The sequence below is a fragment of the Pseudoalteromonas sp. c7(2019) genome, from assembly GCF_011378625.1.
Taxonomy (GTDB): Bacteria; Pseudomonadota; Gammaproteobacteria; order Enterobacterales; family Alteromonadaceae; genus Pseudoalteromonas; species Pseudoalteromonas arctica.
In genome coordinates this window covers 1-47,027 of the sequence record NZ_WTKS01000023.1, presented here as the reverse complement: position 1 = coordinate 47,027, position 47,027 = coordinate 1, and the positions used below count along the sequence as shown (strand labels likewise).

The following is a 47,027-nucleotide window of genomic DNA, read 5'->3' as shown; positions in this document are numbered from 1 at the left end:
CCTCGTTCAGTCAACCCAAGACCACAGCGGTACGCTAGAAATAAAAAAGCCGTTCACCTTAAGTGAACGGCATTAGACCTTAGGTCCCTTTTTTGTATTTAGATTACATATACTTTCTTAAGTATTTTTTGAATACCGGATCTGTTGCTGCCAACTCTTTTTGCTCAGCTAATATCTCTTTTAAAATAGCACCTGAAGTAAGCGGGTTTGCAAGTACCACTCTAAATACAACTGTAGGTTGATTGTCGTATTTAGAAGGCGTTAAACGAGTACGTGATACAAATGAGCGACCAGACTCTCGCTGACGTTTTTGCATACTGGCAGTAAAACGATTCAGAGAGGCAAAAATATCTAACCGAGTTGCAGCATCTGCATCGGCTATTGCTTGTTTAATTTGCTTAGGTACATAACGATACGTTAATAAGCACAATTCAGGTTCTGAAATAAGCTCAAAGTCTTCATCAGCTTTAATTAAATCAGCAAAGTAATGTGCTTTTTTGATGCTTCGATCAATCAGCATTTCATAACCTTTACGACCAATAACACGTAAGCAAGCATGTACTAACATTGCCATACCAGGTCGGCTGCCTTCAAGCGTGTGGCTACCTAAGTCTTTTGAACCTTTACGTAATATGTACTCAGCGTGATGCTCTATTGCATCGGTTGCAGCGGGATCTTTAAATAAAACTAAGCCCGCTCCCATTGGTACATACATTTGTTTATGTGCATCGATGGTAATTGAATCTGCTCGCTCAATCCCTTTTAGTAAAGGGCGATGCGTGTTCGATAAAAGGGTTGCTCCTCCCCATGCAGCATCTACATGAAAATGGCAGTTAATGTCTTGTGCTAAGTCGGCCATTTCATCAAGTGGGTCAATATTACCGGTTTCGGTTGTACCCGCTACCCCAATAATCGCCATTACTTTAATGCCTTGCGATTCAAGCTCACGTGCTTTTTCGCGCATAGCTCCTACATCAACTTTATTATTTTCGCAGGTTTTAATGCCAATTAAGTTATCGCGGCCAATACCGAGTAAATCAACCGATTTACCTAACGAGTAATGTCCGCGTTCTGATATTAATACTGCTAAACCTTTATAGCCGTAATGCAGCATACCGGCAATTAGGCCTTGTGCGCCGATACCTCTAAAATCGCCATCGGGTTTTAATAAGCGGTTTCGAGCAATCCAAAGCGCAGTAATATTAGCGACCGTTCCACCAGAGCAAAATGCACCTAATGAGGTTTTAGCACTGTGCATCCATTTAGAATAAAATGAATCGTCTTGCCCATAAGCTAAATGGTGCATCATTCCAAGCACTTGACGTTCAAGAGGCGTAAACGCTTTAGACGTTTCTATTTTTACTAGATTTTGATTTAGCCCTACCATCAATTTTGACAGCGGTAATAAGAAATGCGGCAAGGCAGAGGTCATGTGACCAATAAAGCTAGGCGCAGCTGTATGCACAGAATGCGCAACAAGTTGCTCCATTATGTCTTGGGCATAAGCAGATACAAACGTTGGATCCTCTGGGATCACTGCCGACTGAAAATCTTTTTCGATTTCATGTAATGGTTTTTCAATTGCCGCTATATTTTCGTTTAGAAAACCTGCTAAATTACTCGAAATTTCAAGCTCGATTTTGCTTAAAGTTGAGTCTGGCGCTTCAGGTACAGTAAATATACGCTTAAGGCTTTCTTTAGAGGCGACGGCACAACGCTTTTGATCCATCTCAATACCTAGTGTGTGTAGCTAAAACACGCGCTTACCCATCAAAAACGCCTAATTATTAGGACATTTAGAGCAATCGTGTTTCTTTAAAAATTGCGCTAACTTTACTGCAATATAACTAAAATGTCTCGTTTAAACCTATAAAAGCAATCAAAGCGATGACAAAAAAATGATAATTTAGGGTCTATTTATCTTTCAAGGTTAAATTTGCAGCAGCCTGTTTGGTATTTAGGCAAGGCAGCGCCTATGTAGTGTGGTTATTCCCCATAAATAGGCGATAACGTAGCATTAATGCCAAACAGGCGCTGCCCAAAGGGTTCTGCCTAGGGTCTATTTACTCTTTGTTGCTCGGTTTTTACTTAGACCACTAGGTTACAAATCTCGCGCCGCGATTAAATCGCCCCTAGTTTGAACAAATTATAATCCGCAAAGATAAACAGACCCTAATTAAAACTCTACCAAACCTAATTATTTATTGGGCATTTACTTATTTTGGGTATAATAAATTTGATAACAAAAAAGGGACACATATGCCAGAAGGAAGAGTCAAAGTTAGTTGGATAGTGGCAGGCTTTAGCTTATTTTTAATAAGCTTGCTTACCTATGTTTACTACACTTACCAAACCACGCGTGCTGAAATAATGCAGTCGGTTGATAATCGCTTACTTAATGCCGCCACCAGCGTTAAACATATTCTAGGTGAAAATTACTTAAGTGCGGTTAATCAAGGCGACAACATAAGTTTTTCTTACTATCAAAATAAGAGTAAACAGCTCTCTGAGTTTGCTCAAGCACTTGATATTGCTTATGTGTATTCAATGATTTTAAAAGACGGAAAGGTTCTTTTTAGCTCATCAAGCTACACGCAAGACGATCAGAATAATGGCAAAGTAACTCAATTTTTAGATCTCTACCCTGAAGCTACCGATGCAAATATAAGTGCTTTTTACTCAACCGAGCCTGTATTTGAAATATCGAGCGATCAGTGGGGCCACTTTAAAACTATTTTTATTCCTTACGTTGACCCTATTAACGGCAATACCTATTTAACGGGTGCCGATATAACTATTTACAATTTAAACGAGAAACTTAAAGAAAGCGTATCAAAAGCAGCTGCCATGGCGAGCTTCTTCTTTTTTATCGCGATACTAGTTGCCGCCATATATATTTATTTACTAAAGCGCTCTTTAGCAACTGACTCAAGTACTGGTTTTTCAAATCATATTGCTCTTGAGTACTTTATTAAAAAAAGTAATGCTCATCACATGCAGTTAGCCGTTATTTGGGTTAATGAAATAGAAGATATAAACAGTTTCTACGGCACTGAAGTGGGTGACAAAGTAATGAAAAACTTACTTATTCACTTTAAACTCAGAAGCTCTGCGCATTGCCATATATACAGACTAGCAACCAACAAAATAGTATTACTCGCGCCTAAAGAAATGAGTAATGACGAATTTACCGATCTCGTAAAAACATATAACTTTAATACCCCAGTGTTAACTGACCCTTTTATTTACATAACCCTATGTGCAGGTATTGCCAGTGGCAATAAATCGCTACTGCTTGAAAATGCTCATATAGCGGCGCTGCAAGCAAAACAAGGCAGGCATAGCGTAGTTAACTACTCAAAAGCGCTACACGATGTAAAAACGCAATATCAATACAATGTTGAAATGGCTAAAGAGGTGCGTGAAGCGTTTGATAACAACCGTATAGTGCCTTACTTTCAACCCATTATTGATACAAATACCAACAAGGTCGTTCAATACGAATGTTTAGCTCGAATGGTAACGGCGCAAGGGGAAGTGTTGAAACCTGATGCATTTTTAAATGTTGTTACTCGATCAAGAATGGACGGAATACTTACCCGTACTATATTTTCACAATGTGTTAGTCGCTTTAGAAAAACCGATATTTGCTGGAGTTTAAATATAACAGCACAAGATATGCTCGACCCTAATTTAAGTGAGTTTATTGCGGACGAACTTAAGCGCTACCCGCATCCTGGTAATATCACACTAGAGCTTTTAGAAACCCAAGCTATTGCCAACTTTTCTGAGGTAAAAGCATTTATTGGAATGGTTAAAACGAAAGGCGTTAAGGTTATTATTGATGACTTTGGTAGTGGTTATTCAAATATATCAAACGTACTTAAGCTGGAAGTAGATGGTATTAAGCTAGATGGCGCACTAATAAAGCAAATAGTGAATGACAAAGATATCTATTTATTTATTGAACATATAGCCAGTTTTGCTAATCAACTTGGTTTGCAATTAATGGCAGAGTCGGTAGAAAATGCAACCATAGTAACCGCACTTAAAAAGGCGAATGTGACACTAATGCAAGGCAACTACTTTGCCCACCCAGTGTCACATGTTAGTACGGTTATAGAAGAAGAATTAGCACTTTAACTTACTTTAGCGAGGTAAGTTAATAACGAGTCGGTGGCTTTGCTGGCCACTGGCCCAGTATTTACGCTCAAAAGGCGTAATGGCATCGTCTGACTCATAAAGCGTTACATCGCAAGGGTTGCCTGTTAATTCGAGCGCCCGAGCAAACTCCTTAACGTAAATATCCCAATTGCTGCGCACTTCTAATTTTCCACCTAACTTAACGATAAATGGAAAAATAGCCGCGCCATGCCAGCGTCTACGAATATGCTTAGATTTAGGCCACGGGTTTGGATACAACAAATAATGGTGTATAGGTTGCCAATTAGCAGCAACCGCTAAACGCCAAAAGTCGTTTAAGTCTGCTTGCACTAAGATGTACTGACCACTGTCGGTTTGCTTATATTCAACATCGTGCTTATCTAATCGGTGCGACGATTTATCAATACCAATTATAAGTGCATCAGGGTGGCGCTTAGCTAAGTTAGCTGAGCTTTCACCTACGCCACAACACGAGTCTAAAATAAGCGGGCCACTAAAGGCTTGTACTTTAGCATTAACCTCGTCAAATGCGGCTTGGGTGTGTGCTGCAATTGGCTTTTTAAATTCAGCATCTAAGTGCTTATTTACTATTTCATCAAGCTTTTCGTGAATACCCGCTTGATTAGATACAATACTACGTGAATTTGCATCACTCATTAGTGTCTTAGCCCCACACCTTTTTTGATCAATGTAAGCGCTAATGTAAATAACGCTGTTATAAATACTAAAATAACCCCAAGAGCCACGCTCAAATCAACATCCGACACACCTAAAAAGCCATAACGAAATGCGTTAACCATATAAATTATAGGGTTGATTTGTGATACATTCTGCCAAAATTCAGGCAGCAACGTAATTGAATAAAATACACCGCCTAAGTAAGTTAGTGGCGTTAGTATGAAGGTGGGGATAATGCTTATATCGTCAAAGCTGTTTGCGTAAATCGCATTAATTAAGCCACCTAAAGCAAACACAGCTGAGGTTAAAATAACCGTCGCCATAATTACAAAAATATTATGAATTTGAATATCAACAAATAATAACGATACACAGGTAACTATAAAGCCCACCATAATACCGCGCGTCATACCGCCACCCATATAACCTAGAACAATGATGTAGTTAGGTACAGGTGCAACTAAAAGCTCTTCAATGCTTTTTTGAAACTTTGTTGAGTAAAAACTAGAGGCTACGTTGGAATAAGAGTTAGTAATGACCGACATCATTATAAGGCCAGGTACAATAAACTCCATATAACTAAAGCCGCCCATGTCGCCAATGCGTGAACCAATTAAGTTACCAAAAATAACAAAATATAAGCTCATCGTAATTGCTGGCGGTACTAAAGTTTGCACCCAAATACGTAAAAAACGAATGCACTCTTTGATCCACAAACTCTTTAAGGCTACGCCATATTTAAACATTTATTCGCCCCGCCCTTGCTCTAGTAATCCAACAAATAACTCTTCTAATCTGTTTGCTTTATTTCGCATACTCAATACAGTATTACCTTGAGTTGTTAATGCACTAAAAACCGCATTTAATCCTTGAGATTTAGCGACTTCTACTTCAACAGTGTGATCGTCCGTCATGGTAAATTTATAACCTTCAAGCGTTACAGGGTTTGCTGGCATTTTTAAATCTAAAATAAAGGTTTCTTTATCAAGCTTTGCAAGCAGTGCTTTAATGGTCGTGTTTTCAACAATTCGGCCATTATCGATTATGGCGATGTTTTTACACAGTAACTCTGCTTCTTCAAGGTAATGCGTAGTTAAAATAATAGTAACGCCTTGCTCATTTATTTGGCGTAAAAAATCCCACATTGAACGGCGAAGTTCTATGTCTACACCCGCAGTTGGCTCATCAAGTATAAGCAACTTAGGTTCGTGCATAAGGGCACGCGCAATCATTAATCGGCGTTTCATACCGCCTGAAAGCGTACGTGCTTGTTTGTCTTTTTTCTCAAGTAAGCCAAGTTGCGCTAAGTATTTATCAGCACGTTTATGGGCTTCGCCACGTGGCACACCATAATAACCGGCTTGGTTAACAAGTATTTGGCTAAGCGTTTCAAATTGGCTAAAATTAAACTCTTGCGGCACTAAGCCTAAATGCGCTTTTGCAGCTTCTAAGTCAGTATCAATATTACAACCGAATACTTCTACTTTGCCTTTTGTTTTATTAACAAGTGACGAAATAACACCAATGGTGGTTGATTTACCTGCTCCGTTTGGACCAAGTAAAGCAAAAAAGTCGCCCTCTTTAACTTGTAAATCAACGCCTTTAATAGCCTCAACACCATTTTTATAAACCTTGGTAAGGCCTTCTATATTTAAAGCAATATTTTGCTTATTCATTACTTACCCTCACCATAACCCCAACGTTTTGTTAGGTTATGTTCAATATTTAAATGATCTAAAATTCTCGCCACCATAAAATCAACTAAGTCTTCAATACTTTGTGGCTTATGATAAAAGCCAGGCGCTGCTGGCATTATGGTCACACCTAAACGAGATAACTTAAGCATGTTTTCTAAATGAATTTCGTTAAACGGTGTTTCGCGCGGCACTAAAATTAACTGTCCGCGTTCTTTAATTACCACATCAGCGGCGCGCTCTAATAAGTTATCTGACGCCCCTACTGCAATTGCAGAAACCGATCCTGCACTACACGGGCATACCACCATTTTTTTAGGCGCCGCAGAGCCCGAAGCCACAGGGCTAAACCAGTTATCTTTACCGTATACTTTTAACTGCCCAGATTTAGCATTAAACAGCGTACTTAACTGCTCAGTGGCTTTGTCTTCATTACCAGAGAGCTTAATATTTGATTCTGTATCAAGCACCACTCGCGCTGCACTTGAGATAAGTACGTAAACTTGAAATTGCTGCTCAAGCAACACTTCAAGTAACCTTAAACCATAAGGCGCACCTGATGCACCGCTAAAAGCGAGCGTAATTCTATCTTTAAATTGCACACTATTCTCCGCTGTATTTATCAGCTAAACCATCAACAAGGTGTTGATGAAGGCCATTAAAACCGCCATTGCTCATAATTAAAATATGCTGATTAGGCTCAATATTTTCAAGCACCGTATCAATAATTGTTTGCGTGCTGCTAAAGCACTGCATGCCTGCTTTATCTGCTTGCTCTTTTAGCGACCAATTTAGATTCTCTGGTTCAAAAAGTAGTACGTCGTCAGCATCACGCAGTGAATCTAATAATGTATATTGGTGCACGCCCATTTTCATAGTGTTTGAGCGCGGCTCTAAAATAGCGATAATTTTTTCATCACCTACTTTTGCGCGCAGTCCTGCAAGCGTAGTTTTAATTGCTGTTGGGTGATGCGCAAAATCGTCATACACCTTAATATTATTAATATCAGCCTTTAGCTCCATACGCCTTTTAGGGCTAATAAATTCTCCTAAGGCATCAATACTATGATCAACAGCTATACCCACATGGCGCGCTGCTGCGATAGTCATAATTGCATTTTTAACGTTATGCTCGCCTATTGCTTGCCAGCAAACAGTACCCTGCTTTTCGTTATTTAAAAGTACATTAAACTCACTACCATCGGCTTTTATTAATTCATAGCCCCAGTCATCACCGAGTGTTTCGCTTTCGCTCCAAAGCCCTTGTGCTATTACGTCATTAAGCGCTACGTCTTGCTTAGGCCAAATTACCTTGCCGCTTTGAGGTAATGTACGCATTAAGTGATGAAATTGTTTTTTTATTGCGTTTAAATCTTCGAAAATATCAGCGTGATCGAATTCAAGATTATTTAATATAAGTGTACGCGGAAGGTAATGGACAAACTTACTGCGCTTATCAAAAAAAGCTGTGTCGTATTCATCGGCTTCAATAACAAAAAATGGCGTTTCACCTACTTTGGCCGATACACCAAAATTTTGGACTATGCCGCCAATTAAAAACCCTGGTTTTAAACCTGCGTACTCTAATACCCACGCAAGCATACTTGCTGTGGTTGTTTTACCATGCGTACCGGCTACAGCAAGTACCCACGAGTTTTGTAATAGGTTATGTTTAAGCCATTCAGGGCCAGATGTATAAGGCAGGCCTTTATCAAGCACATATTCAACACACGGGTTACCACGGCTCATTGCATTACCGATAACTACCATATCTGGTTTTGGCTCTAATTGAGATACGTCGTAGCCTTGAGTCAGTTCAATGCCAAGCTCTTCAAGTTGCGTACTCATTGGTGGGTAAACGTTTTGATCAGAACCCGTTACTTTATGACCTAATGATTTAGCAATGGCTGCAATACCACCCATAAACGTGCCACAAATGCCCAAAATATGTATATGCATATACTTTCCTTAAATCGTATGCTCACTTTACAGCTATGCAAAGTTTAATGGCGCTATAATGCCAAAATTCGTGCTTAGTTACTATGTACGTCTGCACAATTCACTCGTGCCAAAAACACGTTAATTAGTTTTTTAAATGCTAAAAATCAAAAAATAGGCACGTTCACCTACCTTGTATTGCTTTTAATCAATTATTATCAATGTTATAAACCAGCTTGCTGTATAACTTTAAAACTTAAAAAGGACTTAATATGAAAAAACTATTCTTTATAGCCTGTATTTTACTTAGTCAAAAAAGCTTTGCTTTGGAATTTGCTAAGTACCCAATAGAATTAAGTTCGGGCGAAGGCGTTAATGTTGTTATTGCCCCAACAACAGATAAAAAACAAGCTTTAGTAAAAGTAACAGGCATAAACCATGATATTGATGGGATTGTATTTTTAACCGATTTAAAACCTCATGGTAGTAATAAAGCTTACAAATATACTTACGATGGTACACAAAGAAGTTTAGTAAGTGTTGAGGAAGGCTACCGCTGTTGCTCTTACAATCTTTATATTCCAGACACTCGTGATGGAATTTACTTATCAAAAAAAGAAGAGTCAAACCCTGCCATTGTTGAAGACTTAAAAGCGCAATACGATCAACAATTAAATAAAGGTACTCAAGCTAAACTAGCGAAGTTTAATCGTGAAAAGCATTTAGGGTATCAACAAAAAAATATAGCTGCCGCTAATAGCGAAATAGATAAGCAATGCGGATTAAAAATAAATACCAATGTTGATTGGGAAAGCATTGATGATGAAAACCTAAAAGAATATCCAGTGGGTTCATTTTGTGCACAAGTTGCAAACGAAATGGCATCCATGTGCGAAAAAGACCAAAGTTTTAAAAACGACATAGCTCAGTTCAATGCTATCGAATGTAAATTTACTAATGAGCTAAAACTACGTAAAAATGGTAATACACTTATATTTAAAACAGCGCCAAAAGCCGCTAACCAACGCCGCTTTATTGAAGCTTATTTATTAAATTTATAAGCTGAGTTTAAAACCAAAAAAGCACCTAAAGGTTAATGCCAGTCAGTTAAGCTGACTGGCATTTTTCTTTTTATGGGGATACTTAGATGGTTTTGGCTTAACCCATCGGGGATATCTTCTATCCTCTCGTCTAGCTGGAAGCTTAAATAAGACCAGTGTACTGAGTAAGTGCTGCCAGTGTATTGGAATGTTCCCTGGACTCATTATAGATACTGACGAGAAATACTGAATGACAGCCATCGAACTGCTAGAGAAACTAAGCTGGTTAGGCCATATCCCTGTGACTGTCGCCGCCATCGTCATTATTCTTCGTATTAAATTATAGGCGAGTAACACGCCCCATAGCTCCTGACGCACCATGTCTGGACGTTTACTTCTCAAATGGTATGCGCTATCAAGCATGGTTTGTTTGATTTCTCTAAACCCAAGTTCTATCTCCCAACGATGACAATATAATTCAACAATTTCATTACCTGGATAACGCAATCTATCCGTCATCGAGGTTAGTATACGGTAGCTTTTGCCCTTTATTGTTTTACTGATTAATCTCGCTTTAATCGTTTCAGGAACATCGGGAAAGTTTTTTTGTGCATGCTTTGTTGTTTTCAATTCAATGATATGGTCATTTTTACCCGCGCTGGAGATGATTTCATACTGTAAGTCGGGCCTTGCAGGTATCAGCCAGTGCCTCATCTTCCCAGTTTGGTGCCAACGATTTAACAGGCCTAAAGAATAATACCCTTTATCAAACATAGTCAGTGAATTATCTGGTGTACGTTCAATTAAACGCTCAGCTAATTTCATCTCGTTAGTTTTATAGTTATCAAACTCGCTACTGAGCAGTTGATGGCTGGTCAATTCCATATGACAGACCATGCGTATTTGAGGAAAGGCTGTATCACCGTATTGGTTGCTACCAGAAGAGAAGGCTTTACGATTATCAGGCGTGTCGGCTGTTCGCCACACAACACCGTCAACAGCTAATAGATTCAAACCATTCCATGTTTCGAATGACTGTTGCTTATACATTGATTGAGCAGATTTATTGAAAACGTGTTTAACGGAATCATCACCTAGCCTTTGTCTCGCCTGTACCATCGCACTTGGAGCAACGAGTGGGTTCTTGCCAGGTAACATGATATCTAGCTTATTAGCGATATTCCAAACCGATTCTTTTCGAAACAATGCCATGCCAATAACTGACCACAAAACGGCCTCAAGCGGTAGCCTTCGCTTACGAACGGTTGCAATCCCAGCTTGTTGAAAACCTTGTTCAATGATTTCAGGGTCAAGAATTTCTGATAATTTTTCAAAGGTATGGTATCGGCTGCTTTCTTCAAGTGTTGCTTGCAGTGCTTGTTCTATATTCACAAAAAAATCCGTAGTTAGTTTCCTAACTACGGATTTTGCATGATCGTTTGGATCGGTCAACCGGTCATTTTCTTAACTGATCGGCATTAACCTAAAGGTGCTTTTTTTGGTTTTACTAATTAAGTTTGTTTATAGCGTTAAAAATACAATCAAACCGACACCGAGTAATAAACGATATATTACAAATGGCAACATACCCATTCGCTCTATTACTTTTAAAAACATAAATATACATGCATAAGCCGATAAGAACGATAGCACCACACCAAGCAATAATGTATTCCAATCAACTACATGGTCACCCAGTGCAAGCTCTGCAATATAATAAAGCCCCATCATAGAAATAATCGGAATCGCTAGTAAAAACGAAAAACGCGCTGCGCTTTGCTTATTCATACCCAACATTAAACCAGCGGTCATCGTGATACCTGATCGAGAAGTACCCGGGATCATTGCAACAGCTTGTGCGAAACCAATGATAAGTGCCGTTTTCCAATTGAGCTGATAAATAGTTTTAATTTGTTTCCCTTTTGCATCTGCGTACCAAAGCAACAAACCAAATACAATGGTGGTAGTAGCAATTACCCAAGCGCTTCGCAAATATAACTCAATAAAGTCTTTTAAAAGTAAACCTAAAATAGCGGCAGGCACTGTACCTAGTATAATCCACCAGCCTAATTTACTGTCATCGGTAGTGCCTTGCTTACCAAAAGATTTAAACCATGCGCTTAGTATATCTACTACTTCTTTACGAAAATAAATAACAACGGCTATTAAAGTACCAACATGTACTGCTACGTCAAACGCAAGCCCTTGATCTTCCCAGCCTAAAATTTGCGATGGGAGAATTAAATGCGCAGAACTCGATATTGGTAAAAACTCAGTAAATCCCTGTATGAGGGCTAAAATAATTATTTCGATAATACTCATAGGTTAGAAAACTCCACCTTCCATAGCTTTTGTTGAGGGTTATTATATTCATTCCATAACTGCGCAATCGTTTGCTTAGCTACAGGATGATAAAAATCTGGGGCAACCTCACTCAGAGGTTGTAATACAAATGCATTTTTAGTTATTTCATCACGTGGTAATTGCGCTGGGGAATCGCAAGTTACATCATCATAAAACAGTAAATCTAAATCGAGCGTTCGTGGACTAAATTTTTTATCGTTCGCTGTACGCCCATTATCACGCTCTATTTCTTTTAATAAAGCGCATACATCAGCAAGCGACATATCAGTTGTAGCGCCAACTACTGAATTATAAAAATTATTGCCAGCAAACCCAACTGCTTCACTTTCAAAAACAGACGAGTGCACAATATGCTCAAAGTGCTGCTTAAGTGCAATTAATGCACATTGTATATAATGCGCTTTATTTATATTTGACCCTAGGCTGATATAAATTTGAGCCATTTAGTCAGTTGCCTTAACACGTGTAATTTCAACACCCACAGTTTGTGCTTGTGCTACTGCTGCAGGTTTACTTACTCTTATAGTAACTTGTGGCGTATTAAACTCGCTTAAAATAATCTCAGCCAACTGCTCAACCAAAGTCTCTAGCAACTCAACAGGTTTTGCAGTGCAGTGCTTAATAACGCGTTCGCTTACTTTTGAGTAATCCAGTGCTAAATTAATATCGTCATTTTCGGCTGCAGGCTTAATATCACTAAGCATTTCAATATCAAAATAAAGGCTCTGTTTACTTTCTTTTTCAAAGTCGTACACTCCAATAATAGTGTCGACGTGCAATTGAGATATAAAAACCTTATCCATTGATACTCCAAATAACAACAAACGACTAAGCAACTATACAAAGCATCAATAAAATTAATACTGTATATGGTTTAGCCAGTGTTTAAATATGTGAAAATAACTTCTACAATAGCAAAATAACCAAACTAGCTATTAAATAGCCTGTTAATAATTTTCACGATAAATTTTGCTGCCAATAATAGCTTAAAAGTACTATCAATTGGTATAGTAATTAAAAAATAAGGAAGCGTGTGTTAGCCACTTTAATGTTTGTTTTAGCTTATTTACTTGGGTCGATTTCGTCGGCTATTTTAGTGTCGCGGTTGTTCAAACTCCCTGACCCTCGTAATAGTGGTTCTAACAACCCAGGGGCTACAAATGTTTATAGATTAGGCGGAGCATTTCCGGCTTGCTTGGTTTTAGTGTTTGATATTTTAAAAGGCACTATTCCAGTATGGGGGGCTTATTTTTTAGAAGTTGAACCTTTAGAGCTTGGATTAGTCGCAGTAGCTGCTTGTTTAGGTCATATGTACCCACTGTTTTTTAGCTTCAAAGGAGGTAAAGCCGTAGCAACGGCATTTGGCTCATTATTACCTATTGGCTTATCATTGGCTGGTTTACTTGTTTGTACATGGCTGGTTATAGTGGCAATAACACGCTATTCATCGCTGGCAGCGCTTGTAGCTGTATCTTTAGCGCCCTTATATACATGGCTGATAAAGCCACTTTATACTCTTCCCGTTACTTTTATCACGCTGTTAATTATATTTCGTCACCGTACTAATATTATTCGATTATTTAGCGGGGAAGAACCAAAAGTGGGTGCTAAAAAAGCACCCACCGATGAAAACAAAAATATCTAAAATATGAGTCATTAAATAGGCTCAAGGCTATCTATTGGCCAGCGAGGTTTTGTTTTCATATCAAGACTTGCAAACTGACCTGCTTTTAATCGTTGCATTCCTGCATAAGCAATCATTGCACCGTTGTCGGTACAAAATTCAGTACGCGGATAAAAAACTTCGCCTTTCATACCTTTCATTACGCGTTCAAGCTGCAGTCGAAGCTGTGTATTTGCACTTACGCCACCGGCGATTACTAAACGCTTAATACCTGTTTGTTTAAGCGCTCGCTTGCACTTAATAACCAGCGTATCAATAACCGCTGTTTGAAATGCATGCGCTATATCAGCTTTAGTTTGATCGTCGTCGTCATTTTCACGAATAGTGATTGATGCTGCAGTTTTTAAACCACTAAAACTAAAATCAAGACCTGGTTTGTCAGTCATCGGGCGAGGAAAAATAAAGCGCTTCGCAACGCCTTGTTCAGCCATTTTAGCTAAGCGCGGACCTCCAGGGTAGTCAAGACCAAGTAACTTAGCCGTTTTATCAAAGGCTTCGCCTGCGGCATCATCAACTGACTCACCTAGTACTTCGTATTGTCCAATACCCGCTACTTTAACCATCATGGTATGACCGCCCGATACAAGCAATGCAATAAACGGAAACTCAGGAATATTTTCTTCAAGCATCGGAGCAAGTAAATGCCCTTCCATATGATGAACAGCAACAGCTGGAATGTCCCAACCGTATGCTAATGAACGACCAATAGAAGTACCTACCAATAATGCTCCAACTAAACCTGGGCCTGCAGTATAAGCAATGCCATCTAAGTCTTCTGGGCCGCAACCCGCTTGTGCAAAAGCCGCGTCTATAAGTGGTAGCGTTTTACGAACATGATCGCGCGATGCAAGTTCCGGTACTACACCGCCATAATCAGCGTGTACTTTTACCTGGCTGTATAATTGATGAGCTAACAAGCCTTTTTCGTCATCGTATATTGCAATACCTGTTTCATCGCATGACGATTCAATGCCTAAAATTCGCACTGTACTTCTCCTGCCTTTAAAATTTCACTTCGCTGTTTTTATAACGTAAGGCCAATATTTGTTTGGCCATCTTCTAGGGCAAACTTTTTAAGTGCCTTCACGCTATCAGAGGTAATACGCCCCATATTTTCTACAAAATCAATTAGCTCACCTAATACTTCAATTTCGTATTGCATTAATGGATGCTCTCTAACGGCCGTGTTATCTGCAACCTCACCTTCAACCGTCATTTGATATTCAATAAAGCGGGCCACTGTTGCTTGAGATATTTTACTGACACTAATGAACTCTTGCTCATCTTGCGCCATTAAACCATGCATTAAGCTAAGTAAAGACGTTGCAGCATCAATAGCAGGGTAAGTACCAAACATATCAAAATCAGCAAGTTCAGGAACATTCGGTTCTATTTTTTCAACTTGTTTTTCGAGATCTATTTTACTTTTAGGCAGTAATATTTTTTCCCAACAAACATTAAGCGAATTACGAAGTAAGGTTTCATCACCAAACCCCGTTGCTTCGCTAAATAAACCGTAATTTGGCAGCATTCGCTCTATTAAAGCACTTGCTAAAACAGCTTTTTGTAAATAGTTAAGCTCTCTAATACGCTGAAAATTATTTGCTTTAGTCATTCTTTAACGTCTCACACGACCAACAAAAATCAAATGTTGATCCATTATGCTCATTACAGTTAGGGCATACCCAATCTGGAGCGGATTGTTTTACTTGTTGATAGTTTACCAATATTTGGCGCGCATGGCGCTCTTTTATCGCATAAACCTGCACACTAACTTGTGCTTGATCAAATGGAATTTCTCCCAATGCGCCTTGGAGCATCTCACCTTTTATTTTGCATTCAATGCCACTGGTTTGTATTAAACCTTTAATAATATTAGCTTCAAGAGTATTTTCGGCTTTATAAATTGTAACCCATTGAAAAGAGCTATCAGTTGAATTTTTATTATTAATATTTTGCAATATTCACCTCATTTATTTTGTGTTATCAATATCCTGCGCTAAATTATTAGCATGCTGCACTTTTAAGGAATAAACATGACACTTACAACCCCAGGCTTACTTTTTCCGGCCATATCGCTGCTATTATTAGCCTATACAAACCGATTTTTAGTTTTAGCGCAATTAATTAGAGAGTTAAATGCGCGTGAAGGCGAATCTATCCGACCTGTTGTAGTCGCTCAAATCACTAACTTACGTAAACGAATAAACTTAATAAGAACAATGCAGGTATACGGCGTAGCCTCTTTTTTACTGTGTACATTTTCGATGTTTGCTTTATTTATTGAATTTAATACCACAGGGATTATTTTATTTGGCATTAGCTTAGCTTGCTTAAGTTTATCGTTATTAACGTCTTTATTCGAAATACATATTTCCTGTGATGCGATTGAAATAGAACTACAAAGCATTGAAAATAAACCATTAAGCAGCCGAATAAATAGAAATTTTGTAAAATAAACTCTTATAGATAAAACACCCTATTATTTGTCATAATCATGTTATATGTGCGCCCTATTTTGGGGCGTACTTTTTTATTAATTAGAACAATTAAATTCCAATCTCCTAACTAACCCACTGAGTTAAAATAACTTTGCCTAGATAGTTAATTGCAAAAATATAGACAAAACACAATAAACAACTAGTTATCAATTAAAAAAGTAATACTATTTGGTCGCTTTCCTCTTTAATTAATACTAAAAGGGGGGTATCCTGCTGGAAACACGTATGAACTTGCAACCGTATTTCAATATAGAATTTTACTAAACTTTAGAATAAAAATTAATATATTTGATATCCGTGGTATCTGCGACTTACTTATAAAAAGGGACTATAAAGTGAGATTTGAACAATTAGAGCAATTTGTAGCACTTGGTGTATTACGTCACTTTAGACAAGCAGCTGAACAAACCCAAATTAGTACTTCAGCGCTAACGCGCAGCATTCAAACACTTGAAAATGAAATGGGATATGAGTTAGTAAAACGCTCAACTCGTTCTGTTAAATTAACGCCTGAAGGCGAACTTTTCCTTGAATATGCTAAAACGACTCTATCGGAACTTGAGCTAACGAAAAAACGGATTTTTCAATCAGTAAACGGTAATGCTAATGAAAAACTTGTTATTGGCTATACCAATAAGGCAAGCAGCATAGTACCTATTTCTTGTGGACAGTTTTTAGCTCAATATCCTCATATAAAAATTGAAATGCAGTTACAAGATCAACAAGAGCTAACACGCAGACTCCAACAAGGTGAAATAGACATAAGTGTATACTCTCAAGCTATTAATAGTATTGGCAGTGACATTCACTTACCTGATCAGCTTGTATTATTTGTTTCAAAAAATCACCCTCTTGCACATAAAAACGATATAAGTAAGCAAAATCTTGATAGCTACCCTATGTTTGGCTGCTTCTCTCAATCTAAACAAGTGCAAACTATGCTTAATGAAGCAATTGATTCTTTAAATAAATCATCAAGTATTAAAGTGGGTAGCATTGAGCAAGTAATGGCTGGTGTAGTTAAATCAGATCACTTTGCTATTGCAAGCATTGAGCATGCAAACACAATCGCAGAGAACTCTGAACTCGTGCAACTAAAAACAAATAAAGATTTAAATCACGAACAACTCGTTGTACAAACAAGCCAACAAACGTCTATTACCGAACATGTAGAACACTTGTTGTCGCTTATAAAAAAGGCGGGAGCTGCATTTAACTAACCCTTCTTTTTGAAAAAGTGCGGCACAATAAACAGTAGCTTTAAATCGCTTTTCGGCTACACTGTCGCACCTTTTTTAAACAGCTGATGTGAATGAACACACTTTTTGGTCCTGATGTCTATTTAGATGATATAGAACGCCAAGGATACACCGTAATTCATAACGCGCTTATTGCCGATTTAGTTAACGATTTAGTTGCAGATTGTCACCGTATAAACCCCCACTTTAGCCTTGCCGGTATTGGTCGATTAAATAACTTACAAATAGATAAAACTATTCGCACAGACAAAACCTATTGGTTTGACGGCAGCTCTCAAGCACAGCTTACGTATCAAGCAATAATGCAAAGTATAAAAACCACATTAAATCGTAGCTTTTTTATGGGGCTATTTGATTACGAATGCCATTATGCAAAATATACACAGGGTGATTTTTACAAAAAACACTTAGATGCATTTAAAGGTCGATCTAATCGTGTATTTACAACGGTGCTTTATTTAAATACGCCAGAGCAAGGTGGCGAACTTGTTATATATAAACCTAAAAGTAAAGAAGTAGAAATAACCATTAAACCAACTGCTGGCACATTGGTTATGTTTGAAAGCGAACGTTTTGCTCATGAAGTGCTTCCTGCAGTTGACGAACGCTATTCTATTGCTGGATGGTTTAGAAAAAATGCCTCTATTAGCGGCATTATTGATCCACCCCGATAGCTCTAAATAGAGAATTTTAACAGCCTTTATTAAGGCTTTAAAATGCTATTGGGTATGAAAGTAATAACCCTATAAAGATAGCCAAGCCCACATAATGATTATTTAAAAATGCTTTAAAGCAGGCATCTCTTTCACGTTTATGAATAAGCGTTTGTTGATATGCCAATAAACCAGCTGCTACACTCAAACCAACGCCAAACGCGACACTTAAATGATTACTTATACCAATAAACGCAACCAGCGCTATAAATACAGCATTAAGTAAAAAGATTATGTGGCGGTCGAATTTACCAAATAAAATAGCGGTTGATTTTACCCCTATTTTTAAATCGTCATCTCTATCAACCATCGCATACATAGTGTCATAAGCGACTGTCCAGCAAATGTTGGCTATAAATAATAACCATGCCTGCTGCGGTAATGCATTTATTGAAGCCATATAGGCCATTGGAATAGACCAACCAAATGCAGCCCCTAAAACAACTTGTGGTAATTGTGTATAGCGTTTCATAAAAGGGTAGCAAAAGGCTAAAGCCAAAGCACCAAAAGAAAGCAAAATAGTATTAACGCTAAGCATTAATACTAAAATAAACGCAATAACTATGAGTAGTAAAAATAGGCTAAGTGCCTCACCACTACTAACCCGCCCTGAAGCTAGCGGCCGCTGAGCTGTGCGTTTTACAGAGCCGTCTATTTTCCTATCTGCAAAATCATTAATTACACACCCTGCACTTCGCATAACAACAACGCCCAGCGTAAATATAATAAAGTTAAGTAAGCTCGGCATCCCACTATTAGCAAGCCATAAAGCCCAGTATGTTGGCCAAAGTAATAACAAGGTACCAATGGGCTTATCTATACGCATTAGCTGTATATAGTAAGAAATATGTTTTGGCTTTAAAGCGGCTAATTTCATGAGTATAAATATGCTCCTGGTAAAAACACTTCACACACTAAAAATTTATATTCTTTGAGTGAAAATACACTTCGACGCCCTAGTAAGTTTTTTTCGGGTAGGTTTAATTTTGCAACTAATAGCTGAACGGGGTGCTTGGCATCAAAATAAGCAATTTCTATATCCGTTCGTTTTAGTGCTGGGTCTTGAAAAATCACATCACCAAGAGGTCGTTCACCCATATTGTGCAAAGGATTGCTCGAATCATTTTTAGGAAGCCAGCTCTGTGCGTATACCACAGGTTTGTTATCGCACAATAAGAGTACTTCTCTATTAATAGCTGTTTTAGCGCTACAGTTTAGTAATAACTTTTGCTCTAGACTTAAAGTAAATAACTGCTCGCTTAATACTCTTACACTAAAAATTTGTGATTTACTTTTTAATTTAGCAGTTAAAGAATTAGGTTCAAAAAGCCATTCTTGCTCTAGAGGAGATAAGTCACTTACATATGAAGTGGACTGCCAATTAGCAGATATAGACAGAGGATAAGTAATCACAATAGCTCAACAAAATAAAAAACAACGAGATGATACCATTGCCAAAGCTTTTGAAAAAGTGATGTTTTATAACCATAAATAATAGCTTGGCGCTGTTTATTACCCACTATTAAGTATAAACTATTTGTAACAAGTTTTAAGAAACGCTTTAAATATGAAAAAAATAGTATACGCAAGTCTTTTTACGTTCTTTGTAAGCGTCATAAGCTTTACAGCTCGTGCTGAATCCACAGTTGGTTATTTTGGTTTTGAGCCAGATATAATCACCAACTACATTGGCGCATCAAGTAAAAAAATGGGCTATGTGCGTGTAACTATTGATTTAATGCTTAATGACACTTCAGATATTGCAGTAGTAGAGCACCACACGCCATTACTACGTGATGCCCTAGTAGAGATTTTATCTAAAGAGCCTGAAGAAAAAATAAAATCCCTTACTGGCCGTGAAGAAATACGCGCAAAGTGCGCCGAAAAACTAAAAAGCCTCTTAAAAGAAGAAACAGGACAAGAGATCATCCGTGAAGTCTTGTTCACTAAATATTTATATCATTAGTATTTAACGTTTTGCGTTAAATACTTTGGCGGTGTAGGCAAAAGCCATACCGCTAACTAACCCACCTAAGTGCGCCCAATTAGCCATACCTACAAACAATACATCTGCAAACCCAAGCACTAACCAAATCAACATAAAACCAACAATAGCCGTACTAACCAGCGCAGGTTTGTTCGGATTTAAAAAGCTATGAATCCAACAAAAACCAAGTAACCCATATACTACGCCACTCAAACCGCCAAAGTTGGGACCAACCATTAGGTATTGCGCCCAATTACTAATAAGTGCAGTCACTAAAAACAAACCTATTAAGCTGAGTTTTCCGCATTGCTTTTCGATATTGTCGCCAAGCGACATCCACCAAATTAAATTAAACACAATATGCATCGCGCTAAAATGCACAAGCGCAGGTGTTAACCAACTAAGCGGTTGTGATGGATTAAATTGCAGAGCTGTATAAATTTCATCAAATCCACCCAATAAAAAAGCGACATAAATAACAATACTCAATATGCTAACAGTTTGGTTAAGCCAGCTAAGCGCTTTAAACCGCGCCATAAGATTAAGTGATTGCCCTTGATATTTAAGCGGCGATTGTGTGCTGCCTACATCCCAAGATGCTTGCTGGTATTTTTCATGATTAGGGTTTTGTGTAAACTCAACCCATAAAGGCTGAACTTGATGAAAGTCCTCCTCAGTCACGCTAATAATGACATTACTGCCATCTGCTGAGTGTATCTTTGCATCTAAGCCCTGGCTTTTTAAATAATCTATAAAGCCTTGTGCGGCGCGTGGGTTATTTAAACTGCCAAGCTCTATCATCGCTCTACTTTCTCGCTATAAGACGCTTCCCAAGCAGTAAAACCACCATCCATGCTGTAAACATCTTCAAAGCCTTGCTCAACTAAATAACTAGCTGCGCCCTGAGAGCTCATACCGTGATAACACACAATAATAATTGGCTGATCGAATTCTTTTTCCATCATAAATTGTGCAATATTACCGTTAGAAAGTGCTTCTGAGCCTGGAATACGACCAGCTTGATACGAATTTGGATCGCGAATATCTGCAATTACAACGTCTTCTTTATCTAGAAGTTCTAACGTTTGCGCTATAGAAATGTGTTTAAATGCCATTGAAGTCTCTTTAATTAATAGTATAAAAAAGGCGGCTAAAGCCGCCCTTCTTGTAATTTAGTTAGGAACTAATCCCAGTTTAAAATTACTTTACCTGACTGACCTGAAATCATCATATCAAAGCCAGCTTGGAAGTCATCCACAGAATACTGATGTGTAATAATTGGGTTCAAATCAAGACCAGATTGAATCAAGCTTGCCATTTTGTACCACGTTTCGAACATTTCACGACCGTAAATACCTTTAATCACTAAACCTTTAAAAATAACTTGGTTCCAATCAACTGCCATATCAGATGGTGGAATACCTAGCATGGCAATTTTACCGCCGTGGTTCATGTTATTAAGCATTGAATTAAAAGCGCTTGGCACACCTGACATCTCAAGACCAATATCAAAGCCCTCTGTCATACCTAAGTCTTTTATTACATCTTCAAGCTTTTCGCTTGCCACGTTTACAGCACGTGATGCACCCATTTTACGGGCTAAATCTAGGCGGTATTCATTTACGTCGGTAATAACGACGTGGCGAGCACCAACGTGTTTTGCAACCGCTGCTGCCATAATACCAATTGGGCCGGCACCAGTAATAAGTACATCTTCGCCAACTAAGTCGAACGATAATGCGGTATGAACTGCATTGCCAAATGGGTCAAAAATTGAAGCCAGCTCATCAGAAATATTATCTGGAATTTTAAATGCATTAAATGCAGGAATAACTAAATACTCTGCAAATGCACCTTCACGATTTACGCCAACACCTGTTGTATTGCGGCATAAATGTACACGCCCAGCACGACAGTTACGACAATGCCCACAGGTAATATGACCTTCACCCGATACGCGGTCGCCTACTTTAAAGCCACGAACTTCCTGACCCATATCAACGACTTCACCAACATATTCGTGACCAACAACCATAGGAGTAGGAATCGTTTTACTTGCCCATTCATCCCATTTGTAAATATGTACGTCGGTACCACAAATAGCTGTTTTACGAATTTTAATCAGTAAGTCGTTATGACCGACTTCTGGCTTTGGCGCATCTGTCATCCAAATGCCCGGTTCTGCTTTTAATTTAGATAATGCTTTCATAATTCACACTCAACTAAAAAACCGAAGCAAGGCTTCGGTTTAAAATAAAATTAAATAACGCCCATTTCTTTACCAATACGGGTAAATGCATCAATAGCAATATCGAGTTGCTCAATGCTATGCGCCGCTGAAATTTGTGTACGAATACGCGCTTGCCCTTTTGGTACTACAGGGAATGAAAAACCGGTTACGTAAATACCTTCAACAAGTAACTTATCAGCCATTAACGAGGCTACTTTGGCATCTCCCAGCATTACTGGAATAATTGCATGATCTTTACCCGCACACGTAAAACCAGCAGCTTCCATTTGCTCACGGAAATATTTAGCATTTGACCAAAGTTTAGCGCGAAGCTCGCCGCCATTTTCTAGCATTTCAAGTACTTTAATTGATGCAGTAACAATTGAAGGTGCTAATGAGTTTGAGAATAAGTATGGGCGTGAACGCTGACGTAACCATTCAACAATTTCTTTTTTACCCGATGTATAACCACCTGATGCACCGCCTAGCGCTTTACCTAATGTACCGGTGATAATATCTACACGGTCTAATACATTACAGTACTCAGGTGTACCTTTACCGTTTTCGCCAACAAAGCCGACTGCGTGAGAGTCATCAACCATTACAAGTGCATCGTATTTATCAGCTAGGTCGCACACAGCTTCTAAATTACAAATAACGCCGTCCATAGAAAACACGCCATCAGTAGCTATTAGTTTCGTTTTAACGCCGGCTTCATCTGCTGCAATAAGTTGCTTTTCAAGATCAGCCATATCGTTATTTGCATAACGAAAACGCTTGGCTTTACACAAACGTACACCATCAATAATTGATGCATGGTTTAATGAATCAGAAATAATAGCGTCTTCTGCGCCTAAAATAGTTTCAAACAAACCGGTGTTTGCATCAAAACACGAAGAATATAGAATGGTGTCTTCAGTTTCCAAAAACTCACTGATTTTTTTCTCTAGTGTTTTATGAATATCTTGCGTACCACAAATAAAACGAACAGACGCAACACCAAAACCATGATTATTTAAACCGTTTTGCGCAGCTTCAATTAGCTCTGGGCTATTAGCTAAACCTAAGTAGTTATTAGCACAAAAGTTGATTACTTTACCTGACGCAACTTCGATTTGAGCTTGCTGCTGAGATTTAATAATACGTTCGCTTTTATACAAACCTTCGGTTTTTACGTCTTCAATTTGCTGTTGTAGCTGGCTAAAAAAAGCAGATGCTCTCATCTGTGTTCTCCATTTATTTGAACGGGTAAACAACCACATTTAAGCGACTGTTTATTATGGGGGGTATTGTAAAAGTTTAATGGGGAAAATGCACGGTTTGCAGTTCGTCGCAAACGCCCTAAACTGGAAGGAATTCCTGCCAGTTTACAGGCTAATCTGTTTAGTTTATTTATGTCTTTAAAAGTGCAGGTAAACTGTTTATAGAATCGATAATTAAATCAGCCTCTTGCTTGGCACTTTCATCAAAGCTTTGACCTGAACGCACTAAAACGCGGGTAGTGATCCCTGCTTTTTTCGCAGCCTGCATATCACTGAGTTTATCGCCCACCATAATACTGCAAGCCGGGTCGATGTTATGCTCTTGTATGCCTTGCAATAACATACCTGGCGCAGGCTTTCTGCAACTGCACTCTTTCAAATATTCAGGGTGCGCTTTTTTAGGGTGATGAGGGCAAAAGTACACATCGGTAACTTCAATACTGTGATCGCTAAACTGGGCTTTCATCCATTGCGTTAGTGCTAAAAAATCAGCTTCGGTGTAATAACCTCGACCAATTCCAGATTGATTAGTGACGATTATGATTTTATAGCCCGTATCATAAAATGCTTTACAAGTGCTAAAAACACCTTCAATAAATTCAAATTTATCGCTTTGATACACATAACCATGATCAACGTTTACTACGCCATCTCGATCTAAAAAAAGCGCTTTATTTTTTTGTTGTACATTCATTACAAAGACTCTTTTTGTACAACATGGTTAAACATCGCTTTTACGTCATTAACTGTAATTTGGCTCATTAAATCATCGCCTTTTACGCGCTTACCCCACGGTACTTGCTTAGCCGTTTTACCGGTTTGCTTAAGCAAGTTTTGATGATAAACCTCTACCACGTAGTCTTGATATAAATAAGGACCTGTTCGTGCTGGGTTTGAATGTGCATATAAACCAATAACCGGCGTACCAACCGTTACCGCCATATGTGCAGGGCCTGTATCGGGCGCGAGCACTAAGCTGCCGCGCTTTAACACGCACAACAATTCTTTGAGTTTCGTTTTGCCAACTAAATTTAAAATAGGTGTTTTGCTATGTTTAATAATGCTATTTGCTAGGTTAATTTCAAGTTCTGTTGGACCACCCGTCAATACAACTTTAAAGCCTTGCTCATTTGCATAATCAGCCAATGCGGCATAACGATCTGCGAGCCAATTGCGCTGTGCTTTACTTGCTGCTGGCGATATTACAAATAGTTTATTAGTTAGGTATTTTGGTGTTAGTAGCTCATCGGCAACCGCTTGGTCTTGCTCGGTATATGGCATGTTCCAACTCGGCTTATAATCAGCTACACCAATGGCTTTTGCAAAACCTTTAAAGCCTTCAAGCACATGCGCCTGAGCTTGTGGGACTATTCGTTTATTAATAAACAAGCTGTGCAATTCTTTTGAACGCGCCCAATCAAACCCTATTTTTACTTTTGCAGGAATACAACGCGCTACAAACCCAGCCCTTAATGCAACTTGCATATTAAGTAGTACATCAAACTGTTGATCTTTAAAGCGTTGCTTTAAGCTTTTAAGTGCTGCTTTACCTTGTTTTTTATCAAATACCACCAGCTCAACACCCGGTAAGTCGGCAAGTAACATCGCTTCTATTTTACCAATAACCCACGTGATTTTTGCATTTGGGTGTGCTTTTTGAATGGCTTGTACAGCACTCACACCATGACATACGTCACCAATGGCTGAGAGTCTTAATATACAAATAGATGAATAGTTAGGAGCTTGAGTCACACATTCCCTTAGGTATTAAATACAAAAGCCGATCTTAAATTATAATCACGCTATTGCAAGCACTTATCCTCAGCTTTAAAACGCGCTAATATAGGCACATTATTTAGCAATTACGCAGAGCTATGTTTAAACAACACGTGCAAGGCAATCACACTGTATTAAGCCACCCTAAATACACGAGCCAAATTACCCTCGATTGGTTTGATGCAAATTATTGGCAACAACAAAATAAAATTGTGGGCGCTAAAAAAGGTCGAGCAACTGCGTGGTTTTTTAAGCAAGACGAATTAACAGCCGTACTTAGGCATTATTGGCGCGGTGGCTTAGTAGGTAAATTGCTAAGCGATCAATATTTATATCCAGGGCTTGAACAAACCCGTGTGTATAAAGAGTTTAGCTTAATGAGTAAACTTATAGAGCTTGGTTTAAACGTACCAACCCCTATTGCAGCTAAAGTAACCCGCAGCGGATTAATTTATCGTGGTGATATTATTACCGAGGCTGTTAAAGGCGCTAAAAGTGTACTCGATGTATTAATTGAACGCCCATTGACCGAAGATGAGTTGGAGCGCATAGCTAAAACAATCGCGCTATTTCATTCAAAAGGTGTGTATCACGCCGATTTAAACATTAATAACATTTTGTTTGATGATACTGGTGATGTGTACATTATCGACTTTGATAGAGGTGAAATAAAAATGCCTAATGTGCAGTGGCAACAAAGTAATATGGAACGACTTGAGCGCTCATTTTTAAAAGAACAAGGTCGAAACGAGTCATTTAATTGGCAAGCGACTGACTGGCAAACTCTGCATAGCAACTACCTCAAAGCACTCGCTAACTAAGTTAACCTAATATAAGTTAACTTAGTTAGCCAATGCTAAATACTGCAGAGCAACCTGCTCTGCCTGTACTTGTTTTAGAATATCTGCGTTTTCTACATTTGGCTTATCTGCTAGCACCTGCTTAACGGCATTGGCTAATGCCTCACTTTGCTGAACGGGTACTAAATATTTACTTAGCTCGCCTGTTAATATCTCGCTTGGTCCAAATGTACAATTAGTACTAACTACCGGAGTACCCACCGCTAAAGCCTCAATTAATACCGTTGGAAGTCCTTCAAAATCAGAACTCAACACTAAAGCTTTGGCATGCTTAATCCAGTTGTACGGGTTTTGTTGAAATCCTGGCACTACTAACTGTTTTTCTATGCCGTATTCCTGTGCAAGCTTTAGCGCTTTAGCCGGTTTATTACATAAAAGTACTAACTTGTATTTTTTATCAAGCTTTGCAAATGCTGCAAATAATATATCGTGGCGTTTTTGTTTGGCGAGTCTTCCTACATGAATTAAGTAGGGCTCATTTGGGATATTGTTATTTTGCTCATTTGCTTGCTGTCTTATTTTTTCAAAATCGAACGGGTTGTAAATAGTCGCAATTGCACTTGGGTTAATTAAATCCCCTTGTATTATTTCTTTTTCAACACCCTTTGATACGCAAATAAGTGATTTACCATTTAAATTTTGCTTACTTTTTTTAAGATATAAGTATGAAAATGGACCTAACTTTTTTTGACGTGCAAGTTCTGCATTAACTGAGTTGTGAATAACAAAATGAACATTTTTGATATTACTACGCGCGAGCAAGTTATTACTTCTATCAAGATTAGAAAGCACTAAATCAATATTGCCCAGCTCGCTTTGTTTTTTTTCAAACCAAGTTTGTAGTGTTAAAATGCTATTTTTACGCTGCCAAAATCGATCTACTTTTGATGCCCTATGTGCGAATAAACTCTCCACGTTAAGTACTTCAGGGATATTATATTCAATGGAGTTAGCAAGAGACAAAATAGTGATTCTGTGCTGTAACTTGGCCATTTCCTCAGCAAGGGTAAGCATTACTTTTTCAGCACCACCACCCACTAGGGAATCAATTACAATCACTATATTCATTAGCGATCCCCTATAAGCATATTTTTTATGCCATTAGTGATCACATCGAAGCTATGTGTATTATCAAGTTGACTATATTTAGCAACGAATTCATTATAGAAAGGCTCGCTAATAACCTGAGCTATTTTCGTAGTGATTTCATCAATATCAAGATTTGCTTTTATGACAACACCTGCATTAACACAATGATCCAAACGTGTATTTTGATCTTTTGAGATAGCACATGCCACAACGGGGGTTTGAACTGCAATTGCTTGCAGTAAAGTATCTCCACCGCTAAGTAATGCGATTTTAGCTTGGCTCATTAATGCCAAAAAATCAGTACTTTGCAGACTTGCTAAACAAGTAACCTCATCACTCTCAGGAATGGCTTTCTTATAATTGGGACCAAACACAACAACTGCTTTTAAACCAGTGTGCTTAGTAATTTTAAGCGCGGCTTTAAAGTAAACATCAGCGCAATTAAGGTTATTTAATACATGTCCGCCTGAGCCAGCATTTACAATAAAATAGCCTTCCGATACTAAGTTATAGCGATTTAAAACATCACGTTTTTGCGCGCAAGAGGCAAATGTAACAAAAGGACCTACATTTCGAGGATGTGCCAAGGGAAACATGTCTAACTTCGTACTTTCAGCCCATGTAAGTGGCTCAATACAATAATCAGGCTGTACAACCCAATGTGTATCAATTAAATTAATTCTGTTAAGTTTTAAGCCTTTAGCACGTTTTTTTGCATGCTGAGAAATGAATATAACTTTAGCGCCTACCTTTTTAGCCGCCTTCATATGCCCTGCACGTCCTGCACAATCAAAAACAACGACATCAGGTTTAAATTGCTCTATAAAGTCGCAAACAAAATCAAGCTCTTTAGTCGCTGAGTGTTCGAGTAGTGTGGCTTCAAAAGGACAATCTCTTGCGTAGCTTGTATGCTTATTTAATATAAAGTGAATATCGAGAGAATCTGCAAGTTCTGCCTTTAAACTTTGAGCCAACAACAACGAGCGCATATATTCACCAATGCCTTCTGGTGATGATACTGGAATAAATAAAAGTCGTTTGTTGCTCATTGCATTCTCAATGTCCTATTTGAGCTCCAGTATATCAATCAGATACTTATTACGATAGACAGGTTGCATTTTAATATATTAAATTAACTCTATAAATTTGATTATTTACTGCAATAGCAGACTTAGATTGATAAACTTAGCCGCAATCTTAATCACAAGGATCTGAACTTTGCGAAACAGAATTTTTCTACTTTCTACTCTTTTTTGCGCTATGAGCGCATCAGTTAATGCTGAGCCATGGGTAAAACCCGATGATTATGGTCTAAGAGCTGATATTCAACAATTAGCTGATGCCGGTGTTATTTTAGCTCCTGTAACTACCTATCCGCTTATGTGGAAAAGTTTTATAAGCGATGTGGAAAGCATGCCGCTGGAGCAATTATCTCCAAGCTTACAAGATGCTTTACTTCGCGTTAAACATCGATATAAATCGGAAAATAGTAGCTCACATAGTCTTCAATTATCAGCTTTTGCAGCCACAGATCCAATCATAGCAACAAGCTTTGGTGCAACAAATACTCAAGAAACAGAGCTTTCAGCAGCTTACGCTTATTTAGGCGATAACTTTGCAGCTAAAGTAGCTATAAACTATAGAAAAGACGGTAAAAAATGTTTAGTTGATGGAAAAACGACTGACGATATAGTTACCGATGAGCAAGCTTTAACCGATTGTAACGATACCTCACTTGATAATAGTTACTTAGCTTACCGTTTAGGTAACTGGATTTTTAGAGCCGGTGCTGTTGAACAATTTTGGGGACCTGGTGTTGATAACAGCTTAATTATGTCAGGTAATGCGAAACCTTTACCTGCACTAAGTGTTACTCGAGAAAAAAGTACTGCTTTTGAGACGCCATGGCTGAGCTGGATTGGTCAATGGAGCTTTACAGCACAAATGGCAAAGCTTGAGTCTACGCGTGTTATACCTGATGCTTTACTGTGGAGTACTCGTGTTAATTTTCGCCCTATTCAACAGTTAGAAATTGCACTTAGCTGGTCTGCACAATGGGCAGGTGACGGACAACCGGGCTCTGCGGGTGATTTTATTGATGTCATAACTGGCCAAACAACTTGCACAGATGGTAATGACAGCTGTGATAGCCAGTTAGAGTCGAAAATAGGTAATCAATTGGCTGGTATTGATATTCGTTGGTCAGATACCTTATTTGATCAACCATATGCGGTTTATGCCAGTACTATAGGTGAAGATGCTAGCTCTCAATTTAAGCCTTCCGACAGAGCATATCTTTTTGGTATTCAAACAACACAGCGCATTTATGCTCAAAACATATTAGTAAATGTTGAATATATAGATACTGGTGTTTCATGCCAAGCTGAATCAATAGTTGAAAATTGTTACTATGAGCATGATACTTATAAGTCTGGCTATCGCTACCATGGACGCACTATTGGTTCGACGTATGATAATGATGCGCAATCAGTTGTCCTAACACTACTTGGTCAGCTTTCTAATGGTGATGATTGGCAGTTGAAATTACGCAGTGTTGATTACAATAGTGACAATAGCGATTGGTACCCTAGCAATCCAGATTTAGGTAACAGCATAACTAAAACAGCCTACAACAGTAAGCAATTAGAACTTCGTTACAGAATGCTTTCTATGGGAGGACGCGTCACTTTAGGTGCTTTTGCGTCTAACAACGACGGTGCTGAAAACGATACTTCTGCGTTTGCTAAGTACGAATATAACTTTTAATACGTTACTTTTAATAAAGTAACGTATTAAAAGTAAGAAAGGGATGAAAACAGCGTTTTCATCCCTTTTTTGTATTTTTTAGCAAACTAAATCAGTAATTACTGTTTAATTTTACTAATTACTTTTGATGTTGAGCATCCATCTAAAAATTCAAGCACTTCAACTTTTCCGCCATGGCGAAGTACATGCTCAGCACCCGCTATTTGCTCTACGGTGTAGTCGCCACCCTTAACTAAAATATCAGGGCTTATCTGCTCGATTAATTTAGCGGGAGTATCGTTTTCATCTAGACTACCAAACGGAATAACCCAATCAACTGATGAAAGTGCGCTAAGTACCATTGCACGCTCATCTAGCGGGTTAATAGGACGATCTGCCCCCTTTAAGCGCGTAATAGATTCATCATTATTTAATCCAACAACGAGTCTATCGCCTCGGGCTTTAGCTTGTGCTAAATAACGCACATGCCCAGCATGTAAAATATCAAAGCAGCCATTAGTAAATACAATGGTTTCGCCATTTTGTCTTGCAAACTCAATATGTTGAAGGACATCATCAAATGGTGTTTGGTAATGCTCACCAGTAGTATGTAAATACTGACCAAGCTTACGACTTAACTCTTCTGGCGAAACTGTAGCTGCACCAAATTTACTAACCGCTATACCTGCCGCTAAGTTAGCAATTTCGACAGCATCTTTAGGTTCCATGCCCGCACCAAGCATAACGGCTAATGTAGCTATAACCGTATCACCAGCCCCAGTCACATCACTTACTTCAAGTTCTTGTGCTGCAAAATCAAATTTTTCATCTGCATTAATTAACGACATACCTTGCTCAGAACGCGTAAGCAACATGGCTTTAATGCCATTTTTGCTAATTAAATCACGTGCACTTGCAGCTAAAGCTTCTTCTGAATCGGTTTGACCACCCGCTAACTTAAACTCATGTAAATTAGGCGTAATGTAATCAGCACCTTCATATAAATGTAAATCTGGCGATTTAGGGTCGATTAAAACCGTTTTTCCGGCGCCCTTAGCAAGGCTTACCATCTCTTTAATTAAGCTTAAAGATCCTTTGCTGTAATCAGAGAACACTATAAAATCGTATTCATCAAGTACAAGCTCTAAACGGTTTAATAAAAGTTGGCTGTGTTGCTCGGTAAATGTTTCTTCTAAATCAAGACGAACGAGTTGTTGGTGGCGGCTAATAACACGCATTTTTGAAATAGTCGGTAAATCACATACACTGACTAATTGTGAACTTATTTTTTCACCTTTTAGAATAGTCTCTAAAATCTGCCCGCTTTCATCTTCACCAATTAAGCCCAGTAAGCCAACTTTTGCATCTAACCGCGCTATATTTTTTGCAACGTTAGCTGCGCCGCCCGCTTTGTCTTCAAATTTACTTACTTTAACAACAGGTACTGGCGCTTCAGGCGAAATTCGACCTGTATCACCATACCAATAACGGTCTAGCATTACGTCGCCAACAACTAATATTCGTGCCGCTGATAAGTTTTTTAATAACGATAAATCCATTACTGCTGCTCCGCAACAACCATATCCATGGCTTCACATAACCAGTGACCTATAAACATGTGAGCTTCTTGAATACGTGCTGTTTCGTCATTTTTTATAATGATAGGTAACTTGGCAATATCTTTTACTTTACCGCCATCACGTCCAGTTAATGCCACTGTAAAAGCGCCTAGTTTATTTGCAGCTTCTAATGCTAAATTAATATTATTACTAGTACCTGATGTGGTTAAACCAATAACTAAATCTTCTGGCTTACATAGCGCTTGAACTTGGCGTTCAAACACCGTATCAAAGTGATAATCGTTGCTGTGTGCTGTTAAAATTGATGTATCTGTAGTCAATGCCATAGAGGCAAGCGGACCACGTTCTAATTTATAACGCACTACAAATTCTGCTGCTAAATGCTGCGCATCGGCTGCACTACCGCCGTTACCAAACCAAACAATCTTGCCACCAGCTTGTAATGCACTGTGGCATGCTTCTAACAGTTGCATAGATTCTTGATGATAAGCTTCCATCGTTTCAAATAATGCTTGATGACGGTTTAATGTTTCAACGTAGCTAGTTGCCACTGAATCGATAATTGACATGAAAAATTCCTCTAGGAACTGAAATAGCAGGGAAAAATTAAATCCATTATTCCATAATTTTATTTAATTGTGTGCATTTTATCGGGTTATAACTGAACCCAGACCATATTTTATTGCGAGTATGTTTAGAAAACGGCTATTTCACGGTAAACTAACGCCACTTCCCTTTAAGAAAGATCAGTATGGCACGCATTTTTTACTCTCTAGCATTAATTTTTATTAGCCCACTGATTGTATTTTATCTCTATATTTTACGAGGTAAAAAAAACCAAGGTTATCGTGCACACTTTAAAGAGCGCTTTGGGTTTGTCAGTAAGTCTTTATTTACGACTAAAACCAAACCTTTAGTTTTTCATTGTGCTTCTGTTGGTGAGGTACTAGCCGCAACGCCGCTTATTAAAGCTCTTCAAAAAGCGCATCCAAATTTAAATATACTTATAACCTGTAATACTCCAACAGGCAGAGAGCAAATACTTAACCAGTTTAAAAATACTGTGGCGTGTAGCTACTTACCAATCGATTTTCCGTTTGCGACAGCCCGATTTTTAAAGCGTATAAAGCCACAAGTATTATGTATTTTAGAAACAGAGCTATGGCCTAATTTAATGGCGATAAGTCACAAAAAAAATATACCGGTACTTGTCATCAATGCAAGACTCTCTGAAAAGTCGCAGCAAGGCTATCAAAAGGTCGCTAAATTAACGAACATTATTATGCGCTCAATTACAGTTCTTGCGAGTCATAACAAGGCTGATGCGGAGCGTTTTATAGAGCTTGGTCTCGAAACTTCAAAAAGCCATGTAACAGGCTCTATAAAATTTGATATAACACCAAGTGACGAGCAATTAGCCAAAGTACTCAACCTTAAACAGCTTTATAACAGTAATGAAGACAATAACGATGAACGCTTTGTATGGGCAGCAGGCTCAACACATCCTGTAGAACATGAATTAGTATTGGCAGCTCACCAACAGTTACTAAAAAAGCAACCTAATGCATTACTTATAATTGCCCCGCGCCATCCAGAGCAATTTGATAAAGTAGCTGAGCTTTTAACACAAAGCCCATTTAGTTTTAGCCGTCGTAGCCAAAATAACTACAACAATGAACAAGTACTCCTTGCTGATACGCTTGGTGAATTACAGTGTTTATATGGCGCTGCAAATGTGAGCTTTATTGGTGGCAGCTTAATACGTAGAGGTGGGCATAACCCACTGGAATCAGCTGCGTTTTCGGTAGGTGTAATAACAGGTCCACACACATACAATTTTGATCATGTTTATCCCGAGCTAATAAAACTTAAAGGCACTGTAGTGGTTGATAGCAATGACGAACTAGCAAAGCAGCTTATAACGTTTAGCCAAAACACAAAAGCGTGCCAAACCTTAGGAATTAAAGCTGCGCAATGCGTTGCTAAAAACCAAGGTGCAATACAAAAAACACTTACCATTATTAACCAATATTTAGAGCCAAAACTGTGACCAACATAGCTATAAGCCAAACCCGCGAATGGGTGTCATCTGTTATCGTTAAATATAACTTTTGCCCGTTTGCTCGCAAAGAAGTAGAAAATAACTGTATTCATTACATCGTAAGTCCAGCAGCAAGTATGGATGATGCTGTAATGGATATGCTTGAGCAATGTGTTGAGCTTGACCGCGAACCAGAACGCGAAACAACCCTTATCATGTTTGACAACGGCTTTAGTGACTTTGAATGCTTTTTAGACTTGGTCGATTTAGCTAATGCGCTTTTAGTCGCGCAAGGCTTTGAAGGTAAGTATCAAATTGCTAACTTTCACCCAGACTATGTATTTGCCGACAGTGATGAGACCGATGCCGCAAACTACACAAATAGAGCACCCTTTCCTACTCTGCATTTAATTCGCGAAGCAAGTATGAGCGAAGCACTTGATAGTTATAACGAACCTGAATCTATTCCAGAGCATAATATAAACTTAGCAAGGCGTAAGGGTATTGATTTTTGGCAGCAGTTACTTGAAGGCTGTAAAAAACCGAGCGCTTAAACGCTCGGTTTTATTTTGGTTTGTGTAAAACTTTGTGCAAAATTTTGTGCAAAATAAAGCAATAACTAACGCTTATTTTTTGACCCAGTTACCATTTACTTCAACGTAATGACCACTTTGGGTTTTTTCAATTGTTTTAGCGGCAGCAAGTGCTTCTACTTGTGAAAGTGACAAGTTATTCTTTTTAGCCAGCTTTAAGTACTGCGCTTTACGCTTTGCATTTATGTCATCAACAACTGCTTTTGCTTCTGCGTTTTGTACAACAAGCCCTAAATAACCAGAGCTATCTTCACCTACAAAACCTTGGTTTTTAGCGTCATCAAGGCTAATAGCCCACGCAGAGAACGACATACATACTGCACTAACTAACGTAATAATATTTAATTTTTTCTTCGTATTCATTTTTTAGCTCCTTAAAATAACTCACTGTCGTCACTAAACAAACTGTCGAGTTCTTTATCTACTTTTACGCGAATTTCGTGATCGACCTTCACATTTAAATTAATAGTAATGGGCTCTTTAGCAGACACCTCAACTCGGTGCGTACAGGCACTTAGTGCACTAATAGCACCTAGCGCGAGCAGTACTTTTATCAAAAACGACTGTCTCATTATTAGTTTCCTTTTTGTGAGTATTGTTGCTCAACTTTCTGTGTAATTTCGTCACTTAAACGCAGTGCGCGTAAAAGTGTAAATACGTTTTCTTCGTGGTTATAATTAAAGTTAACTTGCTGCTGCTCTTGTTTATTATAGCCTTGTAAATTAACCCCAAGCTTTAACCAGCCATCGTTTTTTAATGCCACACTGCTATTAAGTTTTTGAATATCTAAATTAGTTAATAGTCCTAATACAGGTTGCAATTCTTGCTGTTGCTGCATTACTGAATCAAACGCGGCATTATTGGTAATTTTTAAATTACCTGTTCCTTGGCTAAATAAGCTACCGTCAATTATTTCAATTTTTCCACTATCAAAATGGACAGGTAAAGACCCCGCCAAGCGCCCCGTTAATACAATGCCCGACTTATCGTCGAGTGTAACAAGTTTACTTGCATCAATGTTTTCAAACTTAACATTGGCAACTTGGTTTGGCTTCCCTATTGTGTAGGTATCTAACGAAAATTCGCCACCAAACACACTTCCTTTTACATCATTTATAAGCGCGGTATTGCTACTCACTTGCCATTGCCCTTTAATCGCTTTAACTACGGCACCCGCTCTAAACTCATTTAAATTAAAGGTAGTTGGTTTTACATTAAGCTTACCTGAATTATATTCTCCACTAAACACGCTATTTAAATCACTCGCAAGGTAATCGTTATACAGTGCACTTGTATTACTAATTCCCATATTGAACGATGCACTTTGTAAGTTTACATCGCCACTAATATTGCCATTAAATTCGCCCTTAGTTAGCTGTGCAAGTGGCTCAAATTGCCTAATAAATGCATTTAATGGCAGCACACTTTGTTCAGGAATAATGACTTCAAATGGATGAGCTTGCGACGACATATGATGATTTATAACTAACTCAACATCGTTTATAAATGCGTGATGCGTGGATTTTAGTGCACGACTTTGCAAGCCTGTAGACTCTACTTTTATATTATTAAGTTTTATGTCGGGGCTATTAACAGCCTTTATATTCGTTTTTGCTGTTAGATTAGCAAATAACTCACCTACGCCTAAATTAGTATTTGCTGTTAATGTGTTACTTATATCTGTGACTTTAAATTCTTTATATTCTGCGCTTTTTAATCGCTGAGTTAACGCTACCTCTGCGTTTAACTGTTTATCCATTTTTGCTGTTAAATCACCTTGGTATTGCACTGCACTTATATCAAACGCATCTACACTATTAAGCGTTAATTTAGCATTTATAAGCCCAATTGGTTTTGAGTCTATAAACTCACTTATATTAAAGTGACCACTAAGGCTAAGCCCATTCGCTGTTGCAGGAACAAACTCAGGCAAGCTTTCAAGCATAACGGCGTAATCGCCTTTAATTACAGCGCCAGATAACTGAGCATTAACGTTAATATTATTTATATCGGGTGTATTTATTTGAGCTGATAAAGTTGTCTGTAAGTACTCAAATGGAGATGTAATATTTAGTGTTGTATCTGTTATTAAAAAATCGAATAGCTTATCGCCTTCACTCATCAAATTAATTACAGGTACACTGAGCTCACTACCCTCTAAGCGAATTGATTGAGGGAGTTTAAGTTGCCAATTTAAAGGAACTTGTTTGCTAATAAAGCCTGCATATTCACTCGGTGGAATTAACTCAGTACAGCTTGGTGTTAGATTAATTTTGTTATTAAGCAAATCGGTATTAAACATTAACACTTGGCTATTTAAATTAAAACGAGTCGCCAACTTGCCCGTGGTTAATACGTTAATCTGGCACTGCTGATTTGTATGAGAAAATTCATACGTGTGAGCAAACTGGGAGCTAATATCGCCATTTAATTCAAGTTCTATACCATCAAAGCTAAACGCTTGCTGAGTATTAAAATTAGCATCTGCAATTAATGTATTTTTAGTGTTTATAACTTGCTTTAAAAGAGTGTCATTAATCGTAAACTGACCACTTACTTTATTAGCAGTCAAAGTTGCACTCGCGTTTATATCACCCGTGACATTAAATTTATTTAGTGTGGGTTCTAATATACTTATTTTAAGTGGCTTATTGAGCTCGTCACTTTTTACTACAAACTGTTTAATGCTGATTAATGGGCGATTTAAGGGAAGCGCTAAATCGAGATTTTTAGCAAGTTGATTAGCATTATCACTTTTAGGGAGTGAATTAACCGTTAGCACTGCATTTTTAATATCTACACGCTTTGTATTTGCAGCAATATCCGTCAGTTGTAACTGTTGATTTTGATAATTTACACACACTTTATCAGCATGAATATTTAGTTCAGACGTAATTGAAAAATCGAGACAACTTAACGTAATGCCTGCTTTTTTGAGCTCAGGCGCTATAACCCACTGCAATAGCGGCAAGCGAAATACATAACCAAGCAGCAAGGTACTTAGCAATACAACGCCAACAATTAAACCAACTCGCTTAAACATACTATCCTTAAATGCTTTGTGCTTTTAGCTAAAACTATACTAATCAAAAAAGGCTGCACAATGCAGCCTTTTTTATTTTACAGTAAGATTATGAATCTAACTTGTATAAACGCAAATGTAATTAACCTACGTTTTTACGTGCGTTACGGAACATACGCATCCACGGGCTATCCTCGACCCACTCATCAGGATGCCAAGAGTTGGCAACGCTTCTGAATACACGTTCTGGATGCGGCATCATTACAGTGGCGCGACCATCAGTTGACGTAATACCTGTAATACCTTCTGGAGATCCATTAGGGTTAGCTGGGTACTGCGTTGTAGGGTTACCGTAGTTATCTACAAACTTAACCGCTACAGTGCCGCTATTAAGCGCCGCTTTAGTGGCTGCATCGTTTGCAAACTCAGCATGACCTTCACCATGAGAAACCGCTATAGGCATACGCGAGCCAGCCATTCCGTTAAAGAACACTGATGGATTTTCTTGTATTTCTACTAAACTAAAGCGTGCTTCAAAACGCTCTGATTTATTAGTTACAAAGCGCGGCCAATGTTCTGTGCCAGGGATCAACTCTTTTAACGTTGATAACATTTGGCAACCGTTACATACACCTAAACTAAAGGTATCTTCACGGTGGAAGAAGTTCTGGAACTGATCGCGTGCCATGTCGTTAAACAAAATAGACTTAGCCCAACCTTCACCCGCACCAAGTACGTCACCGTATGAGAAACCACCACAGGCCACTAAACCTTTAAATTGTTCTAGTGTTAAACGACCTTCTAAAATGTCGCTCATGTGTACATCAACGGCTGCAAAACCTGCGCGATTAAACGCTGCCGCCATTTCTAAATGAGAGTTAACACCCTGCTCACGTAAAATAGCCATTTGCGGTTTAGCACCGGTTGCAATGTATGGTGCAGCTATATCTTCGTTTAAATCAAAGTTAAGTTTTACGTTTAAGCCTGGATCTTTTGCATCAAATTTTGCATCAAACTCTTGCTTAGCACATTCAGGGTTATCACGGCGTGCTTGCATTTGATACGTTGTTTCAGCCCAAATAGTACGAAGATCAGTACGCGTATGATTAAGTACCGTATTTTCGCCACGGTTAAATATAATCGTATCATCACTGTTAAGCGTGCCAATGTTGTGGCTAATTGCTGCTATACCATGTTGTTCAAACACCGCATTTACTGCATCTAAATCAGCATTTGCTACTTGGATTACGGCACCTAGCTCTTCGTTATAAAGCGCTTCAATGTCAGAGCCTGTTAAACCAGCTAAATCAATCGTTACACCGGTATGACCCGTAAACGCCATTTCAGCTACTGTGGTAAATAAACCACCGTCTGAGCGGTCATGATAAGCAAGTAACTTACTATCAGCCACAAGCGCTTGCATTGCGTTATAAAAGCCTTTTAATAACTCTGGGCTATCAACATCAGGTGTTACATCACCCAATTGCTTATAAACTTGCGCAAGGCTTGATGCGCCCATGCGGTTTTTACCCGCACCTAAATCAACTAATATAAGCGATGTGTCGCCTTTATCTGTGCGCAGTTGTGGCGTTACTGTTTTACGTACGTCGTCAACACGACCAAACGCAGTTATAACCAGTGAAAGCGGCGATGTTACTGACTTCTCTTGTGAGTCACCTTCATCTTTCCATGTCGTTTTCATTGACATAGAATCTTTCCCCACTGGAATCGTTAAACCAAGCGCAGGACAAAGCTCTTCCCCTACAGCTTTAACAGCTTCATATAAACCAGCATCTTCACCTGGGTGACCCGCTGCTGCCATCCAGTTTGCCGATAACTTAATGTTTTCAAGGCTACCGATGTTTGCACAGGCAATATTAGTTAACGACTCAGCTACCGCTAAACGAGCAGATGCACCGTAATTAAGTAATGCTGCAGGAGTACGCTCACCAAGTGACATAGCTTCACCGTGGTAAGTATCATACGTTGCCGCAGTTACTGCACAGTTAGCAACAGGTACTTGCCAAGGACCGACCATTTGATCGCGCGCTACTAAACCCGTAACTGAGCGATCGCCGATTGTTATTAGGAATGTTTTTTCTGCAATGGCTGGTAAACGCATTAAGCGCTGCGCTGCATCTGCTGCATTTATTAATGTAGTATCAAGCGCTTTACCAACAACTTGCTTTGACGTTACATCGCGGTGCATTTTAGGTGCTTTACCTAATAATACGTCCAGCGGTAAATCAACAGGGTTATTTTCAAAATGGCTGTCTGACACTGTTAAGTGAGGTTCAGCTGTTGCTTCACCAATAACAGCGTACTGGGCACGTTCACGCTTACAAATTGCTTCAAAGCGATCAAAGTCCTCTACGCCAACAGCGAGTACATAACGTTCTTGTGATTCATTACACCAAATTTCGTGTGGTGCCATGCCTGGCTCATCGTTAGGAATGCTACGTAATTGGAACTTACCACCACGTCCGCCATCATTAACAAGCTCAGGAAACGCATTTGATAAACCGCCAGCACCTACATCGTGGATGAATGCAATTGGGTTTTCATCACCTAGCTGCCAACATTTATCGATAACTTCTTGGCAACGACGTTCCATTTCTGGGTTTTCGCGTTGTACTGAAGCAAAATCTAAATCTTCGTTTGATTGACCTGAAGCCATGCTTGATGCAGCACCACCGCCTAAACCAATGTTCATTGCAGGTCCACCTAACGCAATTAATTTAGCGCCAACAGGAATATCGCCCTTTTGAACATGATCAGAGCGAATATTACCTAAACCACCGGCAAGCATAATTGGTTTATGGTAACCACGTACTTCTTCGCCATTATGGCTTGTTACTTTTTCTTCGTAAGTACGGAAGTAGCCTAATAAGTTAGGACGACCAAACTCATTATTAAATGCAGCGCCACCTAGTGGACCCTCTGTCATTATATCAAGCGCGTTAACAATACGACTCGGCTTACCAAAATCGCTTTCCCATGGTTGCTCGTAACCTGGAATACGTAAGTTTGATACAGTAAAGCCAACTAAACCTGCTTTTGGCTTAGAGCCACGACCAGTTGCGCCTTCATCGCGAATCTCACCACCAGAACCTGTAGCCGCACCAGAGAATGGCGCAATAGCTGTTGGGTGGTTATGAGTTTCAACTTTCATTAGTATTTCAATGTCTTCTTGATGATACGCATATTCACCTTGCGCATTTGGGAAGAAGCGACCCGCTTTTGAGCCTTTCATTACTGCCGCGTTATCTTTATACGCCGACAATACATTTTCAGGATTTAACTCAAACGTATTTTTAATCATTTTAAACAGCGATTTTGGCTGCTCTTTTCCATCAATTGTCCAGTCAGCATTAAATATTTTATGGCGACAATGCTCTGAGTTTGCTTGTGCAAACATAAACAATTCGATGTCGTTAGGGTTACGTCCTAACTTTATAAAGTTTTCTACCAAGTAATCTATTTCGTCATCAGCAAGGGCAAAACCTTGCTCAACATTAGCTATTGCTAATGCTTCGCGTCCGCCGCCTAAAATATCAACAGACGACATTTGGCGCGGTGCATCACTGCGAAACAGTTGTGCAGCATCTTCAAGCTCACTATGCGTGGCTTCGGTCATACGGTCGTGCAATAACGCAATTACTTGTGCAAGTTGTTCTGCGTTTAAGTCACCTTCAACATAATAAGCAATACCGCGTTCAACACGGTGAACCTGTTTTAAACCACAGTTATGGGCAATATCGGTTGCTTTAGATGCCCAAGGTGAAATGGTACCTGGGCGAGGTGTAACAAGTACAAGTTTGCCAGCTGGGGTATGCTCAGCAATATTTGGACCGTAAGTTAATAGTTTTTCAAGCTTGGTTTGCTCGGAGCTACTCAACGGCGATGTTAAATCGGCAAAGTGAGCATACTCGGCGTATACGTTAGTGACTGGAAGTTGCGATTGTTGGCAACGCGCTAAAATTTTATTAACTCTGAACTCTGACAGTGCTGGTGCACCACGTAGGATCAACATAGGTAATTTCATCCGGGGTTAGGGATTGAACGATATTTTAGGCACGCATTATAGTCCAATTAGCATTCAGATTTAACTCAAAATTACGCTTTTCATAAAATTAACTTTTTAGCTTTATTTATAGCCTCTTTTGGTTAATAAAATAAAACGTAAAGTGACGCGATAGCTTAGTTTTGCTATAACAGTGGCTGGCGAGCTTAAGGGGCACTCAATGTTGAAAGAAAAACTAATAATAATCATTACTTTAGTTATGCTGTTATGTGCATGCGATATGCAAGAGCAGCCAACTCAACTCGCCCAAATAAAAGAACACAATAAAATACGTGTGGGTACCCTTGCCAGTGCTAGTAATTATTATCAAGCCGTTCAAGGTGAGCAAGGCTTTGAATATGAGTTATCTCAAGCCTTCGCTGAATATTTAGGTGTAGAGCTTGAAATAGTCCCTTTCTTTAACTTATCTGACATGTTTGAACGCCTTGAAAGCGGTGATTTAGACTTAATAGCGTCAGGACTTACCTATAATAAAACCCGTGCAGAGCAATACCGTTACGGACCAACTTACAGAACAATCAGCCAAAAGTTAGTTTATAAACAAGGGCGCGTTCGTCCTCGAGAGTTTGACGATTTAGATGGCAACTTTACGGTTATAGCTAAAAGTAGCCACTCGCTTACTCTACAAAAAATGAAGAAGAACAATCCAGATCTCACTTGGATAGAAAGCGAAGAGTTTGATGAAGAAGAACTACTTCAAGCAGTTATTGATGGCGAGATAGATTACACACTCGCTGATACGCATACGCTATCGCTGTTTCGCCGTTATCACCCAAATTTAAGCATTGGTTTTTCAGTTAGCCATAACGACCCGATTGCATGGATACTTAATAAATCTAAAGACGACTCTTTATATGCGTTGTTGGTGCCATTTTTTGGTGACGTTAAGCAAAGTAACCAGCTCTATGTACTTGAAGAAAAATACTTTGGTCACGTACGCCAATTTAACTATGTAAATACCCTTGCTTATATCGAAGCAATTAAAGAAACCTTACCAACATACCAGCCATGGTTTGAACAATATGCAGGTAGCCTTGACTGGCGGTTATTAGCGGCACTAAGCTATCAAGAATCTATGTGGAATCCTCGCGCTAAATCACCAACAGGTGTGCGCGGCATCATGATGCTAACTCGCAGTACAGCCAAACAAGTAGGTGTTACTAACCGGTTAGAACCAGAGCAAAACATTCGTGGTGGCGCTAAATACTTAAGCAAGCTTATTAAACGTATTCCTGACCGTATCCCGCAACCCGACCGCACATGGCTTGCTTTGGCCGGATACAATGTAGGTTGGGGGCACGTTAACGACGCACGTATAATTACCGAACAGCAAGGCGCAAGTCCTGACAAATGGGCTGATGTAAAAAAACGCCTACCGCTATTAATTAAAAAGCGCTATTACCGTAAAACTCGCTACGGTTATGCCCGAGGCGATGTAGCTGTTAAATATGTCGATAATATTCGTCGCTATTACGATGCACTTGTTTGGCTAGATGAAAATGATGCTATTGCTGCAGAGCCTGAGCCAGAACCAATTACAGAGTTGAGCACTGATACTGAGCTAAAACTAAACGAAAAAAGTGAAGTAAAAAGTAAGGCAGATGAAGCTCAAACAGAAAAACAACAACCTATAATCGAACCCGAACAGTCGAGTGAAAACAATGGCTAAGATTAATATAAGTACCCGTTTATTGAGTATGTCAGTAAGCAAAATTTAAGTAAATTAAATATCTGTTTACTTGTCACCAAATGATCACTAATGTGTGTTAATTGTATATCATTATTTTATAAGATATACCCGTGCCTTTCTCACTCTTGCATTAGGAGAAAACATGCTAAAACGTAGACGCACACAAAGATTAAAACGCAATGTCATTTATTCAACGGCCACACGTCGTCGTGTTATGTTGCGAAAACTACACAAAAAAATCATCTGGCGTCGCCGAATGTTTGCTATGCAGCAAATGGCTGAATCAGAAATAGAGCCAATCGCTAGTTAGCTTTAGTTAGGCTTATTTATTTGTTCATCACGAGCAGCTTTCTTAGCTGCTTTAATTTGCGCTCTTCTACGTTTAAAAAAATTCGAAATAGTATCACCGCACTGCTGTGCCAAAACACCACCACACACCTCAACTTGATGATTTAACTTAGGCTCTTGTAATAAATTCATAATTGAACCCGCAGACCCTGTTTTAGCATCGACTGCTCCAAATACTAAACGCTTTATTCTGCTATGCACTAACAATCCCGCACACATAGAACAAGGCTCTAACGTTACGTATAGGGTGCAATCAATTAAGCGGTAATTGTTAAGGACTTTTCCAGCTTCTCGCACTGCAATCATTTCGGCATGGGCAGATGGGTCATTATCCGTTATTGAGCGGTTATACCCGACTGAAACTAGCTGGTTATCTTTGACTACAATTGCTCCAACCGGAATTTCATCAAGCAGCTCTGCTTGCTTTGCATACAAAAGCGCTTGTTCCATCCAGTAGGAATCATCAAATGGTTCGTTCATTATTTCTACTTAAATAGCCTTTTATGCTGTAATTATACCTAGTTAGCACTCTAAAGTGCGCCATTCATTACTTTATTCCAAAAATAAAACAATATTTACCCGTTTGTAATGGCTCACTCGTGCTGATTTACGCTATAATCTCACGCTTTTTTTATTTAGCTCACAACACGGGTAGCAAATGAAATTTCCTGGACGCCGCAGGCATAAACATTATTTTCCAGTGGAAGCCAAAGATCCACTTACCAATCAACTTAACGCAACAGAGCGATTACAACGTAGTTATATTACGGGTATCGATCAGATCGTTGTTGATATAGAGGCAAAAGTTGATCAAGCTTTCCTTGACGAATTTCAACTACGTAGGGGGATGTCGCAAGTTATTGATAGCGATACAACAAACGCCTTATACGATCGTTTAAAATTAAACAATATGGTTGATTTTGAGTTTGCCGGTGGAACCATTGGTAACACTATGCACAACTACTCTGTACTTGCAGATGATCGCTCAGTTTTATTAGGCGTAATGAGCGAAAATATAAAAATAGGTAGCTACGCTTACCGTTTTTTATGTAATACCTCAAGCCGTGTAGACTTAAACTACCTTCAACCAGTTGATGGGCCTGTAGGCCGTTGTTTTACATTAATTGATGAAACCGGTGAGCGTACTTTTGCAATAAGTGCAGGCCTAATGAATCACTTACGTCCTGAATCTATCGATAAAGACCTTATTGAGAATTCATCAGCGTTAGTGATTAGTGCCTATCTTATGCGTACTCAAGGTAGCGAAACAATGACTGAAGCCACTATGCAAGCGGTAAAATACGCTAATGACGCAGGTGTGCCAGTTGTGCTTACACTCGGTACTAAGTTCTTAATTGAACAAGACCCTACTTGGTGGGCAAACTTTGTTGAAAAGCATGTTGATATTCTTGCTATGAACGAAGAAGAAGGTTTAGCTATTACAGGTTTTGAAGATCCTCTTCTAGCTGCTGATAAAGCACTTGATTGGGTAGACTTAGTTATTTGTACCGCTGGCGAAAAAGGCTTATTTATGGCCGGCTACGTAGACGAAAGCTTAAAGCGTGAAACCGAATACCCGTTACTACCAGGCGCCATACCTGATTTTAACCGTTACGAATTCTCACGAGCTATGCGTAAAGATGAGTGTGATGAACCTATCAGAGCATATAGTCATACGGCCCCATTTATGGGTGGACCTGATTCAATCAAAAACACCAATGGTGCAGGTGATTGCGCACTTGCGGCTGTACTACATGATTTGTCAGCGAATGTTTACCATAAGCTTAATGTGGCAAACTCAGCTAAACATCAGCAACAAGCTATTACTTACTCGTCACTATCGCAAATTAGTAAATATGCTAACCGAGCGAGCTATGAAGTATTAGTTCAGCACTCTCCGCGTTTATCTCGTGGTTTACCTGAACGTGAAGATTGTTTAGAACAAGTTTATTGGGAACAATAAATAACGGTGGGAGCAATTATTGCTCCCTATCTATTTCCTAAAAAATAGAAATATCGAGCTTTTTAGATAGCAGTTCCAGCGCTGCAATTCCTGCAACCGAATTACCAAATGAATTGAGCCCCGGAGAATAAACAGCTACAGTAAACTTATTTGGTAACACAGCTAAAATAGTTCCTGACACTCCCGACTTACCTGGCATGCCCACTCTGTAACCAAAATCACCCGCAGCATCATATAAACCACTCGTGAATAAAAGCGAATTAAGCTGTTTATTCTGACGACTACTTAAAACACGATTGCCCGATCGATTATCAACACCTTTATTAGCTAAAAAATTATAAGCTTTTGCTAATTCAATACAGTTGAGCTCAATAGAACAAAAATTAAAGTAAGCCCACAAAACATCATCTACTTCGTTTTCAAAATTACCAAACGATTTCATCAAATGCGCCATCGCAGCATTTCGGTGTCTGAACTCATACTCTGAATTAGCGACTTTTTTATCAATTACTATGCCTCTATTACCAGCTAATAACCTGAAGGTTTCGAGCATAGAATGCATTGGCGCAGATAAGCGGCTGTATAATGCATCACACGTTACAATTGCGCCTGCGTTGATGAATGGGTTACGAGGAATCCCCTTTTCAAACTCAAGCTGTGTAAGCGAGTTAAAGGCTGTGCCTGAGGGTTCCTTTCCGACTCTATGCCAAAGTTCATCACCATAACGCTGTAGTGCCATAGTAAGTGTCATAACTTTAGAAACTGATTGAATAGTGAAGCGTTGAGAACAATCCCCCGCACATACAGTTTCACCATCAGTTGTATAAATAGCGATAGAAAATTGTTCCGGATCAACCTCGGCAAGCGCCGGTATATAATCAGCTACTTTCCCTTGTGATAATAAAGGACGTACTTCATGTGCTATTTCATCAAGCACCTTTTGGTAATCAGCTGTAGGCAATCTAGACCTCTATATCGTCATTCATAAAAATTGGATTTTAACACGCGCTATTAAGTGCACCTAGTTTTGTTGTCGAATTTAACGGTGAGATTTTACTAAATTTAAATAGAAAAAAACGTCACATTACTGTATCTGGTTTCTCTTAATTAAATCCTGGTAATGTCATGATGCCCACTGCGGTGAAGAGTTGTAGTGCAAATGCTACGAACTCATTGTCGAGCGGAGATTTTTATGATTTTAGCGTCGGGAGTCGCTACGCTCGCCCGACCTACGTGATAGGTGTTGATGTATATGTATGTTAATTTGCGAATTTTACTTTTCTACAATTTGAGGTCTGTGTGCTACGCACAGCGGTAGAGGGGCATATAACAAATGCTACACTATTGTTAGCCTTCAAGCTGTTTTGTTTAATGTATAGGAATACAAATGCCGTAGAGCACATGATATGTAGGAGCGACAACTACTGAGATCGGTCTGGGCTTTTGGCTATTTATTAAAGCCCAGACAGCAAAAAACCCGTTACATTGCTGTAACGGGTTTCTCTTAATTAAATNCTTTCACATAGCAAATGCTACACTATCATCGGCGCTGTTTCGTTTCACTACTGAGTTCGGCATGGAGTCAGGTGGGTCCAAAACGCTATTGTCACCAAGAAAATTCTTTTCAATTTTCTTATTTTTAATTATTAAGATTAAAGTCCTTCGACTGAATTTGAAGCCTGGTAATGTCCTACTTTCACATAGCAAATGCTACACTATCAT

45 protein-coding genes and 1 rRNA gene are annotated in these 47,027 nt (G+C 38.9%); 14 read left to right on the top strand and 32 right to left on the bottom strand.

All coding sequences use genetic code 11. The features are described 5' to 3' along the window. Positions 1-103: 103 nt before the first annotated feature. Positions 104-1,729: a pyridoxal-dependent aspartate 1-decarboxylase PanP gene (gene panP, locus GQR38_RS18880; protein ID WP_165722915.1), complete on the bottom strand. Its 1,626-nt coding sequence runs from the start codon at positions 1,727-1,729 to the stop codon at positions 104-106. Between the two features lie 530 nt (positions 1,730-2,259). Here panP and GQR38_RS18875 point away from each other — a divergent pair. Further along, positions 2,260-4,143, top strand: coding sequence for a GGDEF domain-containing protein (locus GQR38_RS18875; RefSeq protein ID WP_010554415.1), 1,884 nt, complete (start codon positions 2,260-2,262; stop codon positions 4,141-4,143). A gap of 6 nt (positions 4,144-4,149) precedes the next feature. On the opposite strand, the gene GQR38_RS18870 is transcribed toward GQR38_RS18875, so the two are convergent. From GQR38_RS18870 to mpl, 5 genes are read right to left on the bottom strand one after another with little or no spacing between them, the layout of a single operon-like run. Continuing rightward, on the bottom strand, positions 4,150-4,821 hold the full coding sequence (locus tag GQR38_RS18870) for an SAM-dependent methyltransferase (protein WP_165722914.1): 672 nt from the start codon (positions 4,819-4,821) through the stop codon (positions 4,150-4,152). Next, on the bottom strand, positions 4,821-5,588 hold the full coding sequence (locus GQR38_RS18865) for an ABC transporter permease (protein WP_007584748.1): 768 nt from the start codon (positions 5,586-5,588) through the stop codon (positions 4,821-4,823). The genes GQR38_RS18870 and GQR38_RS18865 overlap by 1 nt, the downstream gene beginning before the upstream one ends. Then, positions 5,589-6,518: an ABC transporter ATP-binding protein gene (locus tag GQR38_RS18860; protein WP_007584747.1), complete on the bottom strand. Its 930-nt coding sequence runs from the start codon at positions 6,516-6,518 to the stop codon at positions 5,589-5,591. Next, on the bottom strand, positions 6,518-7,138 hold the full coding sequence (locus tag GQR38_RS18855; protein WP_007584746.1) for a flavin prenyltransferase UbiX: 621 nt from the start codon (positions 7,136-7,138) through the stop codon (positions 6,518-6,520). The genes GQR38_RS18860 and GQR38_RS18855 overlap by 1 nt, the downstream gene beginning before the upstream one ends. 1 nt (position 7,139) lies before the next feature. Then, on the bottom strand, positions 7,140-8,495 hold the full coding sequence (mpl, locus tag GQR38_RS18850; protein WP_165722913.1) for a UDP-N-acetylmuramate:L-alanyl-gamma-D-glutamyl-meso-diaminopimelate ligase: 1,356 nt from the start codon (positions 8,493-8,495) through the stop codon (positions 7,140-7,142). A 251-nt stretch (positions 8,496-8,746) separates the two neighbouring features. Between mpl and GQR38_RS18845 the strand changes: the two genes are divergently transcribed. After that, entirely contained in the window at positions 8,747-9,535 is a 789-nt protein-coding gene (locus GQR38_RS18845) for a hypothetical protein (protein WP_165722912.1), read from the top strand. A gap of 42 nt (positions 9,536-9,577) precedes the next feature. Here GQR38_RS18845 and GQR38_RS18840 read toward each other — a convergent pair whose 3' ends face one another. From GQR38_RS18840 to folB, 4 genes are all read right to left on the bottom strand, one after another. Next, positions 9,578-10,900: an IS4 family transposase gene (locus GQR38_RS18840; RefSeq protein WP_165722917.1), complete on the bottom strand. Its 1,323-nt coding sequence runs from the start codon at positions 10,898-10,900 to the stop codon at positions 9,578-9,580. A 135-nt stretch (positions 10,901-11,035) separates the two neighbouring features. Continuing rightward, the gene (locus GQR38_RS18835) at positions 11,036-11,836 is read right to left on the bottom strand and encodes an undecaprenyl-diphosphate phosphatase (RefSeq protein WP_007584742.1); all 801 of its coding nucleotides are present in this window, start codon (positions 11,834-11,836) and stop codon (positions 11,036-11,038) included. After that, complete coding sequence (folK, locus tag GQR38_RS18830) at positions 11,833-12,321, bottom strand: 2-amino-4-hydroxy-6-hydroxymethyldihydropteridine diphosphokinase (RefSeq protein ID WP_024591465.1); 489 nt, start codon at positions 12,319-12,321, stop codon at positions 11,833-11,835. The genes GQR38_RS18835 and folK overlap by 4 nt, the downstream gene beginning before the upstream one ends. After that, positions 12,322-12,681: a dihydroneopterin aldolase gene (gene folB / locus GQR38_RS18825; RefSeq protein WP_007584738.1), complete on the bottom strand. Its 360-nt coding sequence runs from the start codon at positions 12,679-12,681 to the stop codon at positions 12,322-12,324. A 230-nt stretch (positions 12,682-12,911) separates the two neighbouring features. Here folB and plsY point away from each other — a divergent pair, with 230 nt between their 5' ends. Continuing rightward, on the top strand, positions 12,912-13,523 hold the full coding sequence (gene plsY / locus GQR38_RS18820) for a glycerol-3-phosphate 1-O-acyltransferase PlsY (RefSeq protein WP_007584736.1): 612 nt from the start codon (positions 12,912-12,914) through the stop codon (positions 13,521-13,523). Between the two features lie 11 nt (positions 13,524-13,534). On the opposite strand, the gene tsaD is transcribed toward plsY, so the two are convergent. Genes tsaD through GQR38_RS18805 form a run of 3 tightly spaced genes read right to left on the bottom strand, consistent with a single transcriptional unit; the run spans position 13,535 to position 15,523 of the window. Beyond that, positions 13,535-14,548, bottom strand: a complete 1,014-nt coding sequence (gene tsaD, locus GQR38_RS18815; protein WP_010554406.1) for a tRNA (adenosine(37)-N6)-threonylcarbamoyltransferase complex transferase subunit TsaD — start codon at positions 14,546-14,548, stop codon at positions 13,535-13,537. A 38-nt stretch (positions 14,549-14,586) separates the two neighbouring features. Next, positions 14,587-15,177 carry a YjaG family protein gene (locus GQR38_RS18810; RefSeq protein WP_007584732.1) on the bottom strand — a complete coding sequence of 197 codons (591 nt, stop codon included), beginning with the start codon at positions 15,175-15,177 and terminating at the stop codon, positions 14,587-14,589. Beyond that, positions 15,170-15,523 (bottom strand): DUF2007 domain-containing protein, encoded by a 354-nt coding sequence (locus GQR38_RS18805; protein ID WP_010554404.1) that lies wholly within the window; start codon positions 15,521-15,523, stop codon positions 15,170-15,172. The genes GQR38_RS18810 and GQR38_RS18805 overlap by 8 nt, the downstream gene beginning before the upstream one ends. Before the next feature lie 75 nt (positions 15,524-15,598). Here GQR38_RS18805 and GQR38_RS18800 point away from each other — a divergent pair, with 75 nt between their 5' ends. From GQR38_RS18800 to GQR38_RS18790, 3 genes are all read left to right on the top strand, one after another. Further along, positions 15,599-16,021 carry a DUF2721 domain-containing protein gene (locus GQR38_RS18800; protein ID WP_007584730.1) on the top strand — a complete coding sequence of 141 codons (423 nt, stop codon included), beginning with the start codon at positions 15,599-15,601 and terminating at the stop codon, positions 16,019-16,021. 377 nt (positions 16,022-16,398) lie between these two features. Then, the gene (locus tag GQR38_RS18795) at positions 16,399-17,283 is read left to right on the top strand and encodes a LysR substrate-binding domain-containing protein (RefSeq protein ID WP_007584725.1); all 885 of its coding nucleotides are present in this window, start codon (positions 16,399-16,401) and stop codon (positions 17,281-17,283) included. 92 nt (positions 17,284-17,375) lie between these two features. After that, positions 17,376-17,996: a 2OG-Fe(II) oxygenase gene (locus GQR38_RS18790; RefSeq protein ID WP_007584723.1), complete on the top strand. Its 621-nt coding sequence runs from the start codon at positions 17,376-17,378 to the stop codon at positions 17,994-17,996. Positions 17,997-18,033: 37 nt separating this feature from the next. Here GQR38_RS18790 and ubiA read toward each other — a convergent pair whose 3' ends face one another. After that, complete coding sequence (gene ubiA, locus GQR38_RS18785; RefSeq protein ID WP_007584721.1) at positions 18,034-18,912, bottom strand: 4-hydroxybenzoate octaprenyltransferase; 879 nt, start codon at positions 18,910-18,912, stop codon at positions 18,034-18,036. Then, positions 18,909-19,448: a chorismate lyase gene (locus GQR38_RS18780; protein ID WP_007584720.1), complete on the bottom strand. Its 540-nt coding sequence runs from the start codon at positions 19,446-19,448 to the stop codon at positions 18,909-18,911. The genes ubiA and GQR38_RS18780 overlap by 4 nt, the downstream gene beginning before the upstream one ends. 154 nt (positions 19,449-19,602) lie before the next feature. Between GQR38_RS18780 and GQR38_RS18775 the strand changes: the two genes are divergently transcribed. After that, positions 19,603-20,001 (top strand): flagellar basal body-associated protein FliL, encoded by a 399-nt coding sequence (locus GQR38_RS18775; RefSeq protein ID WP_165722911.1) that lies wholly within the window; start codon positions 19,603-19,605, stop codon positions 19,999-20,001. 3 nt (positions 20,002-20,004) lie between these two features. Here GQR38_RS18775 and glpG read toward each other — a convergent pair whose 3' ends face one another. The 6 genes from glpG to GQR38_RS18745 form a co-directional block, all read right to left on the bottom strand. Continuing rightward, positions 20,005-20,823, bottom strand: coding sequence for a rhomboid family intramembrane serine protease GlpG (gene glpG, locus GQR38_RS18770; RefSeq protein WP_007584718.1), 819 nt, complete (start codon positions 20,821-20,823; stop codon positions 20,005-20,007). Further along, a complete protein-coding gene (glpE, locus tag GQR38_RS18765; RefSeq protein WP_007584717.1) occupies positions 20,820-21,137 on the bottom strand; it encodes a thiosulfate sulfurtransferase GlpE in 318 nt (105 codons plus the stop codon). The genes glpG and glpE overlap by 4 nt, the downstream gene beginning before the upstream one ends. 68 nt (positions 21,138-21,205) lie before the next feature. Continuing rightward, positions 21,206-22,231: an L-threonine 3-dehydrogenase gene (tdh, locus tag GQR38_RS18760; protein WP_007584716.1), complete on the bottom strand. Its 1,026-nt coding sequence runs from the start codon at positions 22,229-22,231 to the stop codon at positions 21,206-21,208. A gap of 50 nt (positions 22,232-22,281) precedes the next feature. Further along, positions 22,282-23,475 (bottom strand): glycine C-acetyltransferase, encoded by a 1,194-nt coding sequence (locus tag GQR38_RS18755; protein WP_007584715.1) that lies wholly within the window; start codon positions 23,473-23,475, stop codon positions 22,282-22,284. Positions 23,476-23,644: 169 nt separating this feature from the next. After that, on the bottom strand, positions 23,645-24,208 hold the full coding sequence (gene gmhB / locus GQR38_RS18750) for a D-glycero-beta-D-manno-heptose 1,7-bisphosphate 7-phosphatase (RefSeq protein ID WP_165722910.1): 564 nt from the start codon (positions 24,206-24,208) through the stop codon (positions 23,645-23,647). After that, positions 24,208-25,266, bottom strand: coding sequence for a glycosyltransferase family 9 protein (locus GQR38_RS18745; protein WP_165722909.1), 1,059 nt, complete (start codon positions 25,264-25,266; stop codon positions 24,208-24,210). The genes gmhB and GQR38_RS18745 overlap by 1 nt, the downstream gene beginning before the upstream one ends. 122 nt (positions 25,267-25,388) lie before the next feature. Here GQR38_RS18745 and GQR38_RS18740 point away from each other — a divergent pair, with 122 nt between their 5' ends. Then, on the top strand, positions 25,389-26,111 hold the full coding sequence (locus GQR38_RS18740; RefSeq protein WP_101217699.1) for a 3-deoxy-D-manno-octulosonic acid kinase: 723 nt from the start codon (positions 25,389-25,391) through the stop codon (positions 26,109-26,111). A gap of 21 nt (positions 26,112-26,132) precedes the next feature. On the opposite strand, the gene GQR38_RS18735 is transcribed toward GQR38_RS18740, so the two are convergent. Then, on the bottom strand, positions 26,133-27,218 hold the full coding sequence (locus tag GQR38_RS18735) for a glycosyltransferase (RefSeq protein ID WP_101164176.1): 1,086 nt from the start codon (positions 27,216-27,218) through the stop codon (positions 26,133-26,135). After that, positions 27,218-28,288: a hypothetical protein gene (locus tag GQR38_RS18730; protein WP_101217698.1), complete on the bottom strand. Its 1,071-nt coding sequence runs from the start codon at positions 28,286-28,288 to the stop codon at positions 27,218-27,220. The genes GQR38_RS18735 and GQR38_RS18730 overlap by 1 nt, the downstream gene beginning before the upstream one ends. 211 nt (positions 28,289-28,499) lie before the next feature. Between GQR38_RS18730 and GQR38_RS18725 the strand changes: the two genes are divergently transcribed. Next, positions 28,500-30,005 carry a capsule assembly Wzi family protein gene (locus GQR38_RS18725; protein ID WP_165722916.1) on the top strand — a complete coding sequence of 502 codons (1,506 nt, stop codon included), beginning with the start codon at positions 28,500-28,502 and terminating at the stop codon, positions 30,003-30,005. A 98-nt stretch (positions 30,006-30,103) separates the two neighbouring features. Here the strand turns inward: GQR38_RS18725 and hldE are convergent, their stop codons facing one another. Beyond that, on the bottom strand, positions 30,104-31,543 hold the full coding sequence (gene hldE / locus GQR38_RS18720; RefSeq protein WP_101217696.1) for a bifunctional D-glycero-beta-D-manno-heptose-7-phosphate kinase/D-glycero-beta-D-manno-heptose 1-phosphate adenylyltransferase HldE: 1,440 nt from the start codon (positions 31,541-31,543) through the stop codon (positions 30,104-30,106). Next, entirely contained in the window at positions 31,543-32,133 is a 591-nt protein-coding gene (locus GQR38_RS18715; RefSeq protein WP_002961065.1) for an SIS domain-containing protein, read from the bottom strand. The genes hldE and GQR38_RS18715 overlap by 1 nt, the downstream gene beginning before the upstream one ends. 182 nt (positions 32,134-32,315) lie before the next feature. Between GQR38_RS18715 and waaA the strand changes: the two genes are divergently transcribed. Both waaA and GQR38_RS18705 read left to right on the top strand, forming a co-directional pair. After that, the gene (waaA, locus tag GQR38_RS18710) at positions 32,316-33,614 is read left to right on the top strand and encodes a lipid IV(A) 3-deoxy-D-manno-octulosonic acid transferase (protein ID WP_165722908.1); all 1,299 of its coding nucleotides are present in this window, start codon (positions 32,316-32,318) and stop codon (positions 33,612-33,614) included. Next, the gene (locus tag GQR38_RS18705; protein WP_165722907.1) at positions 33,611-34,159 is read left to right on the top strand and encodes a DUF1415 domain-containing protein; all 549 of its coding nucleotides are present in this window, start codon (positions 33,611-33,613) and stop codon (positions 34,157-34,159) included. The genes waaA and GQR38_RS18705 overlap by 4 nt, the downstream gene beginning before the upstream one ends. Positions 34,160-34,231: 72 nt before the next feature. Here the strand turns inward: GQR38_RS18705 and GQR38_RS18700 are convergent, their stop codons facing one another. The 4 genes from GQR38_RS18700 to purL form a co-directional block, all read right to left on the bottom strand. Then, a complete protein-coding gene (locus GQR38_RS18700; protein ID WP_007584701.1) occupies positions 34,232-34,561 on the bottom strand; it encodes a YdbL family protein in 330 nt (109 codons plus the stop codon). An 11-nt stretch (positions 34,562-34,572) separates the two neighbouring features. After that, the gene (locus tag GQR38_RS18695; RefSeq protein WP_165722906.1) at positions 34,573-34,770 is read right to left on the bottom strand and encodes a YnbE family lipoprotein; all 198 of its coding nucleotides are present in this window, start codon (positions 34,768-34,770) and stop codon (positions 34,573-34,575) included. A 2-nt stretch (positions 34,771-34,772) separates the two neighbouring features. Then, positions 34,773-37,241 (bottom strand): YdbH domain-containing protein, encoded by a 2,469-nt coding sequence (locus GQR38_RS18690; RefSeq protein WP_165722905.1) that lies wholly within the window; start codon positions 37,239-37,241, stop codon positions 34,773-34,775. Positions 37,242-37,362: 121 nt separating this feature from the next. Beyond that, entirely contained in the window at positions 37,363-41,253 is a 3,891-nt protein-coding gene (gene purL, locus GQR38_RS18685; protein WP_165722904.1) for a phosphoribosylformylglycinamidine synthase, read from the bottom strand. A gap of 211 nt (positions 41,254-41,464) precedes the next feature. Here purL and mltF point away from each other — a divergent pair, with 211 nt between their 5' ends. Together mltF and GQR38_RS18675 are read left to right on the top strand one after the other, a co-directional pair. After that, positions 41,465-42,973: a membrane-bound lytic murein transglycosylase MltF gene (mltF, locus tag GQR38_RS18680; protein WP_101217691.1), complete on the top strand. Its 1,509-nt coding sequence runs from the start codon at positions 41,465-41,467 to the stop codon at positions 42,971-42,973. A gap of 163 nt (positions 42,974-43,136) precedes the next feature. Beyond that, on the top strand, positions 43,137-43,304 hold the full coding sequence (locus GQR38_RS18675) for a hypothetical protein (protein WP_007584688.1): 168 nt from the start codon (positions 43,137-43,139) through the stop codon (positions 43,302-43,304). 2 nt (positions 43,305-43,306) lie between these two features. Here the strand turns inward: GQR38_RS18675 and tadA are convergent, their stop codons facing one another. After that, positions 43,307-43,822: a tRNA adenosine(34) deaminase TadA gene (tadA, locus tag GQR38_RS18670; RefSeq protein WP_033026952.1), complete on the bottom strand. Its 516-nt coding sequence runs from the start codon at positions 43,820-43,822 to the stop codon at positions 43,307-43,309. Between the two features lie 178 nt (positions 43,823-44,000). Here tadA and GQR38_RS18665 point away from each other — a divergent pair, with 178 nt between their 5' ends. Continuing rightward, a complete protein-coding gene (locus GQR38_RS18665; protein ID WP_010554383.1) occupies positions 44,001-45,305 on the top strand; it encodes an inosine/guanosine kinase in 1,305 nt (434 codons plus the stop codon). A gap of 37 nt (positions 45,306-45,342) precedes the next feature. Here the strand turns inward: GQR38_RS18665 and glsB are convergent, their stop codons facing one another. Beyond that, on the bottom strand, positions 45,343-46,266 hold the full coding sequence (glsB, locus tag GQR38_RS18660) for a glutaminase B (protein WP_007584683.1): 924 nt from the start codon (positions 46,264-46,266) through the stop codon (positions 45,343-45,345). A gap of 559 nt (positions 46,267-46,825) precedes the next feature. Further along, positions 46,826-46,919 (bottom strand): 5S ribosomal RNA (gene rrf, locus GQR38_RS18655). Positions 46,920-47,027: the final 108 nt, after the last annotated feature.

Excerpts from the sequence above, each read along its gene's own strand:
- GQR38_RS18715 (WP_002961065.1), bottom strand. The coding sequence starts at position 32,133 with ATGTCAATTATCGATTCAGTGGCAACTAGCTACGTTGAAACATTAAAC.
- panP (WP_165722915.1), bottom strand. The coding sequence starts at position 1,729 with ATGGATCAAAAGCGTTGTGCCGTCGCCTCTAAAGAAAGCCTTAAGCGT.
- purL (WP_165722904.1), bottom strand. The coding sequence starts at position 41,253 with ATGTTGATCCTACGTGGTGCACCAGCACTGTCAGAGTTCAGAGTTAAT.
- hldE (WP_101217696.1), bottom strand. The coding sequence starts at position 31,543 with ATGGATTTATCGTTATTAAAAAACTTATCAGCGGCACGAATATTAGTT.
- waaA (WP_165722908.1), top strand. The coding sequence starts at position 32,316 with ATGGCACGCATTTTTTACTCTCTAGCATTAATTTTTATTAGCCCACTG.
- folK (WP_024591465.1), bottom strand. The coding sequence starts at position 12,321 with ATGGCTCAAATTTATATCAGCCTAGGGTCAAATATAAATAAAGCGCAT.
- gmhB (WP_165722910.1), bottom strand. The coding sequence starts at position 24,208 with ATGAATGTACAACAAAAAAATAAAGCGCTTTTTTTAGATCGAGATGGC.
- GQR38_RS18845 (WP_165722912.1), top strand. The coding sequence starts at position 8,747 with ATGAAAAAACTATTCTTTATAGCCTGTATTTTACTTAGTCAAAAAAGC.
- tdh (WP_007584716.1), bottom strand. The coding sequence starts at position 22,231 with ATGAAAGCATTATCTAAATTAAAAGCAGAACCGGGCATTTGGATGACA.
- GQR38_RS18730 (WP_101217698.1), bottom strand. The coding sequence starts at position 28,288 with ATGAGCAACAAACGACTTTTATTTATTCCAGTATCATCACCAGAAGGC.
- GQR38_RS18810 (WP_007584732.1), bottom strand. The coding sequence starts at position 15,177 with ATGACTAAAGCAAATAATTTTCAGCGTATTAGAGAGCTTAACTATTTA.
- GQR38_RS18755 (WP_007584715.1), bottom strand. The coding sequence starts at position 23,475 with ATGAGAGCATCTGCTTTTTTTAGCCAGCTACAACAGCAAATTGAAGAC.
- GQR38_RS18700 (WP_007584701.1), bottom strand. The coding sequence starts at position 34,561 with ATGAATACGAAGAAAAAATTAAATATTATTACGTTAGTTAGTGCAGTA.
- mpl (WP_165722913.1), bottom strand. The coding sequence starts at position 8,495 with ATGCATATACATATTTTGGGCATTTGTGGCACGTTTATGGGTGGTATT.
- tadA (WP_033026952.1), bottom strand. The coding sequence starts at position 43,822 with ATGAACGAACCATTTGATGATTCCTACTGGATGGAACAAGCGCTTTTG.
- mltF (WP_101217691.1), top strand. The coding sequence starts at position 41,465 with ATGTTGAAAGAAAAACTAATAATAATCATTACTTTAGTTATGCTGTTA.
- GQR38_RS18775 (WP_165722911.1), top strand. The coding sequence starts at position 19,603 with ATGAAAAAAATAGTATACGCAAGTCTTTTTACGTTCTTTGTAAGCGTC.
- glpG (WP_007584718.1), bottom strand. The coding sequence starts at position 20,823 with ATGATAGAGCTTGGCAGTTTAAATAACCCACGCGCCGCACAAGGCTTT.
- GQR38_RS18865 (WP_007584748.1), bottom strand. The coding sequence starts at position 5,588 with ATGTTTAAATATGGCGTAGCCTTAAAGAGTTTGTGGATCAAAGAGTGC.
- GQR38_RS18740 (WP_101217699.1), top strand. The coding sequence starts at position 25,389 with ATGTTTAAACAACACGTGCAAGGCAATCACACTGTATTAAGCCACCCT.
- folB (WP_007584738.1), bottom strand. The coding sequence starts at position 12,681 with ATGGATAAGGTTTTTATATCTCAATTGCACGTCGACACTATTATTGGA.
- GQR38_RS18665 (WP_010554383.1), top strand. The coding sequence starts at position 44,001 with ATGAAATTTCCTGGACGCCGCAGGCATAAACATTATTTTCCAGTGGAA.
- GQR38_RS18735 (WP_101164176.1), bottom strand. The coding sequence starts at position 27,218 with ATGAATATAGTGATTGTAATTGATTCCCTAGTGGGTGGTGGTGCTGAA.
- GQR38_RS18860 (WP_007584747.1), bottom strand. The coding sequence starts at position 6,518 with ATGAATAAGCAAAATATTGCTTTAAATATAGAAGGCCTTACCAAGGTT.
- GQR38_RS18800 (WP_007584730.1), top strand. The coding sequence starts at position 15,599 with ATGACACTTACAACCCCAGGCTTACTTTTTCCGGCCATATCGCTGCTA.
- ubiA (WP_007584721.1), bottom strand. The coding sequence starts at position 18,912 with ATGAAATTAGCCGCTTTAAAGCCAAAACATATTTCTTACTATATACAG.
- GQR38_RS18835 (WP_007584742.1), bottom strand. The coding sequence starts at position 11,836 with ATGAGTATTATCGAAATAATTATTTTAGCCCTCATACAGGGATTTACT.
- GQR38_RS18790 (WP_007584723.1), top strand. The coding sequence starts at position 17,376 with ATGAACACACTTTTTGGTCCTGATGTCTATTTAGATGATATAGAACGC.
- GQR38_RS18725 (WP_165722916.1), top strand. The coding sequence starts at position 28,500 with ATGAGCGCATCAGTTAATGCTGAGCCATGGGTAAAACCCGATGATTAT.
- GQR38_RS18675 (WP_007584688.1), top strand. The coding sequence starts at position 43,137 with ATGCTAAAACGTAGACGCACACAAAGATTAAAACGCAATGTCATTTAT.
- GQR38_RS18690 (WP_165722905.1), bottom strand. The coding sequence starts at position 37,241 with ATGTTTAAGCGAGTTGGTTTAATTGTTGGCGTTGTATTGCTAAGTACC.
- glpE (WP_007584717.1), bottom strand. The coding sequence starts at position 21,137 with ATGGCATTTAAACACATTTCTATAGCGCAAACGTTAGAACTTCTAGAT.
- GQR38_RS18695 (WP_165722906.1), bottom strand. The coding sequence starts at position 34,770 with ATGAGACAGTCGTTTTTGATAAAAGTACTGCTCGCGCTAGGTGCTATT.
- GQR38_RS18870 (WP_165722914.1), bottom strand. The coding sequence starts at position 4,821 with ATGAGTGATGCAAATTCACGTAGTATTGTATCTAATCAAGCGGGTATT.
- GQR38_RS18875 (WP_010554415.1), top strand. The coding sequence starts at position 2,260 with ATGCCAGAAGGAAGAGTCAAAGTTAGTTGGATAGTGGCAGGCTTTAGC.